Source organism: Bacillus sp. PK6-16, from assembly GCF_056530295.1.
In genome coordinates, this window is record NZ_CP096511.1 from 1,577,124 (window position 1) to 1,634,794 (window position 57,671).

51 protein-coding genes and 1 riboswitch (2 of these 52 cut by a window edge) are annotated in these 57,671 nt (G+C 36.9%); all 51 genes read left to right on the plus strand.

Annotated features, from left to right (window positions below; all coding sequences use genetic code 11):
- Window positions 1-1,112, plus strand: the 3' portion of a protein-coding gene (gene sucC, locus M1D66_RS08280; protein WP_001020791.1) for an ADP-forming succinate--CoA ligase subunit beta. Its footprint begins 49 nt before the window's first position; 1,112 of the gene's 1,161 nt are visible here — the last part of the coding sequence; its start codon lies beyond the left edge, outside the window; its stop codon occupies window positions 1,110-1,112.
- A 19-nt stretch (window positions 1,113-1,131) separates the two neighbouring features.
- Window positions 1,132-2,034, plus strand: coding sequence for a succinate--CoA ligase subunit alpha (gene sucD / locus M1D66_RS08285; RefSeq protein WP_000115178.1), 903 nt, complete (start codon window positions 1,132-1,134; stop codon window positions 2,032-2,034).
- An 88-nt stretch (window positions 2,035-2,122) separates the two neighbouring features.
- Entirely contained in the window at window positions 2,123-2,992 is an 870-nt protein-coding gene (gene dprA / locus M1D66_RS08290) for a DNA-processing protein DprA (RefSeq protein WP_000818043.1), read from the plus strand.
- A 144-nt stretch (window positions 2,993-3,136) separates the two neighbouring features.
- A complete protein-coding gene (gene topA, locus M1D66_RS08295; protein ID WP_001286963.1) occupies window positions 3,137-5,215 on the plus strand; it encodes a type I DNA topoisomerase in 2,079 nt (692 codons plus the stop codon).
- 48 nt (window positions 5,216-5,263) lie between these two features.
- Complete coding sequence (gene trmFO / locus M1D66_RS08300) at window positions 5,264-6,568, plus strand: FADH(2)-oxidizing methylenetetrahydrofolate--tRNA-(uracil(54)-C(5))-methyltransferase TrmFO (RefSeq protein WP_000213002.1); 1,305 nt, start codon at window positions 5,264-5,266, stop codon at window positions 6,566-6,568.
- 65 nt (window positions 6,569-6,633) lie between these two features.
- Window positions 6,634-7,533: a tyrosine recombinase XerC gene (gene xerC / locus M1D66_RS08305; protein WP_001101243.1), complete on the plus strand. Its 900-nt coding sequence runs from the start codon at window positions 6,634-6,636 to the stop codon at window positions 7,531-7,533.
- A gap of 42 nt (window positions 7,534-7,575) precedes the next feature.
- On the plus strand, window positions 7,576-8,118 hold the full coding sequence (gene hslV / locus M1D66_RS08310; RefSeq protein ID WP_000526272.1) for an ATP-dependent protease proteolytic subunit HslV: 543 nt from the start codon (window positions 7,576-7,578) through the stop codon (window positions 8,116-8,118).
- A 22-nt stretch (window positions 8,119-8,140) separates the two neighbouring features.
- Complete coding sequence (hslU, locus tag M1D66_RS08315; RefSeq protein WP_000550078.1) at window positions 8,141-9,532, plus strand: ATP-dependent protease ATPase subunit HslU; 1,392 nt, start codon at window positions 8,141-8,143, stop codon at window positions 9,530-9,532.
- Window positions 9,533-9,609: 77 nt separating this feature from the next.
- Window positions 9,610-10,389 carry a GTP-sensing pleiotropic transcriptional regulator CodY gene (gene codY, locus M1D66_RS08320; RefSeq protein WP_000421290.1) on the plus strand — a complete coding sequence of 260 codons (780 nt, stop codon included), beginning with the start codon at window positions 9,610-9,612 and terminating at the stop codon, window positions 10,387-10,389.
- A gap of 347 nt (window positions 10,390-10,736) precedes the next feature.
- Window positions 10,737-11,438, plus strand: coding sequence for a 30S ribosomal protein S2 (gene rpsB / locus M1D66_RS08325; protein ID WP_000111485.1), 702 nt, complete (start codon window positions 10,737-10,739; stop codon window positions 11,436-11,438).
- A gap of 103 nt (window positions 11,439-11,541) precedes the next feature.
- Window positions 11,542-12,429 (plus strand): translation elongation factor Ts, encoded by an 888-nt coding sequence (gene tsf / locus M1D66_RS08330; RefSeq protein WP_001018578.1) that lies wholly within the window; start codon window positions 11,542-11,544, stop codon window positions 12,427-12,429.
- A gap of 66 nt (window positions 12,430-12,495) precedes the next feature.
- Entirely contained in the window at window positions 12,496-13,218 is a 723-nt protein-coding gene (gene pyrH, locus M1D66_RS08335) for a UMP kinase (RefSeq protein WP_000042668.1), read from the plus strand.
- A gap of 2 nt (window positions 13,219-13,220) precedes the next feature.
- Complete coding sequence (gene frr, locus M1D66_RS08340; protein ID WP_000531501.1) at window positions 13,221-13,778, plus strand: ribosome recycling factor; 558 nt, start codon at window positions 13,221-13,223, stop codon at window positions 13,776-13,778.
- A gap of 85 nt (window positions 13,779-13,863) precedes the next feature.
- A complete protein-coding gene (uppS, locus tag M1D66_RS08345) occupies window positions 13,864-14,640 on the plus strand; it encodes an isoprenyl transferase (RefSeq protein WP_000971296.1) in 777 nt (258 codons plus the stop codon).
- 17 nt (window positions 14,641-14,657) lie between these two features.
- Window positions 14,658-15,449: a phosphatidate cytidylyltransferase gene (gene cdsA / locus M1D66_RS08350; protein ID WP_000813594.1), complete on the plus strand. Its 792-nt coding sequence runs from the start codon at window positions 14,658-14,660 to the stop codon at window positions 15,447-15,449.
- 23 nt (window positions 15,450-15,472) lie between these two features.
- Complete coding sequence (gene dxr, locus M1D66_RS08355; protein ID WP_000790373.1) at window positions 15,473-16,615, plus strand: 1-deoxy-D-xylulose-5-phosphate reductoisomerase; 1,143 nt, start codon at window positions 15,473-15,475, stop codon at window positions 16,613-16,615.
- Window positions 16,616-16,632: 17 nt separating this feature from the next.
- Window positions 16,633-17,889 carry an RIP metalloprotease RseP gene (rseP, locus tag M1D66_RS08360; RefSeq protein WP_001090243.1) on the plus strand — a complete coding sequence of 419 codons (1,257 nt, stop codon included), beginning with the start codon at window positions 16,633-16,635 and terminating at the stop codon, window positions 17,887-17,889.
- A gap of 109 nt (window positions 17,890-17,998) precedes the next feature.
- A complete protein-coding gene (locus tag M1D66_RS08365; protein ID WP_000814300.1) occupies window positions 17,999-19,699 on the plus strand; it encodes a proline--tRNA ligase in 1,701 nt (566 codons plus the stop codon).
- Between the two features lie 124 nt (window positions 19,700-19,823).
- Window positions 19,824-24,125, plus strand: coding sequence for a PolC-type DNA polymerase III (locus M1D66_RS08370; protein ID WP_000060005.1), 4,302 nt, complete (start codon window positions 19,824-19,826; stop codon window positions 24,123-24,125).
- A gap of 336 nt (window positions 24,126-24,461) precedes the next feature.
- Complete coding sequence (gene rimP, locus M1D66_RS08375; RefSeq protein ID WP_000359096.1) at window positions 24,462-24,932, plus strand: ribosome maturation factor RimP; 471 nt, start codon at window positions 24,462-24,464, stop codon at window positions 24,930-24,932.
- Between the two features lie 17 nt (window positions 24,933-24,949).
- Window positions 24,950-26,056, plus strand: coding sequence for a transcription termination factor NusA (gene nusA / locus M1D66_RS08380; protein WP_000102604.1), 1,107 nt, complete (start codon window positions 24,950-24,952; stop codon window positions 26,054-26,056).
- An 11-nt stretch (window positions 26,057-26,067) separates the two neighbouring features.
- Window positions 26,068-26,340, plus strand: a complete 273-nt coding sequence (gene rnpM / locus M1D66_RS08385) for an RNase P modulator RnpM (protein WP_000071127.1) — start codon at window positions 26,068-26,070, stop codon at window positions 26,338-26,340.
- On the plus strand, window positions 26,341-26,652 hold the full coding sequence (locus M1D66_RS08390) for a YlxQ family RNA-binding protein (protein WP_001286523.1): 312 nt from the start codon (window positions 26,341-26,343) through the stop codon (window positions 26,650-26,652).
- A 4-nt stretch (window positions 26,653-26,656) separates the two neighbouring features.
- A complete protein-coding gene (gene infB, locus M1D66_RS08395; RefSeq protein WP_000036343.1) occupies window positions 26,657-28,717 on the plus strand; it encodes a translation initiation factor IF-2 in 2,061 nt (686 codons plus the stop codon).
- Window positions 28,714-28,995, plus strand: coding sequence for a DUF503 domain-containing protein (locus M1D66_RS08400; RefSeq protein ID WP_000582363.1), 282 nt, complete (start codon window positions 28,714-28,716; stop codon window positions 28,993-28,995). Before infB ends, M1D66_RS08400 begins: the two co-directional genes overlap by 4 nt.
- A gap of 15 nt (window positions 28,996-29,010) precedes the next feature.
- Entirely contained in the window at window positions 29,011-29,367 is a 357-nt protein-coding gene (gene rbfA / locus M1D66_RS08405; protein ID WP_000776437.1) for a 30S ribosome-binding factor RbfA, read from the plus strand.
- Window positions 29,368-29,453: 86 nt separating this feature from the next.
- Window positions 29,454-30,377 carry a tRNA pseudouridine(55) synthase TruB gene (gene truB, locus M1D66_RS08410; protein WP_000399350.1) on the plus strand — a complete coding sequence of 308 codons (924 nt, stop codon included), beginning with the start codon at window positions 29,454-29,456 and terminating at the stop codon, window positions 30,375-30,377.
- A 43-nt stretch (window positions 30,378-30,420) separates the two neighbouring features.
- Window positions 30,421-31,392 (plus strand): bifunctional riboflavin kinase/FAD synthetase, encoded by a 972-nt coding sequence (gene ribF, locus M1D66_RS08415; protein ID WP_000766706.1) that lies wholly within the window; start codon window positions 30,421-30,423, stop codon window positions 31,390-31,392.
- A gap of 100 nt (window positions 31,393-31,492) precedes the next feature.
- Window positions 31,493-31,762: a 30S ribosomal protein S15 gene (gene rpsO / locus M1D66_RS08420; protein WP_001229392.1), complete on the plus strand. Its 270-nt coding sequence runs from the start codon at window positions 31,493-31,495 to the stop codon at window positions 31,760-31,762.
- Window positions 31,763-31,922: 160 nt separating this feature from the next.
- Window positions 31,923-34,061 (plus strand): polyribonucleotide nucleotidyltransferase, encoded by a 2,139-nt coding sequence (pnp, locus tag M1D66_RS08425; protein WP_242555100.1) that lies wholly within the window; start codon window positions 31,923-31,925, stop codon window positions 34,059-34,061.
- 153 nt (window positions 34,062-34,214) lie between these two features.
- Window positions 34,215-35,114, plus strand: a complete 900-nt coding sequence (locus tag M1D66_RS08430) for a polysaccharide deacetylase family protein (RefSeq protein WP_000868224.1) — start codon at window positions 34,215-34,217, stop codon at window positions 35,112-35,114.
- An 87-nt stretch (window positions 35,115-35,201) separates the two neighbouring features.
- Window positions 35,202-36,443: a M16 family metallopeptidase gene (locus M1D66_RS08435; protein ID WP_000592996.1), complete on the plus strand. Its 1,242-nt coding sequence runs from the start codon at window positions 35,202-35,204 to the stop codon at window positions 36,441-36,443.
- A gap of 133 nt (window positions 36,444-36,576) precedes the next feature.
- A complete protein-coding gene (locus M1D66_RS08440) occupies window positions 36,577-36,828 on the plus strand; it encodes a YlmC/YmxH family sporulation protein (RefSeq protein ID WP_001239759.1) in 252 nt (83 codons plus the stop codon).
- A gap of 170 nt (window positions 36,829-36,998) precedes the next feature.
- Window positions 36,999-37,901 carry a dipicolinic acid synthetase subunit A gene (gene dpaA, locus M1D66_RS08445; protein ID WP_000954735.1) on the plus strand — a complete coding sequence of 301 codons (903 nt, stop codon included), beginning with the start codon at window positions 36,999-37,001 and terminating at the stop codon, window positions 37,899-37,901.
- On the plus strand, window positions 37,898-38,497 hold the full coding sequence (dpaB, locus tag M1D66_RS08450; RefSeq protein WP_000053596.1) for a dipicolinate synthase subunit B: 600 nt from the start codon (window positions 37,898-37,900) through the stop codon (window positions 38,495-38,497). The genes dpaA and dpaB overlap by 4 nt, the downstream gene beginning before the upstream one ends.
- 150 nt (window positions 38,498-38,647) lie before the next feature.
- Window positions 38,648-39,694 carry an aspartate-semialdehyde dehydrogenase gene (gene asd, locus M1D66_RS08455; protein WP_000414846.1) on the plus strand — a complete coding sequence of 349 codons (1,047 nt, stop codon included), beginning with the start codon at window positions 38,648-38,650 and terminating at the stop codon, window positions 39,692-39,694.
- Window positions 39,695-39,717: 23 nt separating this feature from the next.
- A complete protein-coding gene (gene dapG, locus M1D66_RS08460) occupies window positions 39,718-40,950 on the plus strand; it encodes an aspartate kinase (protein WP_000692451.1) in 1,233 nt (410 codons plus the stop codon).
- An 11-nt stretch (window positions 40,951-40,961) separates the two neighbouring features.
- Window positions 40,962-41,840 carry a 4-hydroxy-tetrahydrodipicolinate synthase gene (dapA, locus tag M1D66_RS08465; protein WP_000564763.1) on the plus strand — a complete coding sequence of 293 codons (879 nt, stop codon included), beginning with the start codon at window positions 40,962-40,964 and terminating at the stop codon, window positions 41,838-41,840.
- A 736-nt stretch (window positions 41,841-42,576) separates the two neighbouring features.
- Window positions 42,577-44,247: a ribonuclease J gene (locus tag M1D66_RS08470; protein ID WP_000823097.1), complete on the plus strand. Its 1,671-nt coding sequence runs from the start codon at window positions 42,577-42,579 to the stop codon at window positions 44,245-44,247.
- Window positions 44,248-44,348: 101 nt separating this feature from the next.
- A complete protein-coding gene (gene tepA, locus M1D66_RS08475; protein WP_000139806.1) occupies window positions 44,349-45,098 on the plus strand; it encodes a translocation-enhancing protein TepA in 750 nt (249 codons plus the stop codon).
- Window positions 45,095-45,298, plus strand: coding sequence for a YlzJ-like family protein (locus M1D66_RS08480; RefSeq protein ID WP_000605036.1), 204 nt, complete (start codon window positions 45,095-45,097; stop codon window positions 45,296-45,298). Before tepA ends, M1D66_RS08480 begins: the two co-directional genes overlap by 4 nt.
- 212 nt (window positions 45,299-45,510) lie before the next feature.
- Window positions 45,511-47,892, plus strand: a complete 2,382-nt coding sequence (locus tag M1D66_RS08485; RefSeq protein ID WP_001118782.1) for a DNA translocase FtsK — start codon at window positions 45,511-45,513, stop codon at window positions 47,890-47,892.
- Window positions 47,893-48,095: 203 nt separating this feature from the next.
- Window positions 48,096-48,197: riboswitch (purine riboswitch) on the plus strand.
- Between the two features lie 232 nt (window positions 48,198-48,429).
- On the plus strand, window positions 48,430-49,155 hold the full coding sequence (locus M1D66_RS08490) for a GntR family transcriptional regulator (protein WP_000114182.1): 726 nt from the start codon (window positions 48,430-48,432) through the stop codon (window positions 49,153-49,155).
- A 92-nt stretch (window positions 49,156-49,247) separates the two neighbouring features.
- Entirely contained in the window at window positions 49,248-50,333 is a 1,086-nt protein-coding gene (locus M1D66_RS08495) for a BMP family lipoprotein (RefSeq protein WP_000725771.1), read from the plus strand.
- 117 nt (window positions 50,334-50,450) lie between these two features.
- Window positions 50,451-51,983 (plus strand): ABC transporter ATP-binding protein, encoded by a 1,533-nt coding sequence (locus M1D66_RS08500; protein WP_000456914.1) that lies wholly within the window; start codon window positions 50,451-50,453, stop codon window positions 51,981-51,983.
- The gene (locus M1D66_RS08505; protein WP_001085254.1) at window positions 51,976-53,034 is read left to right on the plus strand and encodes an ABC transporter permease; all 1,059 of its coding nucleotides are present in this window, start codon (window positions 51,976-51,978) and stop codon (window positions 53,032-53,034) included. The genes M1D66_RS08500 and M1D66_RS08505 overlap by 8 nt, the downstream gene beginning before the upstream one ends.
- On the plus strand, window positions 53,035-53,994 hold the full coding sequence (locus M1D66_RS08510; RefSeq protein ID WP_000008856.1) for an ABC transporter permease: 960 nt from the start codon (window positions 53,035-53,037) through the stop codon (window positions 53,992-53,994). It begins immediately after the preceding gene.
- A 209-nt stretch (window positions 53,995-54,203) separates the two neighbouring features.
- Window positions 54,204-55,478, plus strand: coding sequence for an EF-P 5-aminopentanol modification-associated protein YfmF (gene yfmF, locus M1D66_RS08515; RefSeq protein WP_242555101.1), 1,275 nt, complete (start codon window positions 54,204-54,206; stop codon window positions 55,476-55,478).
- Window positions 55,479-56,765 (plus strand): EF-P 5-aminopentanol modification-associated protein YfmH, encoded by a 1,287-nt coding sequence (yfmH, locus tag M1D66_RS08520; RefSeq protein WP_000411976.1) that lies wholly within the window; start codon window positions 55,479-55,481, stop codon window positions 56,763-56,765.
- Between the two features lie 100 nt (window positions 56,766-56,865).
- Window positions 56,866-57,579, plus strand: a complete 714-nt coding sequence (gene ymfI / locus M1D66_RS08525) for an elongation factor P 5-aminopentanone reductase (protein WP_000759608.1) — start codon at window positions 56,866-56,868, stop codon at window positions 57,577-57,579.
- Between the two features lie 75 nt (window positions 57,580-57,654).
- Window positions 57,655-57,671, plus strand: the 5' portion of a protein-coding gene (locus M1D66_RS08530) for a DUF3243 domain-containing protein (RefSeq protein ID WP_000114450.1). The gene runs 232 nt beyond the window's last position; 17 of the gene's 249 nt are visible here — the first part of the coding sequence; it begins with the start codon at window positions 57,655-57,657; its stop codon lies off the right edge, out of view.

Genomic DNA, 57,671 nt, shown 5'->3' on the forward strand with positions numbered 1-57,671 from the left:
TTAGCGTTCCGAACGGGAAGGTTGCATTTACAGTAGAAGAAGCTGTAGAAGCAGCGAAAGAATTAGGAACAGATGTATGTGTAGTGAAAGCACAAATTCACGCTGGTGGACGCGGCAAAGCTGGCGGAGTAAAAGTTGCAAAAAATTTAGATGAAGTTCGTACATATGCAGAAAGCATTTTAGGAACTACACTTGTGACACATCAAACAGGTCCTGAAGGTAAGGAAGTAAAACGCTTACTTATCGAAGAAGGTTGCGATATTAAAAAAGAATATTATGTAGGTCTAGTTTTAGATCGTGCAACTTCTCAAGTTGTTTTAATGGCGTCTGAAGAAGGCGGAACAGAAATTGAAGAAGTAGCAGAAAAAACACCTGAAAAAATCTTTAAAGAATATATTGATCCAGCAGTAGGCTTGCAAGGTTTCCAAGCGCGCCGAATTGCATTTAACATCAATATTCCAAAAGAGCTTGTAGGACAAGCTGTGAAGTTTATGATGGGCTTATATCGTGCGTTTATCGAAAAAGATTGCTCTATCGCTGAGATTAACCCACTTGTTACAACAGGCGAAGGTAAAGTTATGGCATTAGATGCAAAATTAAACTTTGATTCTAATGCGTTATATCGCCATAAAGACATTTTAGAGCTTCGTGATCTTGATGAAGAGGATTCAAAAGAAATTGAAGCTTCAAAATACGACTTAAACTACATTCCTTTAGATGGAAATATCGGTTGTATGGTTAATGGTGCAGGTTTAGCGATGGCTACAATGGATATCATTAAACATTACCACGGTGACCCAGCTAACTTCTTAGATGTTGGTGGCGGTGCAACTGCAGAAAAAGTTACAGAAGCATTCAAAATTATCCTTTCTGACAAAAATGTAAAAGGTATCTTCGTTAACATTTTTGGTGGCATTATGAAGTGTGATGTTATTGCAGAAGGTGTTATTGAAGCAACGAAACAAGTAGGTCTTGAGTTACCTTTAGTTGTACGTCTTGAAGGCACAAACGTAGAACTAGGTAAGAAAATTTTAAATGAGTCTGGCTTAAATATTGTTGCAGCAGAATCTATGGCAGACGGTGCACAAAAAATTGTTTCACTAGTGGGCTAATAGAAAGCGGGGGAGAAAAATGAGCGTATTAGTTAATAAAGATACAAAAGTTATTGTTCAAGGTATTACAGGTTCTCAAGGTTTATTCCATACAAAACAAATGATTGAATACGGTACGAAAATTGTCGGTGGTGTAACACCAGGTAAGGGCGGCACTGATATTGAAGGTGTACCAGTATTTGATACAGTAGAAGATGCAGTGAAAGCAACAGGCGCAAACGCTTCAGTTGTATACGTTCCACCCGCTTTTGCGGCAGATGCAATTATGGAAGCTGTTGATGCAGAAATTGATTTAGTAGTATGTATTACTGAAGGGATTCCTGTATTAGATATGGTAAACGTAAAGAGATATATGGCGGGTAAACATACACGTTTACTTGGACCAAACTGCCCAGGTGTAATCACACCAGATGAATGTAAGATTGGTATTATGCCAGGATATATTCATAAAAAAGGTCATGTTGGTATCGTATCTCGCTCTGGTACATTAACTTATGAAGCTGTACATCAGTTAACACAAGAAGGTATTGGCCAATCTACTGCTGTAGGTATCGGCGGAGACCCTGTTAACGGTACAGACTTTATTGATGCGTTAAAAGCATTTAATGAAGATGAAGAAACACATGCTGTAATTATGATTGGTGAAATCGGCGGTACAGCAGAAGAAGAGGCAGCTGAATGGGTAAAAGCTAATATGACAAAACCTGTTGTAGGCTTCATTGGTGGTCAAACAGCGCCTGCTGGCAAACGTATGGGCCATGCTGGTGCAATCATTTCTGGCGGTAAAGGAACTGCTGCTGAAAAGATTAAAACAATGGAAGCTTGTGGCATTAAAGTAGCTGAAACTCCAGCAGTTATGGGAGAAACGCTAATCTCTGTTTTAAAAGAAAAAGGTTTATTTGAGACTTGTAAAAACTATTAATCTGTTGAAAGACACCTTCTTACTTGAGGGTGTCTTTTTACACTTTTTTCTGTTTACATAATAAAAATTATGGGTAAGGAGAATCAAGATGAAAAGAGAGAGATTATTACATCTTCATTACTTGCTAGCAGATTATTGGAAGGCGATGGAGAGGCTACTATATGTCGATCCAGAATTAAAGAACATATATAAATTTAACGAAAAACAAATGGAACACTACACTGGAATATCCTCGAAAAAATCTTCAGAACTAGTAAAATTTCTTCAAAGTTCAAATCTTCCGCAATATATATCTTATTTAGAGAGAAATCGTATTTTTTATATAACGATATGGGATGAAGATTATCCGCAATTATTACGTGAAATACAAGACCCTCCCTTCGTTTTATATGGAAAAGGAGAGAAAGATTTCCTGAATAAAGTAAATAAATTAGCAGTTGTTGGAACGAGAGAACCATCATTATATGGTCATGAGAGTTTGAAGTTTATTTTACACCCTTTATTAGAAAGAGAGTGGCTTATTGTCAGTGGGTTTGCAAAAGGGATAGATACAATGTCTCATGAGATTACAGTAAGGCATCATCGCCCGACTATTGCGATATTAGGGCATGGATTGTCTTTTATGTATCCGAAAGAAAATAGACATTTATATGAAATGTGGAAGGAATATATATTGTTATTGACAGAGTATCCGCCGCACTATGCACCGAAAAAGTGGTATTTTCCAAAAAGGAACCGGATTATTAGTGGTATAAGTAAAGGTGTTTTAGTTGTAGAAGCGAAATCGAGAAGTGGAACACTTATTACTGCAGACCTTGCGTTAGAGCAAAATAGAGAGGTGTTTGCGCTTCCTGGACCTATATTTATAGAGGGGGCATCGGGAACGAATCATCTTATTCAGCAAGGAGCAAAACTAGTAAGAAATGCAGAAGATATCTTGGAAGAGATTTTAAATTAACCTTATATTTTTATGTTTTTATTAAACAATTATTGACAAATGGTAGATTGGCACTGTATGGTATATTCATTCTTGATTGACAAAAACAAGAGAAATCAATAAGATTAATGAAGACTTGAATCCACCTCTTAAGGAGGCACTAGCATGTCAGATTACCTCGTAATCGTGGAGTCGCCTTCTAAGGCGAAGACCATTGAGAAATATTTAGGGAAAAAATACAAAGTTGTCGCGTCTATGGGACATGTTCGCGATTTGCCAAAAAGTCAAATGGGGATAGAAGTAAAGAACAACTTCACCCCGAAGTATATTACCATTCGTGGTAAAGGTCCCGTCTTAAAAGATTTAAAATCAGCGGCGAAAAAAGCAAAGAAAGTCTATCTCGCGGCCGATCCAGACCGTGAAGGGGAAGCAATTGCTTGGCATTTAGCGAATACGTTAAATGTGGACGTTGAATCAGATTGTCGGGTTGTGTTTAATGAGATTACGAAAGATGCAATCAAAGAATCATTTAAACATCCTCGTGCAATTAATATGGATTTAGTGGATGCACAACAAGCAAGACGTATACTTGATCGTCTTGTTGGTTACAATATTAGTCCTTTATTATGGAAGAAAGTAAAAAAAGGATTAAGTGCAGGACGTGTACAATCTGTAGCAGTTCGTTTAATCATCGAGCGTGAAAGGGAAATTCAAAACTTTGAACCTGAAGAATTCTGGACAATTAAAACAGAATTTGTAAAAGGAAAAGACACATTTGAAGCAAGCTTTTACGGTGTAGATGGTGAAAAAGTTCAATTAACAAATGAAACGCAAGTGAATGAAATAATTGAACAGATGAAAGACAATGCGTTTTCAGTTGAAAATGTAACGCGCAAAGAGCGAAAACGTAATCCTGCATTACCGTTTACAACATCTTCCTTGCAACAAGAAGCAGCACGTAAGTTAAACATGCGAGCAAAGAAAACAATGATGCTTGCACAGCAATTGTATGAAGGGATAGATCTTGGAAAACAAGGAACTGTAGGTCTTATTACGTATATGAGAACTGATTCAACACGTATCTCAGAAACAGCTCAAACAGAGGCTCGTACTTACATCACTGAAGCGTATGGTACGGAATACATAGGAACAGAAAAGAAGAAAGAAACGAAAAAGTCAAATGCACAAGATGCGCATGAGGCAATTCGTCCTACTTCAGTAATGAGAAAGCCAGAGGAACTAAAAAGTTTCTTAGGTCGTGATCAACTTCGATTATATAAATTGATTTGGGAGCGATTTGTTGCAAGTCAAATGGCGTCTGCTATAATGGATACTGTGACAGCGAGACTCATTAATAACAATGTTCAGTTCCGTGCAAGTGGATCGGTTGTAAAGTTCCCAGGATTTATGAAAGTGTATGTAGAGTCAAAAGATGATGGTGCTGAAGAAAAGGATAAGATGTTGCCACCTTTAGAAGTAGGGGAAACTGTATTTTCAAAGGATTTAGAACCAAAGCAACATTTTACACAACCTCCTCCGCGCTATACAGAGGCTCGCCTAGTAAGAACACTTGAAGAACTTGGAATTGGAAGACCGTCAACATATGTACCTACACTTGAAACAATTCAAAAGCGTGGGTATGTAGGTTTGGATAATAAACGCTTCGTTCCGACTGAACTTGGTGAAATAGTAATTGAACTTATTTTAGAGTTTTTCCCAGAAATTATTAACATTGAATTTACTGCCAATATGGAGCAAAGCCTTGATGAAGTAGAAGAAGGAAATGCGAATTGGGTAAAAATTGTTGATGATTTCTACGTAGGTTTTGAACCGCGTTTAGAAAAAGCGGAAAAAGAAATGCGTGAAGTGGAAATTAAAGATGAACCAGCTGGGGAAGATTGTGAATTATGTAATCACCCAATGGTCTTTAAAATGGGTAAATACGGGAAATTTATGGCTTGCTCGAATTTCCCAGATTGTCGTAATACAAAGCCGATTGTGAAAGAAATCGGTGTTACTTGTCCAAAGTGTGATAAGGGTCAAATTATTGAACGCCGTAGTAATAAAAAGAAACGTCTTTTCTATGGGTGCGGTACGTATCCGGAATGCGACTTTGTATCTTGGGATAAGCCAATTGGTCGTAAGTGTCCGAAGTGCGAAGGCATGCTTGTAGAGAAAAAGTTGAAAAAAGGCGTGCAAGTACAATGTATTTCGTGCGATTATGAAGAAGAACAACAAATGTGAGCGTAACTGCTCACATTTTTTTCGGGAAGAAAAGGAAAGGTGATATAAATGACAACACAAGTAGTAAACGTCATTGGCGCAGGTCTTGCAGGAAGTGAAGCGGCTTACCAAATTGCAAAACGTGGTGTCCAAGTTAGATTATATGAAATGAGACCGGTAAGGCAAACGCCAGCTCATCACACAGATAAATTCGCTGAATTAGTATGTAGTAACTCACTTCGTGCAAACACTTTAACAAATGCAGTTGGAGTTATTAAAGAGGAAATGCGCTTAATGGATTCTGTAATTATTCGTGCGGCGGATGAGTGCTCTGTACCAGCTGGAGGTGCTTTAGCTGTAGATCGTCATGAGTTCGCAGCTAAAGTAACAGAATACGTAAAGAACCATCCAAATGTAACTGTAATGAATGAAGAAATTACAGATATTCCAGAGGGACCGACAATTATTGCTACAGGTCCATTAACATCTCCTGATCTTTCTGCAAAATTGAAAGAATTAACAGGAGAAGATTATTTCTACTTCTATGATGCTGCAGCCCCAATCGTAGAAAAAGACAGTATTGACATGAATAAAGTATATTTAAAATCGCGTTATGACAAAGGTGAAGCTGCATATTTAAATTGCCCAATGACAGAAGAAGAGTTTGATCGTTTTTATGAGGCTCTAATTGCTGCTGAGACAGTGCCTTTAAAAGAGTTTGAAAAAGAAATTTTCTTTGAAGGTTGTATGCCAGTAGAAGTTATGGCAAGTAGAGGGAGACAGACGTTAGTATTTGGACCTATGAAACCTGTTGGATTGGAAGATCCAAAAACAGGGAAAACGCCATATGCTGTTGTTCAGTTACGTCAAGATGATGCAGCGGGAACTTTATACAATATCGTAGGTTTCCAAACTCATTTAAAGTGGGGACCGCAAAAAGAAGTGCTACAGTTAATTCCGGGATTGGAAAATGCAGAGATTGTACGTTATGGTGTAATGCATCGTAATACGTTTATTAATTCACCTAATTTGCTTCGTCCAACATATCAATATAAACAACGTGATGATTTATTCTTCGCTGGTCAAATGACTGGAGTAGAGGGATATGTTGAATCAGCAGCATCAGGATTATTAGCAGGAATTAATGCTGCGCGTCTTGTGCAAGGTGAAGAGCCAGTTGTATTACCGCCAGTAACTGCGATGGGTAGCATGGCAAATTACATTACGGCAACGAACGCTAAAAACTTCCAGCCGATGAATGCGAACTTCGGTCTATTTGCACCGTTAGAGAAGAAGATTAAAAAGAAAGCAGAACGAAATGAAGCGTACGCAGCACGCGCTTTAGAAACGATTCGAAATTTTGTAAATATTTAGTTAAATTTCTTGCAAAGGCTACTAAGTTGTGATACGATTTAGTAGCCTTTATTGAGGTGAGTTGTGTGAATGTGAAGAAATTGTTACAATTATTCGTTGGATATTTACAAATTGAAAGAAATTATTCAAAATATACAATTGCAAGTTATCAAAATGATTTAGAACATTTTGTGCAATTTATGGAACGAGAAGGCATATCCTCTTTTTTAGACGTTACATACGCGGATGTTCGTTTGTACTTAACGACGTTGCACGATGAAAAGTTAGCCCGTAAATCTGTCGCAAGAAAAGTATCAAGCTTACGAAGTTTATATCGTTTTTTGATGCGTGAAGGTTATCGAAAGGATAATCCGTTTGCACTTGCGTCACTCCCCAAAAAAGAATTGTCAATCCCAAAGTTTTTATATGCTGAAGAGTTAGAGGAATTATTTGAAGTTTCTGACACGGAAACGCCATTAGGCCAAAGGAATCAAGCTTTATTAGAGTTGATGTATGCGACTGGGATCCGTGTGAGTGAATGTGTCAATTTACAACTTACCGATATTGACTTTGCGGTGGGAACAATTTTAGTAATGGGAAAAGGAAAAAAACAAAGGTATATCCCGTTCGGAAGCTATGCGCAAGATTCTTTAATTACTTATATAGAGAATGGGAGAAAACAGTTAGTTAATAAGACTGACGAAGATTCTCATATGGTATTTTTAAATGCGAAAGGTACACCGCTAACAAGTCGTGGGGTTCGTTATGTTTTAAATGAACTCATTAAAAAGGCTTCGCTGACAATGCGGATAAGTCCCCATATGTTAAGGCATACATTTGCTACACATATGCTAGATGAAGGGGCGGATTTACGTACTGTACAGGAGCTATTAGGCCATGAAAATTTGTCGACGACACAAATTTATACGCATGTCTCTAAAGAAAGATTGCGTTCTGTTTACATGAAGCATCACCCGCGGGCATAAATTGCTTTAAAAGCTATAAAAACAAATAAAGGAGTTTTTTCTATGGGAAATTTCCACGCTACAACGATATTTGCAGTTCATCATAATGGAGAATGTGCAATGGCTGGAGATGGCCAAGTGACAATGGGAAATGCTGTTGTAATGAAACATACAGCTCGTAAAGTTCGTAAACTTTTCCAAGGTAAAGTTTTAGCTGGTTTCGCAGGATCAGTTGCTGACGCATTTACTCTTTTTGAAATGTTTGAAGGGAAATTAGAAGAGTATAATGGCAACTTGCAGCGTGCTGCTGTTGAAATGGCAAAACAATGGCGTGGCGATAAAATGTTACGTCAGCTAGAAGCGATGCTCATTGTCATGGATAAAACAACTATGCTCCTTGTTTCAGGTACAGGAGAAGTGATTGAACCGGATGATGGTATTTTAGCAATTGGATCTGGTGGGAATTATGCACTTTCTGCAGGTCGTGCTTTAAAGCAATATGCAAGTGAACACTTAACAGCGAAGCAAATTGCGAAAGCGAGTTTAGAGATTGCTGGCGATATTTGTGTTTATACGAATCACAACATAATTGTTGAAGAATTGTAGAATCGTAAGGGAGGCATTTTATATGCATTTACATTTTACTCCGCGCCAAATTGTGGAAAAATTAGATCAATACATCATCGGTCAAAAAGACGCAAAGAAAGCGGTTGCTGTAGCGTTGAGAAATCGATATCGCCGCAGTAAATTAGCTGAAAATTTACGTGACGAAATTGCACCTAAAAATATTTTAATGATTGGACCGACAGGTGTTGGGAAAACAGAGGTAGCACGACGAATGGCGAAACTCGTTGGAGCACCTTTTATTAAGGTTGAGGCTACAAAATTCACAGAAGTTGGATATGTGGGTAGAGATGTAGAGTCGATGGTACGTGACTTGGTGGAAACATCGGTTCGTATCGTAAAAGAAGAAATGGTAGTGAAAGTTCAAGATAAAGCAGAAGAGCAAGCGAATCAACGTCTTGTTGAAATTTTAGTGCCGAGTCCGGAGAAGCAATCTGGATTCAAAAATCCATTAGAGATGCTTTTTGGAGGCGCTCAAAATTCGAATCAAACGTCTGATACACAAGAAGATGTTGAAATCGAAAAGAAACGTCAAGATGTAGAGAGAAAGCTTGCTGCAGGGCTTCTTGAAGAAGAAATTGTATCGATTGAAGTGACTGAACAACAGTCTTCCATGTTTGATATGTTACAAGGAACTGGCATGGAACAAATGGGAATGAATTTCCAAGATGCGCTAGGAAGTTTTATGCCGAAAAAAACGAAAAAACGTAAACTTTCTGTAAAAGAAGCAAGAAAACTCTTGACAAATGAAGAGGCACAGCGCTTAATTGATATGGATGAAGTTACACAAGAGGCTGTTTATCGTGCTGAACAGCTCGGGATTATTTTTATCGATGAAATTGACAAAATTGCTGGTAAGCAGTCGAATAGCGTAGATGTATCACGTGAAGGTGTGCAACGTGACATTCTGCCAATTGTAGAAGGGTCGAATGTTGCGACAAAATACGGATCAGTAAAAACGGATTATATTTTATTCGTTGCAGCTGGAGCGTTCCATATGTCTAAACCGTCGGATTTAATTCCGGAATTGCAAGGGAGATTTCCGATTCGAGTAGAATTAACAAAATTATCGACAGACGATTTTGTTAAAATATTAATCGAGCCTGACAATGCGTTAATTAAACAATATATGGCATTATTAGCGACTGAAGGTATAGAAATTGAATTTTCAGACGAAGCTATTCGTAAGATTGCTGAGATTGCTTATCAAGTTAATCAGGATACAGATAATATTGGAGCAAGAAGACTTCATACGATTATGGAGAAGCTCCTTGAAGATTTATCGTTTGAAGCATCTGAAATTACGTTAGAGAAAATAACGATAACACCTCAATACGTTGAGGAGAAATTAGCAACAATTGCTAAAAATAAAGATGTGAGCCAGTTTATTTTGTAATAGTGTCATCAGGTGACTCGCCCTAGTTTCCAAGTGATGAAAAAATATGTGAGTAACATGTAGGAGGAACTTTTGAAATGGAATTATTAGCAAAAACGAGAAAATTAAATGCGTTATTACAGAGCGCAGCAGGGAAGCCTGTAAACTTTAGAGAAATGTCTGACACAATGTGTGAAGTAATCGAAGCAAACGTATTCGTAGTTAGCCGTCGTGGTAAATTACTAGGTTATGCAATTCACCAACAAATCGAAAACGAACGCATGAAGCAAATGCTTGCAGAACGTCAATTCCCAGAAGAATATACACAAAGCTTATTCAACATTACAGAAACATCTTCAAACTTAGATGTGAACAGTGCTTACACAGCATTCCCAGTAGAAAACAGAGAATTATTCGGTCAAGGTTTAACTACAATCGTACCAATCGTTGGTGGCGGTGAGCGTCTAGGTACATTAGTATTAGCTCGTCTTGGTCAAGAGTTCTTAGATGATGATTTAATCCTTGCTGAGTACAGCTCAACTGTTGTAGGTATGGAAATCTTACGTGAAAAAGCAGAAGAAATCGAAGAGGAAGCGCGTAGTAAAGCTGTTGTTCAAATGGCAATCAGCTCATTATCTTACAGTGAGTTAGAAGCAATTGAGCATATCTTCGAAGAATTAAATGGAACAGAAGGTTTACTTGTTGCAAGTAAAATTGCTGATCGCGTAGGAATTACTCGCTCTGTAATCGTAAATGCACTACGTAAATTAGAAAGTGCTGGTGTTATTGAGTCTCGCTCTTTAGGTATGAAAGGAACATACATTAAAGTGCTAAACGACAAGTTTCTACAAGAACTTGCTAAATTAAAAACAAACTAATTTATAAAAAACTCTCCTCAATTGAGGAGAGTTTTTTTGTGCAATGGATAGAAGATACTTGTGAAAAGTGTCATAAGCGTTTTTTCTGGGAAAACTATTAATTGTATTTACTTTTTTGCTTAAAAGAAAAGAAGGTTGGTAATACTAGAATTCGAGTATGAACAAAGAAAGTTTTACATTGTTCGCATTTTCGACTTGATTGTAATATTTCAGTATGATATAGTAAGCAGTGGTGTCAGTACAAAGTACACACGTTTACTGATTTAAGTGTTGGTGCTACGTTTGTAGTTTCGCTTAGAGATGAAGTAAACGGAGGATATCAAAAACCATTTAGGAGGAACTATATTATGTCAGTAATTTCTATGAAGCAATTGCTTGAAGCTGGTGTTCATTTCGGACATCAAACTCGTCGTTGGAACCCAAAAATGAAGCGTTACATTTTCACAGAGCGTAACGGTATCTACATCATCGACTTACAAAAAACTGTGAAAAAAGTTGAGGAAGCTTACAGAACGATGCGCGACATCGCTGCTGAAGGCGGAGACATCTTATTCGTAGGTACTAAAAAACAAGCACAAGAAGCTATTAAAGAAGAAGCAACTCGTGCTGGTATGTACTTCGTTAACCAACGTTGGTTAGGTGGAACTTTAACAAACTTCCAAACAATCCAAAAGCGTATCAAGCGTCTTAAAGACATCGAAAGAATGCAAGAAGATGGTACTTTCGAAGTACTTCCTAAGAAAGAAGTTGTTCAACTTAAAAAAGAGTTAGAGCGTCTTGAGAAATTCTTAGGCGGTATTAAAGATATGAAAGGTCTTCCAAGTGCATTATTCGTAGTAGACCCTCGTAAAGAGCGTATTGCAGTTGCTGAAGCACGCAAATTACACATTCCAATCATCGGTATCGTTGATACAAACTGTGATCCAGACGAAATCGATCACGTTATCCCAGCAAACGATGATGCAATTCGTGCTGTAAAACTTCTTACATCTAAAATGGCAGACGCGATCCTTGAAGCAAAACAAGGTGAAGAAACTGTTACTGCGTAACAAAGTTGGAAAGGTGATAAGGGGTTCGGCCTTTTATCACCTTTTTTAAGGTATAAACACCTTTATAAAAGGTATAAATACATATTTTAGGAGGATGAAAAGTATGGCAATCACTGCTCAAATGGTAAAAGAATTACGTGAAAAAACTGGCGCAGGTATGATGGACTGCAAAAAAGCTTTAACAGAAACTAACGGCGACATGGAGAAGGCAATTGACTTCTTACGTGAAAAAGGTATTGCGAAAGCTGCTAAAAAAGCAGACCGCATTGCTGCTGAAGGTTTAACTTTCATCGAAACAAACGGTAACGACGCTTTAATCTTAGAATTAAACTCTGAAACTGATTTCGTTGCGAAAAACGAAGGTTTCCAAACACTAATTAAAGAATTAGCTGCTCACTTATTAACTAACAAACCAGCTAACGTTGAAGAAGCTATGGCTCAAACAATGGAAAACGGTAAAAAAGTTGAAGAGCACATCAACGAAGCAATCGCTAAAATTGGTGAAAAACTTACACTTCGTCGTTTCGAAATCGTATCAAAAACTGATGCAGATGCATTCGGCGCTTACCTACACATGGGTGGACGCATTGGTGTATTAACAGTTCTTGAAGGTTCTACTGATGAAGCTGCTGCTAAAGATGTTGCAATGCACATCGCTGCAGTTAACCCTAAATACATCGACCGCGATGCTGTAACAGCTGAAGAAGTTGAGCATGAGCGTCAAGTATTAACACAACAAGCATTAAACGAAGGCAAGCCTGAGAAAATCGTTGCGAAAATGGTTGAAGGCCGTCTAGGCAAATTCTTCGAAGAGATTTGCTTACTTGACCAAGCATTCGTTAAAAACCCTGATATGAAAGTTCGTCAATTCGTTGAGTCTAAAGGCGGAACATTAAAAGGATTCGTTCGCTACGCTGTTGGTGAAGGTATCGAAAAACGCGAAGACAACTTTGCTGAAGAAGTAATGAACCAAGTAAAAGGTAGTAACTAATACAGATTAGGGAACACATTGTGTTCCCTTTTTTAAAATAAAGATGTAAGCAATTGGAGGTTCATTATGAGTAAACCGAAATATAATCGTGTCGTTTTAAAGCTAAGTGGAGAAGCTTTAGCTGGAGAGCAAGGATTTGGAATTAACCCAACTGTTATTAAGTCAGTTGCGGAACAAGTAAAAGAAATTGCAGAACTTGATGTAGAGGTTGCTGTTGTTGTTGGTGGCGGTAACATTTGGCGTGGAAAAATTGGAAGTGAAATGGGCATGGATCGTGCAGGGGCAGATTACATGGGCATGTTAGCGACAGTTATGAATTCATTAGCTCTTCAAGATAGCTTGGAGAATATCGGAATTCAAACTCGTGTACAAACTTCAATTGAGATGCGTCAAGTTGCAGAACCTTACATTCGTCGTAAAGCAGTTCGTCACTTAGAGAAAAAACGTGTTGTTATCTTTGCAGCAGGTACAGGTAACCCATACTTCTCTACAGATACAACAGCAGCATTACGTGCGGCAGAAATTGAAGCAGATGTAATTTTAATGGCGAAAAACAATGTAGATGGTGTATATAATGCGGATCCATCTATTGATCCAACAGCTACAAAATACGAAACGCTTACTTACTTAGATGTATTAAAAGAAGGTTTAGGTGTAATGGATTCTACAGCTTCTTCTCTATGTATGGATAATGATATTCCATTAATTGTATTCTCAGTTATGGAAAAAGGTAATATTAAACGTGCCGTTTTAGGCGAAAATATCGGAACAGTGGTAAGGGGGAAATAAATATGGGACAACAAGTATTGAAGTCTTCAAATGAAAAAATGGAAAAAGCAGTTGCTGCTTATTCTCGTGAATTAGCAACAGTTCGTGCTGGCCGTGCAAACGCGTCTGTATTAGATAAGGTACAAGTTGATTACTACGGTGCACCAACACCAGTTGTGCAATTAGCGAACATTACAGTTCCAGAAGCACGTTTACTAGTAATTCAACCTTATGATAAAACTTCTATCGGTGATATTGAAAAAGCAATTTTAAAAGCAGATTTAGGCTTAAACCCTTCTAATGATGGAACTGTAATTCGTATTGCATTTCCTGCACTAACAGAAGAGCGTCGTCGTGATCTTGTAAAAGTTGTGAAAAAATATGCTGAAGAAGCAAAAGTTGCTGTTCGTAACGTACGTCGTGACGGAAATGATGATCTTAAGAAGCTTGAAAAAGCTGGCGAGATTACAGAAGATGATTTAAGAGGATATACTGAAGATATCCAAAAAGAAACAGATAAATATATTGCAAAAGTTGACGAAATCGCAAAAAACAAAGAAAAAGAAATCATGGAAGTGTAATAGCGATAACTTCGCAAATATGACCCTCTTCTTAAGGGGGTCTTTTTACACTTTTAGGCATACGTCTGCTTGCTGGAGGGTATGAATGATGTTTAAAAACTTTCCTTTTTTTAAAGGTAAAAAGGACACATCGTTTGATCATCTCGTTGAAGAAGTGAAAAAAGGATATATCCCAGAACATATTGCCATCATTATGGATGGGAATGGAAGATGGGCAAAGAGGAGAGCAATGCCTCGTATTGCGGGACATCATGAAGGTATGCAAGTTGTAAAGAAAATTACAAAATTTGCAAGTAAACTTAATGTGAAAGTGTTAACTCTCTATGCTTTTTCAACTGAGAACTGGAAAAGACCGAAAAAGGAAGTTGATTATTTAATGAAGCTTCCAGAAGAATTTCTAGGTACATTTTTACCAGAATTGATTGAAGAAAACGTACAAGTCCGAGTAATAGGGCAAAAAGATCGTCTTCCTACGCATACACGCAGAGCGATGGAGAAAGCCATGGAAGATACGAAAGAGAATACGGGATTAATTCTTAATTTCGCGTTAAACTATGGAAGTCGAGATGAAATCGTTTCTGCTGTGCAACATATGATGAAAGATAATGAGGAAGGAAAAATTCGTTCTGAAGAGGTAAGTGAAGAAATGCTTTCCTCCTACTTAATGACGAGTTCTTTACCTGATCCAGAGTTGTTAATCCGAACAAGCGGAGAGCTACGTATTAGTAATTTCATGTTATGGCAAATTGCATATTCGGAGTTTTGGTTTACAGACGTGTATTGGCCAGACTTCAAAGAAGAACATTTGCTAAATGCGATTACTGACTTTCAACATAGAGGGCGCAGATTCGGAGGCGTGTAGAAAGAGAGGGTTTGGTAGTGAAACAGAGAATTATTACTGGAGTGGTTGCTGCCGCGCTATTCATTCCCATCGTAATATACGGTGGCGTGCCTTTTACGGTTTTAGTGTATGCACTTGCTTCTATAGGTTTATATGAATTAATTCGTATGAATAAGCTTACGCTTATTTCAGTACCGACAGTTTTAGCTGCAGTATTATTGTGGATTCTTTTAATTCCAAGTAGTGCATCAAAACTGTTTACATGGATTGGATTAGGTAAATTGGAAATCACATTTGTGATTGTTTTATTACTTTTATCATATACAGTCCTTTCTAAGAATACATTTACTTTTGATAATGCTTCATTTTTACTGATGGCAACGACATATGTGGCAATGGGATTCTTATATTTAAATGAAACGAGAATATTAGGAATTAAATATGTATTTTGCGCATTATTTGTTATATGGGCTACTGATTCAGGCGCATATTTCGTAGGAAAAGCATTGGGCAAGAGAAAATTGTGGCCAGAAATTAGTCCAAATAAAACGATTGAAGGTTCATTAGGCGGCATCGTTTGTGGAATTATTGTGGCACTTGTTTACAACGTGTTCTTCCCAGTCGAATCGAATGTAGTAATTTTAATTGTGCTGACAATTATCATTTCTATTTTTGGACAAATTGGTGATTTAGTACAATCTGCTTTTAAACGTCATTATGGCGTAAAAGATTCAGGTACAATTTTACCTGGGCATGGTGGTATATTAGACCGAACAGATAGTTGGTTATTCGTTTTACCAATTCTCTACTTCTTATTACAATACAATTAATAAATGAACGAGGGGTTGGAGTCATGAAAAACATTAGTTTATTAGGTGCAAGCGGATCAATTGGTACGCAAACTTTAGATGTATTACGCTCGCACCCAGACCAATTCCGTCTCGTTGCTTTTTCTGTAGGGAAAAATATTGACTACGCAGTAAAGGTAATTCAAGAATTTTCTCCGCAAATCGTCTCTGTGCAAAGAGAGGAAGATGTTTTAAAATTACAATCTGTTTCTGGTAATACAAAAATTGTATATGGTAGTGAAGGACTTTTAGAAGTAGCATTACATCCAGATGCGGAGATTGTAGTAAATGCTGTTGTAGGTAGCGTAGGGTTGTTACCAACACTTCGTGCAATTGAGGCGAAAAAAACAATTGGAATTGCAAATAAAGAAACGTTAGTAACTGCAGGACATCTTGTAATGGAAGCAGCACGAAAACATAATGTTTCGTTACTTCCAGTAGATAGTGAACATTCGGCTATTTTTCAGTGCTTGAATGGTGAAAATGAAAAAAGAATTTCTCGTCTTATTATAACGGCTTCTGGTGGAAGTTTCCGTGATAAAACGAGGGATGAATTGCATCATGTGACCGTAGAAGATGCGCTTCGACATCCAAACTGGTCAATGGGTTCGAAAATTACAATTGATTCTGCTACAATGATGAATAAGGGACTAGAAGTAATTGAAGCACATTGGCTTTTTGGTATCCCTTATGAGCAAATCGATGTTGTTTTACATAAAGAAAGTATTATCCATTCTATGGTTGAATTTGAAGATCGTAGTGTAATGGCGCAGCTTGGTTCACCTGATATGCGAGTACCAATTCAATACGCACTTACATATCCTGATAGATTGCCTCTTTCAGACACAAAACAGTTAAACTTATGGGAAATAGGGACGTTGCATTTTGAGAAAATGGACCAAGAACGATTCCGTTGTTTACGTTTTGCGTATGAAGCTGGAAAAGCAGGTGGAAGTATGCCAGCTGTAATGAACGCAGCGAATGAAGTAGCTGTTGAAGCCTTTTTACAAAAGAGAATTGGTTTCTTAACAGTGGAAGACCTCATTGAAAAAGCAATGAACCATCACAATGTCATTGCACGACCGAGCTTAGAGGAAATTTTGGAAATTGATGCGGCCACAAGACGGTTTGTGATGGAACAAATTTAGCAAAGGTGGTTATGGAATTGAATACAGCGATTGCCTTTATATTAATTTTCGGTGCACTCGTATTTTTCCATGAGCTAGGGCATCTATATTTCGCAAAAAGAGCAGGTATTTTATGCCGCGAGTTTGCGATTGGTTTTGGTCCGAAAATATTCTCATTTGAAAAGAATGAAACGGTGTATACGATTCGATTACTGCCCCTTGGTGGCTATGTAAGAATGGCCGGCGAGGATGCGGACACAGTTGAGTTAAAGCCTGGGAAAAAGGTTGGCCTTGTATTAAATGAAAAAGACGAAGTTGTGAAATTAGTTTTTGATGGATATGAAAAGTATCCAAATGTTCGTGTTATTGAAGTCGAACAAGCTGATTTGGAGCATAATTTAACAATTTCGGGCTATGAAGAGTACGAGGAAGAGCTTCAAACATTCCGAGTGAATGAAAAGGCTCGTATTATTACTGCGGGGGAAGAAATTCAAATTGCTCCGTATAATAGACAATTTGGCTCGAAAAAACTAGGGCAACGCGCTTTAACAATCTTTGCGGGTCCTGCAATGAACTTCATTTTAGCATTTGTTATTTTTGTGATTCTTGGATTTGTACAAGGGGTTCCTATTGACAAACCAATGGTCGGAAAAGTGATGGATAACAGTGCAGCACAGCAAGCTGGATTGAAAGAGAATGATACAATTCAAGCTATTGATGGGAAAAACACAAGTACATGGAAAGATGTTGTTACTATTGTACGTGAAAACCCAAATAAAGAAATTACGTTACAAGTAAAGCGTGATAATGAACAGTTTAATGTGAAAGTAACGCCAACACTCGATAAAGAAGGAAAAGACGAAGTTGGTAGAATCGGTGTGTATTCTCCTGTAGAGAAAACAGTAATGGGTTCTATTAAATCAGGATTTGAACAAACGTACCAATGGACGAAACTAATTTTTGAATCTCTTGTTAAATTAGTAACTGGTCAATTTTCTATTAATGAGTTATCAGGTCCAGTAGGAATTTATAATCTAACAGATCAAGTTGTAGATTATGGGTTTACGCGTGTACTAAGTTTAGCTGCAGTTCTAAGCATTAATCTTGGTTTATTTAATTTATTACCAGTTCCTGCTTTAGATGGTGGCCGTTTATTCTTCTTCTTAATTGAAGCGTTACGAGGGAAACCAATTGATCGCCAAAAAGAAGGAATGGTTCACTTTATTGGTTTTGCATTATTAATGTTACTTATGTTAGTTGTAACTTGGAATGACATTCGTAAGTTTTTCTTGTAAAATAAAGTGAAACTTATAATGAAATAGAGCTCGTAGAATAAAATCCCTCACCTAACTCGAGGTGAGGGGTTTTACTGCGTGTAAGAGTAAAATGAAGAGGTGCAAATAAATGAAACAAAGTATGGTATTCAGTCCTACATTACGTGAAGTTCCAGCTGATGCTGAAATTAAGAGTCATCAGCTATTACTTCGTGCAGGTTTTATGCGTCAAAATGCTTCTGGTATTTATAGCTTTCTACCATTTGGATTAAAAGTATTACACAAAGTAGAACGTATCGTTCGAGAAGAAATGGAGCGCGCAGGAGCTGTAGAATTATTAATGCCAGCTATGCAAGCTGCGGAATTGTGGCAAGAATCAGGTCGTTGGTATTCTTACGGATCTGAATTAATGCGTATGAAAGATCGTAATGCTCGTGAATTCGCATTAGGAGCGACACATGAGGAAGTAATTACGGATCTTGTGCGTGATGAAGTGAAATCATATAAAAAATTACCGTTAACATTATACCAAATTCAAACAAAATTCCGTGATGAGCAAAGACCTCGTTTCGGCTTATTACGTGGAAGAGAGTTTCTAATGAAAGATGCATACTCTTTCCATGCTACACAAGAGAGCTTAGATGAAGTATACGATCGTTTATATAAAGCATACTCTAACATTTTTGCTCGCTGTGGCTTGAATTTCCGTGCAGTTATTGCTGATTCTGGAGCAATGGGCGGAAAAGATACACATGAATTTATGGTATTATCTGATGTTGGTGAAGATACAATTGCATACTCTGACACATCTGATTATGCAGCAAACATCGAAATGGCTCCTGTTGTAGCTACGTATACGAAGAGTGACGAAGCAGAAAAAGCACTTGAAAAAGTAGCAACACCAGACCAAAAAGCAATTGAAGAAGTATCTGCATTCTTAAACATTGCAGCTGACAAGTGCATTAAGTCTATGGTGTTTAAAGTAGATGAGAAATTAGTAGTGGTACTTGTTCGTGGTGATCACGAAGTAAACGATGTGAAAGTGAAAAATGTATACGGCGCTTCAGTTGTTGAGCTTGCTTCTCATGAAGAAGTAAAAGCATTATTAAATTGTGAAGTTGGTTCATTAGGACCGATTAATGTAACAGGTGATATCGAAATTATTGCTGATCATGCTGTAGCATCAATTGTTAACGGATGTTCAGGAGCGAATGAAGAAGGATTCCATTATGTAAATGTAAATCCAGAACGTGACTTTAAAGTAAGTCAATATACAGATTTACGCTTCATCCAAGAAGGAGACCAATCTCCAGATGGAAACGGAACAATTCTTTTTGCACGCGGAATTGAAGTTGGTCATGTATTCAAATTAGGAACTCGTTATAGTGAAGCAATGAACGCAACATTCCTAGATGAAAACGGAAAAACACAACCACTTATTATGGGTTGTTACGGTATCGGTGTATCTCGTACAGTGGCAGCAATTGCAGAGCAGTTTAACGATGAGAACGGCTTAGTTTGGCCAAAAGCTGTAGCACCGTTCCATGTGCATGTAATTCCAGTAAATATGAAATCGGATGCACAACGTGAAATGGGTGAAAATATCTACAACTCATTACAAGAACAAGGCTATGAAGTGTTATTAGACGATCGTGCAGAACGTGCAGGTGTTAAATTTGCAGATGCAGATTTATTCGGTCTTCCAGTTCGTGTTACAGTTGGTAAAAAAGCAGACGAAGGTATTGTAGAAGTGAAAGTACGTGCTACAGGTGAGTCTGAAGAAGTAAACGTAGAAGAACTTCAAACATATATTGCAAATATTTTAAAATAAGAAGAGGTACCTCGTAATGGGGTACCTTCTCTTTCTTTGTAAACGTATTTTGTAAAAGAAGAGGTGAGAAATCTTTCTTTGTGGTACGTTTCAATTTATAATAGCAAATGGAAGGAGAGTGCTTATGTCTTTAACAAATGAACAACAAGAGCGATTTCAAATTTTGCTCCAGCAGTTGCAAATACCAGACGACCTTATAAATCAATATTTACAAGGCGGTGGTATTGAAAGGCTCGTTATTGATAAAGCGAATAAAAGTTGGCATTTTGATTTACAAGTGCCACGTATTTTGCCTACAGAATTATATGAATTGCTAGAAACAAAGCTTAAGCAATCATTTTCTCATATTGCAAGAACAACATTTGCATTAGAAACAGAGAATAAACAATTTACAGAAGAAGAAGTGAGGGCGTATTGGCCGCTTTGTACGGAACGAATTACATTTTCACCTATGTTCGCATACTTAAAGAAGCAGCTTCCGCAGGTGAATGGAGTGAAGTTGCTAATAAATGTGAATAACGAGCTGGAGTCTACTGCTTTAAAGAAAAACGTTGCGAAACCAGTAGGGGATCAATACGAAGTTTTTGGATTCCCGCGTTTTCAGTTAGACACACATATACAGCAAAATACAGAAGAAATGCAAAAATTTCGTGAACAAACGCAGCAAGAAGACCGCGAGCGTGTTATACAAGCTATGGAAGAAATGGCGAAGAAGCAAGCTGAAGAAAGCAGCGTTGTGTATGAAGGACCGATTACACTCGGGTATCTTATTAAGCCAGATGAAGAGATTACACCGATGCGAGAAATTCAAGATGAAGAAAGAAGAAAAACGGTTCAAGGATATGTCTTCCATGTAGAAACAAAAGAGCTTCGTAGTGGACGTACGTTATTAACTTTAAAAATAACGGATTATACGGATTCTATTATGATCAAAATGTTCTCGCGTGACAAAGAAGATATTCCAATGCTGCAATCCTTGAAAAAAGGAATGTGGGTGAAAGCGCGTGGTTCTGTTCAAAACGATACATTCGTTCGAGATTTAGTAATGATTGCAAATGATATTAATGAAATAACAGGACCGTCTCGTAAAGATAAAGCACCAGAAGGCGAAAAACGAGTAGAGCTGCATCTCCATACTCCGATGAGTCAAATGGACGCTGTCACTCCAGTTTCTAAGCTTGTTGCTCAAGCTGGTAAATGGGGACATGAGGCTATTGCGGTTACAGACCATGCCGTGGCTCAGTCTTTCCCAGAGGCGTATTCTGCGGGGAAGAAGGCTGGAGTTAAAGTTATATATGGTGTAGAAGCAAATCTAGTTAATGATGGTGTACCGATAGCGTATAACGAAGCGCATCGTTTACTTGCAGAGGAAACGTATGTTGTTTTCGACGTTGAGACGACAGGTTTATCAGCTGTATACGATACAGTCATTGAGTTGGCTGCCGTAAAAGTAAAGGGTGGCGAAATTATTGATCGCTTTGAATCTTTCGCAAATCCACATCAACCATTATCAGCGACGATTATTGAATTGACAGGTATTACAGATGATATGTTAACTGATGCACCTGAAGTGGACGAAGTGTTTAAAAAGTTTGAGGAATGGATGGGCGACCATACACTTGTTGCCCATAACGCGAGCTTTGATATGGGCTTTATTAACGTAGGTTTTAAAAAGGCTGGACTAGAAAAAACGAATAACCCCGTTATTGATACGTTAGAACTTGCACGATTCTTATTCCCAGAAATGAAAAATCATCGATTAAATACGATGTGTAAAAAACTTGATATTGAATTAACACAACATCACCGTGCGATTTATGATACAGAAGCGACGGGATATTTACTTGTGAAAATGTTGAAAGACGTAATTGAAAAGGGATTTGAATATCACGATCAATTAAATGATAGCATGGGACAAGGGGATGCGTATAAGCGTGGCCGTCCAAGTCATATGACGTTACTTGCCACATCAGATGTTGGATTGAAAAATTTATATAAACTTGTTTCATATTCTCACCTTAATTACTTTTACCGTGTACCACGTGTGCCGAGGTCACTATTAAAAAAATACCGTGAAGGAATTTTAGTAGGAACGGCTTGTGATAAAGGTGAAGTGTTCGAGGCAATGATGCAAAAGGCACCTGAAGAGGTAGAAGAAATTGCCCAGTTCTATGATTACATTGAAGTAATGCCTCCAGAGGTGTTGCGTCATTTAGTAGAACGTGAACTTGTTCGAGACGAAGGTCAATTAAAAACAATTATTTCTAACTTAGTAAAACTAGGTGAGACGTTAGATAAACCAGTTGTTGCTACAGGAAACGTGCATTATTTAGATCCTGAGGATGCAATGTATCGTAAAATTTTAGTCAGTTCGCAGGGCGGAGCCAATCCGTTAAATCGACATTCATTACCGCCAGTACATTTCCGTACAACTGATGAAATGTTAGAATGTTTTTCATTCTTAGGTGAAGACAAAGCGAAAGAAGTTGTTGTAACAAATACACAAAAGATTGCGTCATTAATTGGTGATGTGCATCCAGTAAAAGACGATCTATACACACCGAAAATTGAAGGTGCTGATGATGAAACGCGTGATATGAGTTATAAAATGGCGCGTAGCATTTATGGTGAAGAGCTACCGGAAATTGTAGAAGCACGTTTAGAAAAAGAATTAAAAAGTATTATTGGGCATGGATTCGCCGTAATTTATTTAATTTCACATAAGCTTGTGAAAAAATCGTTAGTAGACGGATATCTAGTAGGTTCGCGTGGATCGGTAGGGTCATCATTTGTTGCAACGATGATGGAAATTACAGAAGTAAACCCATTACCACCACACTATGTATGTCCGAAGTGTAAGCAATCAGAATTCTTTAATGATGGTTCTGTAGGTTCTGGTTTTGACTTACCAGATAAAGAATGCCCTGCTTGTAATATTCCATATGTAAAAGATGGACATGACATTCCGTTCGAAACGTTCCTTGGATTTAAAGGAGATAAGGTACCCGATATCGATTTGAACTTCTCCGGGGAATACCAACCACGTGCCCATAACTATACGAAAGTACTGTTCGGTGAAGACTATGTATATCGTGCAGGAACGATTGGTACAGTTGCGGAAAAAACTGCTTACGGATATGTAAAAGGTTATGCAAATGATCATAACTTAACGATTCGAAATGCAGAGATTGATCGCTTAGTAGCAGGGTGTACCGGTGTAAAACGTACAACAGGACAGCATCCAGGCGGTATTATCGTTGTGCCAGATTACATGGATATCTTTGATTTCTCACCAATACAGTATCCAGCTGATTCAATTGGTGCTGAATGGAGAACAACGCATTTTGATTTCCACTCGATTCATGATAATTTATTGAAACTTGATATACTAGGACACGATGATCCGACCGTTATTCGTATGTTACAAGATTTAAGTGGTATTGATCCGAAAACAATCCCAACGGATGATCCAGAAGTAATGAAAATTTTCTCTGGTCCAGAATCGTTAGGGGTAACGGAAGAACAAATTAACTGTAAAACAGGTACACTTGGTATACCAGAGTTTGGTACAAAATTCGTAAGACAGATGTTAGAAGAGACAAAACCGACGACATTCTCAGAGTTAGTCCAAATTTCTGGACTATCACATGGTACTGACGTATGGCTTGGTAATGCAAACGAGTTAATTTATAACGGTACATGTACGCTGAGCGAAGTTATCGGTTGTCGTGATGACATCATGGTATATTTAATCTATCAAGGTCTAGATCCATCATTAGCCTTCAAAATCATGGAGTCGGTTCGTAAAGGTAAAGGTGTACCGGAAGAATGGGAAGAAGACATGAAAAATAATAATGTACCAGGTTGGTATATTGATTCATGTAAGAAGATTAAATACATGTTCCCTAAAGCCCATGCGGCTGCTTACGTACTTATGGCTGTACGTATCGCATACTTTAAAGTACATTTTGCACTGTTATTCTATGCCGCATATTTTACAGTTCGTGCAGATGATTTTGATGTAGAGGCAATGGCGAAAGGTTCAGCATCTATACGTGCAAGAATTGATGAAATTGCTCAAAAGGGACTCGATGCTGCGCCGAAAGAGAAGAGTTTATTAACGGTACTAGAAATGACACTTGAAATGTGTGAGCGTGGATACTCATTCCAAAAGGTGGATTTATACCGCTCACATGCAACAGAATTTATTATTGATGGAGATACATTAATCCCTCCATTTAATGCAGTACCTGGTCTTGGCACAAATGCAGCTTTAAGTATTGTAGAAGCACGTAAAAATGGAGACTTCTTATCAAAAGAAGACTTGCAACAGCGAAGTAAGGTTTCGAAAACCATTATTGAGTATTTAGATAGCCAAGGTTGTTTAGGAGACTTACCGGATCAAAACCAGTTATCACTGTTCTAGTAGGTAGGAAAAGTCTTTGCAAATCAACATTTCCTATGATATACTATTAACCGAGATAACCATGTCATGTATATTGTGTAAAGAAAAGAGTGGGGAAACCCACTCTTTCGTGTTACTATCTATGTTTTATCTACGTAGATAGGTAAAAGATTTCTGTCGTATATACATATTTTGTTACAAGTTTTACTTCTTAAATTTGGTAATACTAAGACAGATAATCCCTGCTGAACAGCAGGGGCTTTTGTTAGCTAACGAGAAAGAATAAGATAGACCGTTTTTAAATTGGCGGGGTCTTCTTCTTTTAAATGGTACATGACGGCAGGAAGGAGGCTGTTTATGGATAAGAAAGTCACAGAAGTTGTAGAAGCATTTGCGCAGCCGATCGTTGAAGAGTTAAATCTTGAACTTGTAGATGTAGAGTATGTGAAAGAAGGACAAGACTGGTTCTTACGCGTATTCATCGATTCTGAAAAGGGAGTCGACATTGAAGAATGCGGTGCGGTAAGTGAACGTTTAAGCGAAGCTTTAGATAAAGAGGACCCAATTCCTCATCTTTACTTTTTGGATGTATCATCTCCTGGAGCGGAACGCCCATTAAAGAAAGAAAAAGACTTCCAGCAAGCGGTAGGAAAACAAGTGGCAATTAAAACATATGAGCCGATTGATGGTGAAAAGATGTTTGAAGGAAAGCTGCTTTCTTACGATGGTACAACAATAACATTATTATTAACAATTAAAACACGTAAAAAAGAAATCCAAATTTCGATGGATAAAGTCGCAAATGCGCGACTTGCTGTTACGTTTTAGTTAGAAGGGGGATCTTCATGAGCACTGAGTTATTAGATGCTTTGCTCGTATTAGAATCTGAAAAAGGCATTAGCAAAGACATTATTATTGATGCGATTGAAGCAGCTTTAATCTCTGCTTATAAGCGCAATTTTAATCAAGCACAAAACGTTCGTGTGAGCTTTAACCCAGAAGTGGGAACAATTCAAGTTTTAGCACGTAAAGACGTAGTAGACAATGTGTTTGATCCACGTCTTGAAATTTCTGTAGAGGAAGCAAGACAAATTAATCCAAACTATCAAGATGGTGACGTACTAGAAATTGAAGTAACACCAAAAGACTTTGGTCGTATTGCAGCACAAACTGCAAAACAAGTTGTAACACAACGAGTGCGTGAAGCAGAGCGCGGTGTTATTTACTCTGAGTTTAGTGACCGTGAAGAAGATATTATGGTAGGTATTGTACAACGTCAAGATGCTCGTTTCATCTATGTAAGCTTAGGAAAAGTAGAAGCTTTATTACCTGTAAGTGAGCAAATGCCTAATGAGCAATACAAACCACATGATCGTATTCGCGTATTCATTACGAAAGTAGAAAAAACGACAAAAGGACCACAAATTTACGTATCACGTACACATCCTGGTCTTTTAAAACGTTTATTCGAAATGGAAGTTCCTGAAATCTATGATGGAACTGTAGAAATTCGTTCTGTAGCACGTGAAGCTGGCGATCGCTCTAAGATCTCTGTATATGCAGAGAACACTGATGTTGATCCAGTTGGTTCTTGTGTAGGACCAAAAGGGCAACGTGTACAACGCATTGTAGACGAATTAAAAGGTGAAAAAATTGACATCGTTCGCTGGTCAAATGATCCAGTTGAATATGTTGCAAATGCATTAAGCCCATCACAAGTTGTTAAAGTACTTGTAGATGAAGAAGAAAAAGCGACAACAGTAGTTGTTCCAGACCACCAGCTATCATTAGCTATCGGTAAGCGTGGACAAAATGCACGTCTTGCAGCTAAATTAACAGGCTGGAAAATTGACATTAAGAGTGAGTCTGATGCGAAACAACTTGGTATTGTAACAGAAGAAGATAGCGTAATCGCATTTGGATTCGATTCAGTGGAAGACGAAATCGAATAGAGGTGATGAGTATGAGCAATCGAAAAGTTCCGTTACGAAAATGTGTTGCAACGCAAGAAATGAAATCAAAACGAGAGCTCGTTCGCATTGTTCGTTCCAAAGAGGGAGAAGTGTCCATTGATTTAACTGGGAAAAAATCAGGACGAGGTGCTTACTTGTCGAAGGACAAGGAGAGCATTCTTCAAGCTCAAAAGAAAAATGTTTTGGAACATCATCTAAAAGCGAAAATCGACGGTTCTTTATATGAAGAGCTTCTTGAGCTTGTTGAGAAGGAGTCGAAATAAGTGTCCGATTGGAAATCGTTTTTAGGACTAGCAAACCGGGCTCGGAAAATTATTTCGGGTGAAGAACTCGTTTTAAAAGAAGTACGAAGTGGCAAAGCAAAACTTGTATTGCTATCTGAAGATGCGTCAGTAAATACTACAAAACGCATCACAGATAAAACTACGTACTACAACGTACCAATGAGAAAGGTCGAAAATCGACAACAATTAGGGCATGCGATTGGGAGAGATGAGCGAGTCGTTGTAGCTGTGTTAGATGAAGGCTTTGCGAAAAAGCTGCGTAGCATGCTCGATACAAATTACCGGGGGTGAAGGTATGAGTAAAATTCGAGTGCATGAATATGCAAAAAAACATAATATCTCAAGTAAAGATCTTATGACAAAACTAAAAGAAATGAATATCGAGGTTTCGAATCATATGACAATGTTAGACGATGAAGTAGTAAATAAATTAGATAATGAATATCAAACTGAAAAACCTTCTGTTGCAGATGAGTTTGAAGTAGAAGAAAAAGTTGTTCGCAGTAAAAAGAACAGCAATAAGAAAAAGAAAAAAGGCAAAGGGAACGAAGACAAACGTCAAGAGAACTTTGCTGGTAGACAACAAACTCAAATTGTAGAAACACCAGATAAAATTACTTTCTCTGGAAGCCTTACAGTAGGAGATCTTGCTAAAAAATTAAGCAAAGAGCCATCTGAAATTATTAAGAAGCTCTTCATGCTTGGAATTATGGCAACAATTAACCAAGACTTGGATAAAGATACAATTGAGTTAATTGCTAACGACTACGGTATTGAAGTAGAAGAAGAAGTAATTGTGAGCGAGACTGAGTTTGAAACATTCATTGATGAGCAAGATGATGAAGAGAACTTAAAAGAACGTCCAGCTGTAGTTACAATCATGGGACACGTTGACCACGGTAAAACAACATTACTGGATTCTATTCGTAACTCAAAAGTAACTGCAGGCGAAGCGGGTGGAATTACTCAGCATATCGGTGCATATCAAGTTGAAGTAAACGATAAGAAGATTACATTCTTAGATACACCTGGTCACGCAGCATTTACAACGATGCGTGCTCGTGGTGCACAAGTAACGGATATTACAATCCTTGTTGTTGCAGCGGATGACGGTGTTATGCCACAAACGGTTGAAGCAATTAACCATGCGAAGGCAGCAGGAGTACCAATTATTGTTGCTGTGAATAAAATGGATAAACCAGCTGCAAACCCTGATCGCGTAATGCAAGAACTAACAGAATATGAATTAGTTCCAGAAGCTTGGGGCGGAGATACTATTTTCGTACCAATTTCTGCAATTCAAGGCGAAGGCATTGACAACTTACTAGAAATGATCCTTCTTGTAAGTGAAGTAGAAGAATATAAAGCAAATCCAAACCGCTATGCAACTGGTACAGTAATCGAAGCACAGCTTGATAAAGGTAAAGGAACTATCGCGACATTACTTGTTCAAAACGGTACGCTTCGAGTTGGAGATCCAATCGTTGTTGGAACTTCATTCGGACGTGTTCGTGCAATGGTAAGTGATATTGGTCGTCGTGTAAAAGTTGCTGGTCCATCAACTCCTGTTGAAATTACTGGTTTAAACGAAGTACCACAGGCTGGAGATCGTTTCATGGCATTCGCTGATGAGAAGAAAGCTCGTCAAATTGGTGAATCACGTGCACAAGAAGCTTTAGTTGCACAACGTGGTGAGAAATCTAAATTAAGCCTTGAAGATTTATTCCAACAAATCCAAGAGGGCGATGTAAAAGAAATTAACTTAATCGTAAAAGCAGACGTACAAGGTTCTGTTGAAGCGATGGCAGCATCACTTCGTAAAATTGATGTTGAAGGTGTAAAAGTTAAAATCATTCACACTGGTGTAGGTGCGATTACAGAATCTGATATCATTTTAGCTTCTGCATCTAATGCAATTGTAATTGGATTTAACGTACGTCCAGATGTGAACGCGAAGCGTACAGCTGAATTAGAGAACGTTGATATTCGTTTACACCGTATTATTTATAAAGTAATCGAAGAGATTGAAGCAGCGATGCAAGGTATGCTTGATCCAGAATTCGAAGAAAAAGTAATCGGTCAAGCAGAAGTTCGTCAAACGTTTAAAGTAACAAAAGTTGGAACAATCGCAGGTTGTTACGTAACAGACGGTAAAATTACGCGTGATAGTGGCGTACGTATTATCCGTGACGGCGTAGTAATTTTCGAAGGACAACTTGATACGTTAAAACGTTTCAAAGACGACGTAAAAGAAGTTGCACAAAACTATGAGTGTGGTATTACAATTGAGAGATATAATGATCTTAAAGAAGGGGACATCATTGAAGCGTACATTATGGAAGAAGTGAAGCGATGATTATCGCTTCACTCTCATTCGAGTGTATGATTTACGATGTGCATTCTTTAAAAGAGAAACGTGCAATTTTACAACGTGTGTTAACTCGTGTGAAACAGCGCTATAATGTAGCTGTTTCTGAAGTTGGGCATCAAGATGTATGGCAACGTACAGAAATTGCAATTGTTTCCGTATCCTCAAATCGTGTTATCTGTGAAAAAGAAATGAATCGTGTACTTGAGTACATCGATTCATTTCCTGAAATTGAACGTACAATAACACATTTGGAATGGTATTGAATGAGGTGAAGAGTTATGAAATTACGTGCGAACCGTGTGGGCGAGCAAATGAAAAAAGAATTAGGCGATATTATCAGTCGTAAAATTAAAGACCCACGTATTGGATTTGTTACAGTAACAGATGTACAAGTGAGTGGTGATTTACAAATTGCTAAAGTATATATTTCCGTTTTAGGTGACGAAGAACAGAAAGAAAATACTTTAAAAGGTTTAGCGAAGGCAAAAGGCTTTATTCGTTCAGAAATTGGCCAACGTATTCGTCTTCGTAAAACACCGGAAATTACCTTTGAGTTTGATGAGTCTATCGGATATGGTCATCGAATTGATACACTTTTACATGAAATTAATAAAGACGGTAAACGTGAAGAATAATGGATAGACATTTGTCTATCCATTTTTTCAATGCAAAATAAGTTTTGGATATTTAATACGAAAGAATTATGATGAGGTGAACATATATGGAAGGTGTAGTATTATTACATAAGCCAAAAGGCATGACATCACATGATTGTGTATTTAAATTAAGAAAGATATTGCGAGAAAAGAGAATTGGTCATACGGGAACATTAGATCCAGATGTAACAGGAGTATTACCTATTTGTGTGGGACGAGCAACGAAAATTGCACAATTTTTAACAAGTGAAACGAAAACATATGAAGGTGAAGTAACATTAGGGTTTTCAACGACAACTGAAGACGCTTCTGGTGAGGTTGTTGAAACGAAAAATGTAGATCGTACTATTACTCGTATGGAAGTAGAGAAAGCCCTTGCGGAATTAACAGGCACGATTGAACAAATGCCACCAATGTTCTCGGCTGTAAAAGTAAACGGGAAAAAATTATATGAATATGCAAGAGCAGGACAAGAGGTGGAACGTCCAGTTCGTACAATTACAATTCATGAATTCGTATTACTTGATGATCGTGAAGTTTTTGAAGGTGAAAATATTTCATTCCGTTTCCGTGTAACGTGTAGTAAAGGAACATATGTAAGAACATTAGCTGTAATGATCGGGGAGAAACTTGGTTTCCCATCACATATGTCTCACCTTGTAAGAACGGCATCTGGTGAATTTTTATTAGAAGATTGCATATCATTTGAAGAAATTGAAGAAAACGTGCAAAATGGAACAGTAGAGTCTATCTTCATTTCAATTGATGAAGCATTAAGTAAGTTTCCAAAAATGGTTGTAGATGAAAAGCAAGCAGAGAAAATAAAGAATGGTATGTTCTTAAAGAATGAATTAGAAATAACAGCACCATTTATTACAGTGTTTGATAAAAATGATCGTTGCTTAGCAATTTATGAACATCATCCGAAACATCCTGGCATGTTAAAGCCGATGAAAGTACTTGTGAATAATCAAGAACTAAAGCTATAATGAATTATTGGAAGGATTATTACAGAAAAAGGTGAATTCAAGCGTGAAACTTATTCATTTAACTCATCCACATGAACAAAATAAATTAGAATTACCACCTACTGTAATGGCATTAGGATTTTTTGATGGCATTCATTTAGGACATCAATGTGTAATTCGAACTGCGAAAAAAATAGCGGACGAACGAGGATATAAAAGTGCAGTTATGACATTTCATCCTCATCCATCTGTTGTTTTAGGGAAAAAGGATGCGCATGTGGAGTATATTACACCAATGCGCGATAAAGAAAAAATAGTCGAAAGCTTAGGAATCGATATATTATATGTGATTAAATTTGATGAATCATTTGCAGGGTTATTACCGCAACAATTTGTAGATGATTATATTATTGGTTTAAATGTAAAGCATGTAGTAGCAGGGTTTGATTATTCATATGGACGTTTAGGAAAAGGAAAGATGGAGACTTTACCATTTCATGCAAGAGGGGAGTTTACACAGACTGTGATTGAAAAAGTTGAATTTCAAGAAGAGAAAGTAAGTTCTACAGCATTACGAAAGTTAATTCGAAATGGCGAAATGGAGCAAATTCCATCTATTTTAGGTAGAGCCTATACTGTAGCGGGAACAGTTATACACGGCGACAAACGTGGGCGTCAAATTGGTTTTCCAACAGCTAATGTAGGTTTAAGTGATGAGTATTTATTGCCACCTGTAGGTGTTTATGCAGTGAGATTAAAAGTTCACGATGAATGGTACGATGGTGTATGTAATATTGGATATAAACCGACTTTTAAAGAAGATGAGCGTCAATTATCAATTGAAGTGCACTTATTTGAATTTAACAAAGATATATACGATCAAAATGTTACAGTAGAGTGGCATATGCGTATAAGAGCAGAAAAGAAATTCAACGGTATTGATGAGTTAGTTGAACAAATCGCAAAAGATAAGAAAACAGCACAAGAATATTTTATGAGCGAAAAGAATATACTTGCTTTTTCAAATGAAAAGTAGTATTCTATGTTATGTACTTTATGACAACCATTGCTTGGCATTGCGACTCACCGACGCTTGCTAGGTAATTGGGGGTTTAATTAATAGGAGGTGAAATAGGATGGCTTTAACACAAGAACGTAAAAATGAAATCATTGCACAATTTAGAACTCATGAGACTGATACTGGTTCTCCAGAGGTTCAAATTGCTGTCCTAACGGAGCAAATTAACACTCTAAACGAGCACTTACGTACTCACAAGAAAGATCATCATTCACGTCGTGGTCTATTAAAGATGGTTGGTAAACGTCGTAACTTACTAACTTACCTTCGTAATAGCGATATCACACGTTACCGTGAATTAATCACAAAGCTTGGCTTACGTCGATAGTCAAAAAAGCGGGAATATTCCCGCTTTTTTGTTAGGTAAAAATATATCTTCTACGCTTTATAGCTTACTTAATTTTAGGCAATACTAGAGGTAGAATATTGTGATATACTATCCATTTACATAGAAGAATTGAATACTTTAAATTGAGAGGGGTACTTAAATGAGTCAAGAAAAGCAAGTCTTCTCGATAGATTTAGCTGGTCGCCAGCTAACAGTTGAAACTGGTCAGCTTGCAAAACAAGCGAACGGAGCAGTATTAGTAAGATATGGCGATACAGCGGTTCTATCTACAGCAACTGCATCAAAAGAAGCAAAAAATGTAGATTTCTTCCCACTTACAGTAAACTATGAAGAGCGTTTATATGCAGTCGGAAAAATTCCTGGCGGTTTTATTAAGCGTGAAGGTCGTCCAAGTGAAAAAGCAATTTTGGCAAGTCGTTTAATCGACCGTCCAATTCGTCCGCTATTCGCAGATGGCTTCCGTAACGAAGTACAAGTTGTCAGCATTGTAATGAGTGTTGATCAAGATTGTTCTTCTGAAATGGCAGCTATGCTTGGTTCTTCATTAGCGTTATCGATTTCAGATATTCCATTTGAAGGTCCAATCGCTGGTGCGACAGTTGGCCGTATTAATGGCGAATTCGTTATTAACCCAACAGTAGAACAGCAAGAACAAAGTGATATCCACTTAGTTGTAGCTGGTACGAAAGATGCGATTAACATGGTTGAAGCAGGAGCAGATCAAGTACCTGAAGAAACAATGTTAGAAGCAATTATGTTTGGTCATGACGAAATTAAACGTCTAATTGCATTCCAAGAAGAGATTGTACAAGCTGTAGGTAAAGAGAAATCACAAGTGAAACTTTATGAAGTTGACGCTGATCTTAACCAAGCTGTACGTGAAATGGCTGAAGAAGATATGCATTCAGCAATTCAAGTACATGAGAAACATGCACGTGAAGATGCAATTAACGAAGTGAAAAAGCGTGTTATTGAGCATTACGAAGCGCAGGAAGCTGACGCTGATACATTAGGACAAGTAAATGAGATTTTATATAAAATTGTAAAAGAAGAAGTACGTCGTCTTATTACAGTTGAAAAAATCCGTCCAGATGGCCGTAAAGGTGACGAAATCCGTCCGTTAGCATCAGAGGTTGGTATTTTATCTCGTACACACGGTTCTGGTTTGTTCACTCGTGGACAAACACAAGCATTAAGTATTTGTACATTAGGTGCATTAGGCGATGTGCAAATTTTAGATGGTCTTGGTGTAGAAGAATCAAAACGCTTTATGCACCATTACAATTTCCCATCATTTAGTGTTGGTGAAACAAGACCAATGCGTGGACCAGGTCGTCGTGAAATCGGTCACGGTGCACTAGGAGAACGCGCACTTGAGCCTGTAATTCCATCTGAAAAAGATTTCCCATACACAGTACGTCTTGTATCTGAAGTTTTAGAATCAAATGGTTCTACTTCACAAGCAAGTATTTGTGGTAGTACTTTAGCAATGATGGATGCTGGTGTTCCACTTAAAGCTCCAGTTGCAGGTATTGCAATGGGTCTAGTTAAAACTGGTGAGCATTACACAATTTTATCTGATATTCAAGGTATGGAAGATCATTTAGGTGATATGGACTTTAAAGTAGCAGGTACAGCACAAGGTGTAACTGCACTACAAATGGACATTAAAATCGATGGTCTATCTCGTGAAATTTTAGAAGAGGCATTACAACAAGCGAAAGTTGGTCGTGTGCACATTCTAAATCATATGTTATCTGTTATTCCAGAGCCACGCACTGAATTATCAGCGTACGCTCCAAAGATTATTACAATGACAATTAATCCAGATAAAATCCGTGACGTTATCGGACCGAGCGGTAAACAAATCAATAAAATTATTGAAGAAACTGGCGTTAAAATTGACATCGAGCAAGATGGCACAGTATTCATTTCTTCAATAAACCAAGAAATGAACGACAAAGCTAAGAAAATTATCGAAGATATCGTTCGCGAAGTACAAGTAGGTGAAATCTACGAAGGAAAAGTGAAACGTGTTGAGAAATTCGGTGCTTTCGTTGAATTATTCAGCGGTAAAGATGGATTAGTTCACATTTCTGAACTTGCACTTGAGCGTGTAGGTAAAGTAGAAGACGTTGTAAAAATCGGTGACGTAATTACGGTTAAAGTTATCGAGATTGACAAGCAAGGTCGCGTAAATCTATCTAGAAAAGTATTGCTAAAAGAAGAGCAAGAAAAAGAAGCTGCTAAAGAAGAAAACAAACAAGAGCAGCAATAAGTAAAAGCCAGTTTAACTGGCTTTTTTTGTTATGTAAAAAACATGATGTTCAATATATTTTTATGTCGGTATAGGTATAGTTTTCATTATAACGCTCAAATTAACAAAGATAAGAAGAAAATGTTTTTATATAGTTAATTTGGGAGGGTTTATATGAAAGTTCGTATATTGGCATACATATGTATATTTTCTTTATATGTCAGTTTAGGCTCTTATTCTGTTTTTGCGCAAGATAACTTGCATGAAGAAATTCAAAAGCATGCAAAACAGTATGAGATTGCACCTCAAAATGCGATGATTGATAAAATATGGAAGGCAACACCTGGATATAATGGAAGACAAGTGGATATTGAAGCATCGTATAATAATATGAAGAAGCTAAAGGAATTTGATCAAAAATATCTTGAATTCAAAGAAGTCTCACCGAGTGTTCATTTAGAAGATTTATCACCAGCTCCAATTTATAGAGGGCATCCAAATAAAAAGATGGTAGGATTAACAATAAATGTGGCATGGGGAAATGAGTATTTGCCTCGCATATTAGAGATATTGAAAAAGCATGATGTGAAGGCCACTTTCTTTTTAGAAGGACGTTGGGTGAAAGAAAATTTGCGATTTGCAAAAATGATTGTCGATGCAAAACAAGAAGTTGGAAATCACTCATACACACATCCAAATATGAAAACGTTATCGTCTGATGAAATACGAGAGCAGTTACAAAAAACAAATCGAATGATAGAAGTAGTAACGAATCAAAAAGTAAGATGGTTTGCCCCGCCGAGTGGAAGTTTTCGAGATGAAGTCGTAAAGATTGCAGATGATTTTCAAATGGGAACGATTATGTGGACTGTAGATACGATTGATTGGAAGCGACCTGAGCCGGATGTACTATTGCAGAGAGTAATGAGAAAAATACATCCAGGTGCTATCATATTAATGCATCCTACTTCGTCTACAGCAGAGGCTTTAGATATAATGATTACAAAATTGAAGGAACAAGGATATAAAGTGGGGAATATAACTGAATTACTGGATGAAAAACGTGTGGATTAAATACATTTGCATGACATTCATCCTTAAACTTGTTATCATTAAATAATAGCGTTTTATTTAGAGAAACTGGCAGTAGGAGGAAAGTTTTTGATTAAAAAATATACTTGTAAAAATGGTGTAAGAATAGTTATGGAGAATATACCAACTGTAAGATCGGTTGCAATTGGTATTTGGATCCATGCGGGATCAAGAAATGAAAATGAAAAAAATAATGGGATTTCTCACTTTTTAGAGCATATGTTCTTTAAAGGGACAGAAACACGTAGTGCACGAGAGATTGCAGAATCATTTGATAGCATTGGTGGTCAAGTGAATGCATTTACTTCAAAAGAATATACATGTTACTATGCAAAAGTATTAGATGAGCATGCTAAATATGCTTTAGATGTTTTAGCAGATATGTTCTTTAATTCAACATTTGATGAGGAAGAACTGAAAAAAGAGAAGAATGTCGTATGTGAAGAAATTAAAATGTACGAAGATGCTCCAGATGATATTGTGCATGATATGTTAACGAAAGCAACATATGAAACGCATCCACTTGGATATCCTATTTTAGGAACAGAAGAAACGCTTAATACGTTTACAGGTGATACGTTACGTCAATATATAAAAGATCATTATACACCTGAAAATGTAGTTGTATCAATCGCAGGAAATATTGATGAAGCATTTTTACAAACAGTGGAGCAATATTTCGGTAGTTATGAAGGAACAACAAACCGTGAACAAGTACATAGCCCAATTTTCCATTTCAATAAGGTAGCCCGTAAAAAAGAAACGGAACAAGCTCATTTATGTCTAGGATATAAAGGCTTACAAATGGGACACGAAGATATTTATAACTTAATTGTATTAAATAATGTTTTAGGCGGTAGCATGAGTAGCCGTTTATTCCAAGAAGTACGTGAGCAACGTGGATTAGCTTACTCAGTATTTTCTTACCACTCTTCTTATGAAGATACAGGCATGTTAACACTTTACGGTGGAACAGGTAGCCAACAATTAGATACATTGTATGAAACAATGCAAGAAACATTAGAGACATTGAAAAATACAGGTATTACAGAAAAAGAGCTTATGAATAGTAAAGAGCAATTAAAAGGAAACTTAATGTTAAGTTTAGAAAGTACAAATAGCCGTATGAGCCGTAACGGTAAAAATGAATTGCTTCTTCGTAAACATCGTTCACTTGATGAGATTATTGAAAGTGTAAACACTGTAACAAAAGAAAATGTGGACGGATTAATTCGCAATATGTTTACTGACGAGTTCTCTGCGGCACTTATTAGTCCAGACGGAAAACTTCCAAAAGGAATAAAACTATAATCAATTTTTACGATGTATAAAAAATAACCTTCTCTCTTTTTAAATGAGAGAAGGTTATTTTTTTTATACATATAGAATAGGTACTAATTATAGACAATGCAAATGAAAAATTCATTAGGGGAGTGGAGTGTGTATGCGATTAAGTGAATTAAGTGGTAAAGAGGTTGTAGATATAGAAAAAGCGGAAAAAATGGGAGTCTTAGGTTATATGGATTTAGAGATTAATGAGAAAGACGGGCAAATACAAACACTTATAATACCTGTAGGGAAGTGGGGAGGTTTTAAAAAGGAACCACAAGAAGTAAGGGTGGCATGGAGTCAAATAAAGAAAGTCGGACACGATATGCTTCTTTGTGATAGTATAGATCGTTCAAATTCGGAGTGAAGGATGGCCATTTTGGTCATCTTTTTTTGTATCTACATAGAAACCTGATAAATCATATGTGCATTTGGATTTTCAATCACCATAAACTCGTACATTACATATGATGTGGAGGAAAAAGAAAAAGTAGGCACTTTTCTTATAAATGACAGAAAAAGAAGGTGAATTAGGGAATGTTGACTGAGATGCATATTGCTGTCATAGGAGGAGATGCAAGGCAGCTAGAAGTAATTCGTAAGCTAGTTGAATTGGATGCGAAACTTTCTTTGATAGGTTTTGATCAGTTAGATCATGGTTTCACAGGGGCAGCAAAAGAAAGTATACAAAATTTAGATTTCACTTCTGTAGACGCAATTATTTTGCCGGTTGCCGGTACAAATGCCAAAGGAGAAGTAGATACTATTTTTTCAAATGAAAAAGTTTCAATAACGAAAGAACAAATTGAAAATACACCAGAACACTTTACTATATATTCAGGTATTGGTACACCTTACTTGGAAAATCTCGTATCTACTACGAACCGAAAACTTGTTAAATTATTTGATCGTGATGATGTAGCAATATACAATTCTATTCCAACGGTAGAAGGTACATTAATGATGGTAATTCAACATACCGACTATACAATTCATGGGTCCAATGTAATGGTTCTAGGATTTGGTAGAACAGGAATGAGTGTTGCGAGAGCATTTCAATCATTAGGAGCCCATGTCAAAGTTGGAGCAAGACGATCTGAACATATTGCACGTATTACAGAAATGATGTTTTCTCCTTTTCATATGCAAGACATAGAGAAAGAAGTAGGAAATATCGATATTGTAATTAATACGATTCCGCACCTCGTTGTAACAGCGAATGTTATTGCAAAAATGCCAGCTCATACGTTAGTGATTGATTTAGCTTCTAAACCAGGCGGTACTGACTTTAGATATGCGGAAAAAAGAGGAGTCAAAGCATTGCTAGCACCTGGATTACCAGGTATTGTTGCCCCAAAAACGGCTGGGCAAATCTTAGCAAATGTTCTTTCTCAGTTATTAGCAGCAGATGCAATCGCAAAGGAGGAGGAAAAGAAATGAGTTTGAAGGGGAAACGAATTGGTTTCGGATTTACAGGTTCACATTGTACGTATGAGGAAGTTATGCCGCACTTAGAAAAATTAATTGCTGAAGGAGCAGAAGTACGTCCTGTTGTTTCATACACTGTTCAATCAACAAATACTAGATTTGGAGAAGGAGCAGAGTGGATTAAGAAGATTGAAGAAATAACAGGTTTTAAAGCAATTAATTCAATTGTTGGAGCAGAGCCACTTGGACCTAAAATTCCATTAGACTGCATGGTAATCGCTCCTTTAACAGGAAATTCTATGAGTAAATTTGCAAATGCAATGACAGACTCTCCAGTACTAATGGCAGCAAAAGCGACGCTAAGAAATGGCAAGCCTGTCGTATTGGCAGTTTCGACGAATGATGCTTTAGGGTTAAATGGGGTAAATCTCATGCGCCTAATGGCAACAAAAAACATCTACTTCGTCCCATTCGGTCAAGATGCGCCAGAGAAAAAACCGAACTCAATGGTAGCTCGTATGGAGTTACTGGAAGATACAGTATTAGAAGCGCTGCAAGGAAAGCAATTGCAACCGGTGGTCGTAGAAAAATTCAGATATATGAATTAAAAAACGAAAAAAAACGGACAATTTTTGATGAAACCATCATTCTTACTGTAGAATATGATAAAATTAACGTTATTAAGATTAGAAGGGGTATTGTATACTCCTTCTGATTCTAAGTTATAGAAGGATTGGTATCTAGAAAGGGGCATAGTGATGGAAAAGCAAAAAACTTTTCATGTCGCTGTAGTTGGAGCAACCGGCGCAGTTGGTGAACAAATGTTAAATACTTTAGAGAAACGAGAATTTCCAATCGGGAAATTAACGTTACTTTCATCTAAACGATCTGCAGGTAAGAAACTTGTATTTAAAGGCGAAGAATTTACAGTTCAAGAGGCAACTCCTGAAAGCTTTGAAGGAGTAGATATTGCACTATTTAGTGCTGGTGGATCTGTATCGAAACAATTAGCGCCAGAAGCAGCAAAACGCGGTGCGATTGTTGTTGATAATACAAGTGCATTCCGTATGACAGAAAACGTGCCACTTGTTGTACCTGAAGTAAATGAAAACGACTTAAAAGAACATAATGGTATTATTGCAAATCCAAACTGTTCTACAATTCAAATGGTAGTAGCTCTTGAGCCAGTTCGTCAGCAATATGGTTTAAAACGAGTAATCGTTTCCACATATCAAGCTGTATCAGGTGCTGGTGCGGCAGCTATTGAAGAACTGCATGAACAATCACAAGCAATCTTAAATGGCGAAGAAGTTAAGGCAAATGTTCTTCCTGTATCAGGTGATAAGAAGCATTTCCCAATTGCTTTTAATGCGATTCCACAGATTGATAAATTCCAAGATAATGGATTTACGTTTGAAGAAATGAAAATGATTAACGAAACGAAAAAAATTATGCATATGCCTGAATTAGAAGTAGCGGCAACATGTGTACGTTTACCAGTTGTATCAGGACACTCTGAGTCTGTTTACATCGAAGTAGAAAAAGAAGGCGTAACAGTAGCAGAATTAAAGAGCTTACTTGCAAATGCGGAAGGTATTGTTCTGCAAGATAATCCAGAAGAGCAGTTATATCCAATGCCAGCTACTGCAGTAGGTAAAAACGAAGTATTCGTTGGAAGAATCCGTAAAGATTTAAATAACGATAAAGGATTCCATCTTTGGGTCGTATCTGATAACTTATTAAAAGGCGCTGCATGGAATTCTGTTCAAATTGCAGAGCGCTTAGTAAAATTACAATTAGTGTAAACGGCTAAGAGAAGGTGCAAAATATGAAAATAATTGTTCAAAAATTTGGTGGCACATCAGTACGTGATGACAATGGACGTAAGCATGCGCTTCATCATATAAAAAAATCATTAGCTGCTGGTTATAAAGTAGTTACTGTCGTATCTGCTATGGGCCGTAAAGGTGAACCATATGCAACGGATACGTTATTAAGTCTTGTAAATCAAGAGGAATCTACTATTTCTAAGCGTGAGCAAGATTTATTATTATCGTGTGGAGAGTTAATCTCTGCAATTGTTTTCTCTAATATGTTGAATGAGAATGGTATAAAAGCAGCAGCATTAAATGGTGCACAAGCTGGTTTTGTAACGAATGATGACTTTACGAATGCAAAGATTATTGAAATGAATTGCGATCGTATACATGAAGAGTTAGAAAATGTAGATGTAATCGTCGTTACAGGATTCCAGGGACAAACGAAAAAAGGTGATACGACAACACTTGGACGCGGAGGTAGTGATACTTCAGCTTCAGCATTAGGTGTTGCACTTCATGCTGAATACATCGATATATTCACTGATGTAGAAGGTGTTATGACTGCGGATCCTCGTATTGTAAAAGATGCACGTCATCTTCAAACTGTAACGTATAACGAAATTTGTAACATGGCTTATCAAGGTGCGAAAGTCGTTCATCCACGTGCAGTTGAAATTGCGATGCATGCAAAAGTGCCACTTCGTGTACGTTCTACGTATTCTGATAGTGAAGGTACGCTTATTTCAGCATATGACGGTGCTACAAGAGGTCGTGATGTAGAAGAACGTCCTGTTACAGGCATTGCCCACGTATCAAACGTAACGCAAATTAAAGTGCTTGCAAAAGAAACGGCATATGATTTGCAACAACATGTGTTTAAAGAGATGGCGAACGAAGGAATAAGTGTTGATTTAATTAATATTTCACCTACTGGCGTAGCATATACGGTGAGTGATAATGTATCAAGTCATGCAGTTAAATTATTACAGAACCTTGGATATGAGCCAATTGTGACAGAACATTGTGCGAAAGTATCTATTGTTGGGGCTGGAATGGCAGGATACCCAGGGGTTACTGCGAAAATCGTTACAGCTTTAGCGGAAAAAGGTATTCAAATCCTGCAATCGGCAGATAGTCATACAACAATTTGGGTTCTTGTAAAAGAAACTGATTTAGTGGAGGCTGTAAATGCATTACATAGTGCGTTTGAGCTTTCAAAAGAAAAGCAACTGGAACAATAAGGAGTGAGACCATGATAGATTTTGGGACAATTGCAACCGCGATGGTAACACCGTTTGATATAAACGGGAATATCGATTTTGCAAAGACAACGAAATTGGTAAATTATTTAATTGATAACGGTACAACAGCAATCGTGGTAGGAGGAACGACAGGAGAATCTCCTACATTAACTTCAGAAGAGAAAGTAGCGTTATATCGCCATGTCGTATCTGTTGTCGATAAAAGAGTGCCCGTAATCGCTGGAACAGGTAGCAATAATACGCATGCTTCTATTGACTTAACTAAAAAGGCAACAGAAGTTGGTGTGGATGCAGTAATGCTAGTAGCACCGTATTATAACAAACCGAGTCAAGAAGGAATGTATCAGCATTTTAAAGCAATTGCTGAAAGCACGCCGCTTCCGGTTATGCTATATAACGTTCCAGGACGATCTATTGTACAAATCTCCGTTGATACAGTTGTTCGTTTATCAGAAATAGAAAACATTGTTGCTATTAAAGATGCCGGCGGCGATGTGTTAACAATGACAGAAATCATTGAAAAAACAGCGGACGACTTTGCGGTATACAGCGGTGATGACGGTTTAACGTTACCAGCTATGGCAGTTGGAGCGAAAGGTATCGTTTCGGTAGCCTCTCATGTTATCGGAAACGAAATGCAAGAAATGATTACAGCATTTCAAGCAGGAGAATTTAAGAAGGCACAAAAATTACATCAATTACTTGTAAGAGTAACTGATTCATTATTTATGGCGCCAAGTCCAACTCCAGTAAAAACAGCGTTACAAATGGTTGGATTAGATGTAGGTTCTGTACGTTTACCACTTCTTCCATTAACAGAAGAAGAAAGAGTAACGTTACAATCTGTAATGCAATCTATCCCTCGTTAATAAAAAATGACCTAGTGTAGAACTAGGTCATTTTTTATTATATGCAAATCTTTTCCTCTTTTTCTTACTTATATGTGTTCTTATAAGAATATTAATCGCTTCTTCATTATGTGTATAAGAAAATAATCGTACCCCTTTAACTGAGTCAAAAAATGATAGATATTATGGCATAAACGTAATAAACTACGGTGTCTGTTTTTAGAGAAATCCCCTCAAATATGACGTAATTCATAAAAAAACTCCATTTTGTAAGTGTTTTTGTTGGATTCTAGAAAAATAAATCTTGAAACTTCCTATTATGAAATGAATTTAGCGTATGTATGGCTAGTTCTTAAAAATAATATGGAGTATAAAATCGGAATAAATATAAAGGAAATACGTTCGATACTTTTGTTGTCATTCCGTTCTTTTACTCTTTCTTTCGCACGATTTAACTTGTGTTCTATTTCTTGTATCAGGTATAATATGGCTAAGTAGCTTAGTACGGGTATGCTTAGCAAAATTGGGAAAAATTATAATTTAATTAAATTTTCATATCATATCGAATAAGATATTTGATTTATATAATGAAAGAGAGGTGAAACCTGGTTTAAAAAATAAACAAGGACATGATATCGCATAACGGTAAGGACATTCGTCTTGGACGGTGAAAATATGGTGGTTGTAGAGTTTCCCCTGGTGTCTCTGCAATTTTAGTGAAATCAGTGTTTGCAAGATTTTTAAACCAGGCAACAACATGAAGAGAAAAGAGAATGAGTCTGTTAAAGTATTTGCTCTTGGTGGAGTAGGTGAAATCGGGAAAAACATGTACTGTGTTGAAATTGATTCTGAAATCTTTATCGTAGATGCAGGGTTAATGTTCCCGGGAGATGAAATGTTTGGAATTGATATCGTTATTCCTGATATTACATATTTAGTGGAAAATCAAGAGCGAGTAAAAGGTTTATTTATTACTCACGGTCATGAAGATCATATTGGTGGAATTGTGTATGTGCTTCGTAAATTATCTATTCCAGTCTATGCAACGAAATTAACAGTAGGACTTATACAAGAAAAACTTGGTGAAGCGGGCATGTTAGGCCGTGTAGACCTAAAAACAATCGATTCAAATTCAACAGTAGAATTTAACACTACAACGGTGTCATTCTTCGGAACGACACATAGTATTCCGGATTCTGTTGGCGTTTGTTTCCATACATCAAAAGGTGCAGTCGTATATACGGGAGACTTTAAATTCGATCAAACTCCAATTGGAAATAGTGGAGCAGACCTTGGGAAAATGGCGCAAATCGGAAATGAAGGCGTACTTTGCTTATTATCTGATAGTACAAACGCAGAGCGCCCAGGCTATACAGGTTCAGAAAAAGAAGTTGGTGTAGAAATCTCTAAAGTGTTCTACGGTGCAGAAGGTCGTATTATCGTTGCTTCATTTGCATCGAATGTACATCGTATTCAACAAGTATTTGATGCAGCTGCTGAAACAGGGCGAAAAGTAGCGGTAGTAGGACGTAGTATGGTGAAAGTAGTAGACATTGCAAGACGTCTTGGTTATTTAAATGTTCCAGAAGGTATGGTTATTTCATTACAAGAAGTAGACAACTTCCCAGAGAAAAAGGTAGCTATTTTAACGACAGGTAGTCAAGGTGAACCGATGGCTGCTCTATCTAGAATGGCAAAACAAGCACATAAACAAATTTCAATTCGTAAAGGTGATACTGTTATCATTGCTGCTTCGCCAATTCCGGGTAATGAAATATCTGTATCAAAAATTATTGATTTGTTATTTAGAGCTGGAGCTGAAGTTGTTTATTACGGCGAACGAAAAGTTCACGTGTCAGGTCACGGTAGCCAAGAAGAATTAAAATTAATGTTAAATTTAATGAAACCAAAGTACTTTGTACCCGTACATGGTGAGTTCCGTATGCAAAAAGCACATGCATATTTAGCTGAAGATGTAGGTATTACAAGAGAAAATATCTTTATCGTAGAAAAAGGCGATGTAATTGCTTTTGGTGACGATGAAGCAAACTTAGTCGGTAAAGTACAAGCTGGTAATGTTTTAATTGATGGATTAGGTGTAGGTGACGTTGGTAATATCGTTCTTCGAGATAGAAAGATGTTATCTCAAGATGGAATACTAGTAGTTGTTGTAACGCTTGGTAAAGATGAAAAGAAAATTATCTCTGGCCCAGAAATCATTTCACGTGGTTTCGTATATGTTCGTGAATCAGAAGCGTTAATTGAACGATCTACAGAGATTGTACGTATGATTGTTGAGCAGTCAATTAAAGAATATTCAATTGAATGGTCAATGTTAAAACAAAATATTCGTGAATTATTAGGACAGTTCTTGTACGAAGAGACAAAGAGAAAACCTATGATTTTACCGATTATTATGGAAGTATAAAAAGATCACCCTTATGGGTGATCTTTTTTCTTTTTAACCCTATCGAATGAAATTTATAACTTAAGAAATAATAGTTATATACGAGTGAAAGGGGATGCGAAATGACAGAACGTGATCGATATACAAATGAAGAAAAAGAAGCTGAGCCAAAAGAAGCTGGAAAAGAGGCTTCAATAGTTGAAAAAATTCAACAGCTTGGACAGACAAATGTACCACAGATGAATGAATCACGTATTCATTGTTTAACGATTATCGGACAAGTGGAAGGTCATGTTCAATTACCACCGCAAAATAAAACAACAAAATATGAGCATATCATTCCGCAAATTGTTGCGATTGAACAAAATCCGAAAATTGAAGGTTTGCTTTTAATATTAAATACAGTTGGAGGTGACGTTGAAGCTGGGCTAGCAATTTCTGAAATGGTAGCTTCACTTTCAAAACCAACAGTATCTCTAGTTTTAGGTGGGGGACATTCCATCGGTGTACCGATTGCTGTTTCTACTGACTATTCGTTTATTGCGGAAACTGCGACGATGACAATTCATCCAATTCGTTTAACAGGTCTTGTCATAGGTGTGCCACAAACATTTGAGTATTTGGATAAGATGCAAGAAAGAGTCATTCGTTTTGTGACGAAGCACTCGAAAGTAACAGAAGATCGTTTTAAAGAGCTTATGTTTGCGAAAGGAAATTTAACGCGAGATATTGGGACGAATGTAATTGGTGGGGATGCAGTAAAGTACGGTCTTATAGATGATGTCGGCGGTATTGGAAATGCGATTCGAAAATTAAACGAATTAATAGATGTTCGTGCGGAAGATAGTACAGAAGGGACAATGCTACAATGATTTTATATACAATTATGCCAGAGCAACTTGTGTATCCGGTCGATTATTCACAATGTGAAAGTCAAAAAGTTGTAAATATAAATGGTGTGGAATTAATGGTTTCTGAAGAGGAACATGGATGTTATTCTATTGTACGTGTGCTAAGTACGGACCCACTTCACTATTTAGAGTTTGAGCCCGGTCAGAAAATAACCTTTTAGCAAAAAGAAGGATTTTGTTTAGAAGCTATGGTATAATATAAAAAACAAGACGGTTGAGCAGCCATGAGTAGGCTGCTTTCTTCTGTTTATTTAGCATTTTACAAGAAGTGTAAAAATAGAAGATATAAAGACCTGAAAAATAGAGAAAACAGACATATAAATAGAGCATTTTGAAGGGAGCTTTACTTATATGTAGAACACGAGGTGAAGAAATGGCAAAACAAAAGCAAAGAGGGACGAAGGCAAAGGCAAGACGTACGATAAAGCCAACTTTGTATTATGAAATCGTCGGTTTAACTCTTTTTGCACTTTCAATCATTACGATTTTACAGCTAGGCGTTGTAGGGAAATCGTTTGTGTTATTTTTTCGCTTCTTCTTTGGTGAGTGGTACATAATTGGTGTGTTAGGTGTAATAGCTTTATCGGTTTCCTTTGTTATAAAACGCGGATGGCCGAACCTTTTAAATAAACGATTAATTGGATTTTATTTAATTGTATTGGCGATATTAATGTTTAGTCATATTACATTATTTAACCTTCTTACAAAAGATGGAGCAGTGCAAAATACTTCTGTTATTGTGAGTACGAAAGATAACTTCTTTCTTGAAATGAAAAAGGGGCCAGATAGCGTTCATTTAGGTGGTGGTATGTTTGGTGCGCTTATGTTCGCAACATGTTACTTCTTATTTGACGAAGTAGGAGCTTATATCATTGGTATTATTCTAGTTATTCTCGGTATACTTTGTATAACAAATAAGCATATTGGAGAAGTGTTAGCTCCAGTTGGTAGAATTCTTAGAAGTCAGTTTCAAGTGATGCAAGGGGATTATAAAGATTGGAGAGCCAAAAGAACGGCTGAACAAACAGAAAAGAAAAAAACAACAAGAAGCACAAGAAGCAAACGTGCTGCAGAACAAGAAGAAATTATTGAGCCGATGGAAGAAATCTCAATTGATCCTCCGATTATTTCGAATTTCACTGAGAATTATCCTGTAAATGAAGAAGAGGATAAACGAATTGAAGTAGAGCAAGAAGAGTTGATCACTTCACCGTTTATTGAAGAGACTCCGCCAATTGAAGAACCAAAGAAAAAGCGTGGAGAAAAAATTGTTGAATCGTTAGAGAGCGAAGCGCAAGCACCTCCTATGCAATTTTCAAATGTAGAAAATAAAGATTACAAGCTTCCTTCACTTGATATATTAAAATTTCCAAAGAATAAGCAAGTTACAAATGAAAATGCGGAAATTTATGAGAATGCTCGTAAATTAGAACGTACATTCCAAAGTTTTGGAGTGAAAGCGAAAGTAACAAAAGTGCATAGAGGTCCTGCAGTTACAAAATATGAAGTGTATCCTGATATGGGGGTAAAGGTAAGCAAAATTGTCAGTTTAAGTGATGATTTAGCCCTTGCTTTAGCTGCAAAGGACATTCGTATTGAAGCGCCAATTCCCGGGAAATCAGCTGTAGGGATCGAAGTTCCAAACTCAGAGGTTTCGATGGTAACGCTGAGGGAAGTTCTTGACTCCAAGGCTAATAATCATCCGGAAGAGAAGTTGTTAATTGGTCTTGGCCGAGATATTACAGGTGAAGCTGTATTAGCCCGTCTAAATAAAATGCCTCATTTACTCGTAGCTGGTGCGACAGGTAGCGGGAAAAGTGTATGTATTAACGGTATTATTGTTAGTATTTTAATGCGTGCAAAACCACATGAAGTAAAATTAATGATGATTGACCCGAAAATGGTAGAGCTAAATGTATATAACGGTGTGCCTCATTTGTTAACGCCAGTTGTAACTGATCCGAAAAAAGCATCGCAAGCATTGAAAAAAGTTGTGAGTGAAATGGAACGTCGTTATGAATTGTTTGCTCATAGTGGTACACGTAACATTGAAGGATACAACGATTATATAAAAGAGCATAATAGTCAATCAGAAGCGAAACAACCCGAATTACCTTATATTGTAGTAATTGTGGACGAGTTAGCAGATTTAATGATGGTTGCTTCGTCTGATGTAGAGGATGCGATTATGCGTCTAGCGCAAATGGCTCGTGCTGCTGGTATTCATTTAATTATTGCAACGCAACGTCCGTCAGTTGACGTTATTACGGGTGTTATTAAAGCAAATATTCCATCACGTATTGCATTCGCTGTATCTTCTCAAACAGATTCTCGTACAATTCTTGACGGTGGTGGTGCAGAGAAGCTACTAGGTCGTGGAGACATGCTGTTTATACCAATTGGTGCATCGAAACCTGTACGTGTACAAGGCGCATTTCTATCAGATGATGAAGTTGAGAGAGTTGTAGAATATGTTATTGGACAGCAAAAAGCACAATATCAAGAAGATATGATTCCGCAAGATGTTCCTGATACGAAGCAGGAAGTAGAAGATGAATTATATGATGAAGCGGTTCAACTTGTAGTGGAAATGCAAACAGCATCTGTTTCTATGTTACAACGTAGGTTTAGAGTAGGTTATACGCGAGCTGCTCGCCTAATTGATGCAATGGAAATGAATGGTGTAGTAGGTCCGTATGAAGGGAGTAAACCGAGGGAAGTACTCATTAATGATGTACAAGAAAAAAGTTCTTAAAAAAAGCCTAATTGTTTTTACAATTAGGCTTTTTTATATAGTGTTTTTGTTATATACTATACTCAGCGATAAAGAAAGGGCTTACATTTAGGGGTGCCCTTTAGAATACGAATACTTTGAGTATGTTTTATGTAAATGTTCGATATTTAATGCAGAAAAATGTTAGATTTTGTTGACACGTATGAGAGCAAGTGGTAAGATTACTTCGAAAAGAATCACTGCCTCATATAATCTTGGAGATAAGGTCCATAAGTTTCTACCTGGCAACCATGAATTGCTAGACTATGAGGGGAAAAGTGTGTAACAAAGGATGTAAAGGATCTTTGTGCCGAACTTTTTCTCGAAATGAGGAATGTTTATGGTGCAAAGTTTTTTTTATGCAATAAAGAGTGAAAATTTTATTTTAAAAAATTATTATTATTTATTCGACAATTACACTTATTTTGGTGTTTAGTCATTTGTACTATGTTGTAAGTTGAAAAAAGAGAAAAGAAGTCTTACATCAGAGGTCGAATAATTGAAATGCGGGGGAGTCTTATGTCAGTAAAATCTGATAGTCGTCACCTATATCTACGGGTGATTGATCACATCAAAGAAAAAATTAAAGATGGCGCTTATAAAGAACGACAAAAGTTACCATCAGAGTTTGATTTAGCGAAAGAACTTGGCGTAAGTAGAGCGACTTTAAGGGAAGCGTTGCGTATTTTAGAAGAAGAAAATGTTGTCATTCGTAGACATGGTGTAGGGACATTTGTAAATGCAAAGCCATTATTTTCTTCTGGAATAGAACAACTTTCTAGTATTACAGATATGATTTCTAGTGTGGGGAAAACACCAGGAACAATCTTTTTATCATCATCTACTACAACTTTAACAGAAGAGGAAAAAGAGAAGTTTAATAGTGAAGATGGTTTTAATGCAGTGATGATTGAACGCGTGCGTACAGCAGATGGGGAACCTGTTGTGTATTGTATCGATAAACTTGCAAAAGAAATATTGCCAGACTTATCGGGTTACAATGAGGAATCATTATTAACGGTGATACATAATAACACGCATAAGCGCATAACATATGCGGTTGCTCACATTGAGCCAATTGGCTATCACCCTAAAATCTCACCAATTTTAGAATGTGAGCCTGAAACAGCACTGCTTGTATTAAAACAAATGCACTATGATCAAAATGATGAGCCAATCTTATATTCTATCAATTACTTTAGAGCTGATAAATTTAGCTTCCACGTATTAAGAAAGCGTATGTAGGTAAATTCCTTTTTAGGGAGGTGACAGCAAGAAGTAAGGAACAGCAGCGTAAGAATAAATAAATATATATCATTTTTGGAGGGGTTTCTAGTATGAAGAAAAAAGCAGGCCTTTTATTATCATTAACTTTAGCAGCAAGTACAGTTTTAGGTGCATGTGGTAACTCGGATAAGGCGAGCAGTGACAAGAAAGACACGAAAGACAATAAAGATTTCAAGGTTGGTCTTGTAACGGATGTTGGGGGCGTTGATGATAAGTCATTTAACCAATCTTCTTGGGAAGGGTTACAAAAGTTTGGTAAAGATAATGGTTTAAAAGAAAAGACAAATTATCGTTACCTTCAGTCTGAAAAAGAAGCTGATTATATTCCGAATTTAAAAAAATTCTCAAAAGATAAATATGATTTAACATTCGGAATTGGTTATAAATTAGAAGGTGCAATTAAAGAAGTAGCAAAAGAATCTTCAAAACAACAATTTGCAATCGTAGATACTGTTGTAGATGCACCGAACGTAACGAGCATTACGTTTAAAGATCATGAAGGATCATTCCTTGTAGGTGCGGTAGCAGCTATGTCAACAAAATCGAATAAAGTAGGATTTGTTGGTGGAATGAAAAGTGATTTAATTAGTAAATTTGAAAATGGATTTAAAGCTGGTGCAAAGGCAGTAAATCCAAACATTGAAATCGTATCTGAATATGCAGAAGCATTCGATAAGCCTGAAAAAGGTACAGTTCTTGCTTCAGCAATGTATGGTCAAGGCGTAGACGTAATTTATCATGCTGCTGGTGGTACAGGTAACGGTGTGTTCACAGAAGCGAAAAACCGTAAGAAAAAAGGTGAAAACGTTTGGGTAATAGGTGTTGACCGTGACCAACATCAAGAAGGTATGCCTGAAAATGTAACATTAACTTCAATGATTAAACGTGTTGATGTAGCTGTAGAAAAAGTAGCTAAAGAAGCAAAAGATGGGAATTTAAAAGGTGGGAAAATTGAAGAGTTTGGCTTAAAAGATGACGGTATTGGTATTTCAAAAACAACTGATAACGTGAAAAAAGTTAACCCTGAAATTTTAACAAAAGTAGAAGAGCTTGAAAAGAAAATTACAGCCGGTGAAATTAAAGTGCCAGCTACAGATAAAGAGTATAAAGAATACGAAGCTTCTCTAAAAAAATAAATAGAGAAATAGCAAAGGTTAGTTCATAGAACTAACCTTTGTATGTATAAAACTTCCGAATTGCTTAATAAGTTAATAGTGTAATAGGGAATGTTCCCTGTTAAAAGGAGGAACACAATGGAATACGTAATTGAGATGAATAACATTACGAAAGTATTCCCAGGCATTGTAGCGAATGATGATATTACGCTGCAAGTAAAGCAGGGTGAGATACATGCTTTACTTGGAGAAAATGGTGCAGGGAAATCCACATTGATGAATGTACTATTTGGTTTGTACCAACCAGAGCAGGGCGAAATTAAAATTAAAGGTAAACCTGTAAAAATCACAAATCCGAATATAGCAAATGACCTTGGTATTGGAATGGTCCATCAACACTTTATGCTTGTTCATAATTTTACAGTTACAGAGAATATTATTCTCGGAAATGAACCGAAGAAAAAAGGGAAAATTGCTGTTGAGGAAGCTGCTAAAGAAATTCAAAAACTGTCTGAACAATACGGTTTATCTGTAGATCCATATGCGAAAATACAGGATATTTCAGTTGGTATGCAGCAGCGTGTTGAGATTTTGAAAACTCTTTACCGCGGTGCAGAAATTTTAATATTTGATGAACCAACAGCTGTGTTAACACCGCAAGAAATTCATGAGCTAATTCAAATTATGAAAAAGCTTGTGCAAGAAGGAAAATCTATTGTTCTTATTACACATAAGTTGAAAGAAATTATGGAAGTTTGCGATCGTTGTACGATTATTCGTAAAGGAAAAGGGATTGGAACGGTTGACGTTGCAAATACGGATGAAAATAAACTTGCAGAATTAATGGTCGGACGTCAAGTGAATTTTAAAACAGAAAAAATAGACGCGAAGCCAAAAGAAGAGGTACTTTCAATTGCAAACCTTGTTGTTCACGATGCACGTCAACTACCTGCTGTAAAAGGCCTTGACTTAACTGTTCGTGCGGGGGAAATTGTTGGGATTGCAGGGATTGATGGAAACGGACAAAGTGAATTAATAGAAGCAATTACTGGTTTACGAAAAGTTGAGTCAGGTTCTATTGCAATTAAAGGAAAAGAAATAACAAATTGGCCTGTTAGAAGAATAACAGAAGAAGGAATTGGTCATATTCCAGAAGATCGTCATAAACACGGACTCGTTCTTGATTTTTCTGTTAGAGATAATATAGTTCTGCAAACGTATTATAAAAATCCATTTTCAAAGAAAGGGATTTTAAATTTCAGCAAAATTACAGAAAAAGCAAAGGCTCTTATTGAACAGTTTGATGTGCGTACACCTAGTGAGCAAACGTTGGCACGTGCTCTATCTGGGGGGAATCAACAAAAAGCAATTATTGCACGTGAAGTAGACCGAAATCCAGATTTATTAATTGCGGCACAGCCAACACGTGGTTTAGATGTAGGAGCAATTGAATTTATTCATAAGAGATTAATAGAGCAAAGGGATAAAGGAAAAGGTGTATTACTTTTATCATTAGAGTTAGATGAAATCTTAAATGTTAGCGATCGAATTGCTGTTATTTATGAAGGGGAAATTGTAGCAATAGTTGATGCGAAAGAAACGAATGAACAACAGCTTGGATTGTTAATGGCTGGAGGAACAAAGAAGGAGCAGGTGGGTACAAATGGCTAAAAAGCTTTTAACAGAACGAACGATAAATATTTTAGTCCCAGTACTATCCGTTATTTTCGGCTTACTTGTAGGAGCGATTGTAATGCTAGTTAGTGGCTATGATCCAATTGTTGGTTATAGTGCACTTTGGACAGGAATGTTCGGCAGCGCAAGTGCGATTGGTGAAACGCTTCGTACAATGATACCGCTTATTCTTGCTGGCTTATCGGTGGCGTTTGCATTTCGTACAGGTTTATTTAATATCGGGGTAGAGGGTCAATTGTTAGTTGGTTGGCTTGCAGCGGTTTGGTTCGGTTATGCAGTCTCACTACCAGCTTTCCTTCATATTCCATTATCTATTTTATTTGCAGCATTGGTGGGCGGAATTTGGGGCTTCATTCCGGGATATTTAAAAGGGAAGTTTCAAGTGAATGAAGTTATTGTAACTATTATGATGAACTATATCGCGTTGTATGTAACGTATGACATCATTAAGCGTTTCTTACATGCGGGTAATGACAAAACGTATGATATTAAAGAGAGTGCGTCACTATCTTCAGACTGGCTTGCTTCTATTACTGATGGTTCACGTCTACATTGGGGAATTATTGTAGCAATTTTAATCGCTATTTTAATGTGGTTCTTATTAGATCGAACAACTTTAGGTTACGAATTAAAGTCAGTAGGATTTAATCAGCATGCTTCTCAATATGCAGGTATGAAAGTTTCTCGTAATGTAGTATTCTCCATGACAATTGCTGGTGCATTTGCGGGGATTGGTGGAGCGATGGAAGGATTAGGGACATTCCAGAGTATGACAGCGATGTCTTCGTTTACAGGAGTAGGATTTGATGGGATTGCCGTAGCATTACTTGGAGGGAATAATCCGTTTGGTATAATCCTTTCAGCTTTATTATTTGGTGGTTTGAAAAGTGCTTCCCCTCAAATGAACTTTGAGGCAGATGTACCGTCAGAGCTTATTAATGTAATTATTGCATGTATCATCTTCTTTGTTGCATGTAGTTATGTGTTAAGATGGGCGCTTACACGCATGAGCAAGGAGGGGAAATAAATGAGCTTTTTAGATATATTAGCCATTCTTGTGACGGGTACGTTATATACATCGGCACCTATCATTTTCACAGCACTAGGTGGTGTATTTAGTGAACGATCGGGTGTTGTAAATATCGGATTAGAAGGACTAATGCTATTTGGTGCATTTATTGGAGTCGTTACAAACTTATTAATGGGTGATACTTGGGGAACGATGACTCCGTGGATTGCGTTACTATTTGCGGCAATTGGTAGTGGATTATTTGCATTACTTCATGCGGTAGCTTCTATTACATTCCGAGCAGATCAAGTTGTAAGTGGTGTAGCCATTAACTTCTTATCTCTTGGTTTAACAGTATTTGCAATTAAGAAGATTTTTGATAAAGGGCAGACTGACTTTATTCAGTATCGTATTGAAAAGATTGATATTCCAGGCCTTTCGGATATTCCGGTTTTAGGGAAAATATTTTTCTCGAACGTACCAATAACGTCATATATTGCCATTATTTTAGCATTCGTTGTTTGGTATGTTATTTATAAAACACCGTTCGGTCTTCGTCTACGTGCTGTTGGTGAACACCCAATGGCAGCGGATACGATGGGGATTAACGTATATAAAATGCGCTATATTGGAGTCTGTATTTCAGGAGTGTTTGCTGGAATTGGTGGAGCGATTTTTGCAATGTCAATTTCTAATAACTTCTCAGGGGCAACTATTACAGGACAAGGTTTCTTAGCTTTAGCTGCTATGATTTTTGGAAAGTGGAATCCACTAGGCGCACTAGGTGCAGCTCTATTCTTTGGTTTTGCGCAATCTTTAAGTGTAACGGGCGGAACAATCCCTGTATTAGATCAAATTCCAAGTGTTTTATTAACGATATTACCATATATATTCACAATATTAGCGCTTGTCGGTTTTGTAGGTCGTTCTGAAGCTCCTAAAGCATTAGGAACTCCTTATGAAAAAGGAAAACGATAAGTATTTTATAAGTATAAAAAAGCTCGCACATTAGTGTGGGCTTTTTTACATAGAATATATTTAATACGGAATTTTACTATGTTCCTTACATATTAAAGTTTTTAGAAAGAATCATATGTAAGCATAATAAGGGAGAAAAGTTGATTTTTTATTTCTAAAAACTGTATATTGAAGAGGAATATTCCTATATACGTAAAGGAGGGCTATAAATGAAACTAATGGAACAACAACTACATGAGTTAGGTGGTTTGCGCGTACATATTATTCCGACTGATAAATATAAAACGAATACCTTTGTATTTCGTTTTAAAGCGCCTTTAAATGAGGAGACGGTGACAGAGCGTGCCCTATTGCCATACGTATTGCAAAGTGCGACAGAAAAATTACCTTCTGTAATTCGTCTTCGTCAATATTTAGAAGAATTATACGGATCTTCTTTAGCGGTAGATGTAAGTAAAAAAGGGGAAGACCATATTATCTCCATTTATGTAGACATTGCAAATGAAGTTTATTTACATGATGCACCACCGTTATTTGAAAAAGCGCTTTCTATGTTGTCAGATATTGTGTTACATCCAGCAACGGAGGGGAACGGTTTCCTATCTTCTATCGTAGAAAGTGAAAAAAGAGCACTGTTACAGAGAATTGAAGCTACTTATGATGATAAAATGCGTTATGCAAACGAGCGTTTAATTGAAGAAATGTGCAAAGTAGAACCGTATCGCTTAAGTGCAAATGGAAAAAAAAAGAGTGTTATGTCTATTACAAATGAAAGTTTGTATCAATATTATCAAAAGGTGTTAGCGGAAGATGAAATGGATCTATATATTATTGGTGATATTTCAGAAAACGCCGTTGATCTTGTAAGTAAGTATTTTTCTATTTCAACTCGTCCAGTGAGAGAAAGAAATGTACTCCTTCATAGACGAAATAATGAAGAAAAAGAAGTTGTTGAAAAACAAGAATTAAAACAAAGTAAATTACACATCGGTTATCGTACATTTGTCACATATAAAGATGAAGATTATTTTGCATTGCAATTGTTCAATGGATTGTTTGGTGGCTTTTCTCATTCGAAGTTATTCGTAAATGTGCGTGAAAAAAATAGTTTAGCGTACTATGCAGCATCGCGCTTTGAAAGTCATAAAGGTTTATTATTTGTTATGTCAGGAATCGAAGCGAAAAATTATGAAAAAGCAGTTGAGATTATTAAAGAACAAATGCTTGCGATGCAAAACGGAGAGTTTTCTGAAGAAGAAATACATCAAACAAAAAGTGTCATCCAAAATCAAATATTAGAGGCAATTGATACACCACGTGGCTTTGTAGAAATGCTATATCATGGTATTATTTCAGATCGTACACGTCCAGTTGAAGAATGGCTTACAGGTATAGAAAGTGTGACGAAAGAAGAAATTGTAAAAGTTGCTAAAAATATTGAACTAGATACAATTTACTTTTTACAAGGAACGGAGGGAGAGTAAATGGAGAAAATTGTTTATGAGCAATTAAAAGAAACACTCTATTATGAAAAACTTCCTAATGGATTAGATGTATATGTTTTACCGAAACAAGGATTTAATAAAACATTTGCGACGTTTACGACGAAATATGGTTCTGTAGATAATACATTTGTACCATTAGGGAAAGAAGAAATGATTCGTGTGCCTGATGGAATTGCACATTTTCTTGAGCATAAATTATTTGAAAAAGAAGATCACGATGCTTTCCAATTGTTTAGTAAACAAGGAGCATCGGCAAATGCTTTTACATCCTTTACACGAACAGCTTACCTTTTTTCATGTACTTCAAACGTAGAACAAAATTTAAATACATTGCTAAACTTCGTGCAAGAGCCTTATTTCTCTGAAAAAACGGTTGAAAAAGAGAAGGGGATAATTGGGCAAGAAATTCAAATGTATCAAGATAACCCAGATTGGCGTTTGTACTTCGGGTTAATTGATAGCTTGTTTGTAAAACACCCAATTAAAATTGATATTGCAGGGACAATCGAATCTATTAGTAAAATTACGAAAGATTTATTGTATGAATGTTATGAAACATTTTATCATCCGAGCAATATGTTATTATTTGTTGTGGGTGCAATTGATCCAGAGAAAACAATGGATTTAGTACGTGAAAATCAAGCGAAAAAAGATTATAAAAACCAGCCAGAAATTGTGCGTTCATTTGAAGAAGAACCAAATGAGGTAAATGAAAAGAAAAAAATTATTTCAATGCCTGTGCAAACACCGAAATGTTTAGTTGGTATTAAAGCGACTAATTTAAAGGAAAAGGGGCAAGCGCTTTTAAAACAAGAAATTGCGCTTACGTTACTCTTAGATTATTTATTTGGAAAAAGTTCTGTTCATTACGAAACTTTATATAATGAAGGGCTTATTGATGATTCATTCTCGTATGACTATACAGAAGAAAATAACTTCGGTTTTGCAATGGTTGGCGGTGATACGAAACAACCTGATGAATTGGCAAATCGTTTAAAAGATATTTTATTAAAAACAGATTATGATCAATTAGATGCGGCGGCATTAGAACGAGTGAAGAAAAAGAAAATTGGTGGTTTTTTACGCTCGTTGAATTCACCAGAATATATTGCAAATCAATTTACACGATACGCGTTTAATGAATCTAGCCTATTTGACGCATTGACTGTATTAGAAGGACTAACCGTTCAAGACTTACAAGAAGTAGCGAAATTATTGTTATCAGAAGACAAAATGAGTATTTGTCAGGTGTTACCGAAAAAATAAAATTAAAAAGATACCCTCATCTTATCATTGAAAAATTGTAAGATGAGGGTATTATTTAGTTATGTGAAAATTGAACTTGTAGAGATAAGAGAGGGACTTTATGAAAAAGTATGCGTTAGTAACTGGAGGGAGCGGAGGAATTGGCTCTGCTATTTCGAAACAATTAATTCAAGATGGATATACAGTTTATGTTCATTACAATAACAGTGAAGAAAAGGTATTGGAATTGCAGAAGGCATGGGGAGAAGTTATCCCTGTTCAAGCGAATTTAGCTTCTAGTGATGGAGCAGGGCAATTGTGGGGACAAATTGAACATCCTATTGATGTTATTGTATACGCAGCTGGGAAGAGTATTTTTGGACTAGTAACAGATGTAACAAACGATGAATTGGATTATATGGTAGAACTTCAAGTGAAGAACGTATATAAATTACTTTCTATGGCACTTCCGCCTATGATCGGGAGAAGAAGTGGTAATATTGTAATTGTTTCATCTATATGGGGACAAATAGGGGCTTCTTGTGAAGTGCTTTATTCAATGGTAAAAGGGGCACAAAATTCATATGTGAAAGCTTTAGCGAAAGAAGTTTCTTTAAGTGGATTACGTGTGAATGCAGTAGCACCAGGAGCAATTGAAACGGAAATGTTAAGTGTTTTTTCTGAAGAAGATAAAATGGGAATTGCTGAAGATATACCATTAGGTAGAATAGGATTACCAGAAGAAGTAGCGAAAACAGTTTCATTCCTCGTATCACCAGGAGCGTCTTACATAACTGGACAAATTATCGGAGTGAATGGCGGTTGGCACTGCTAAAAAATTCTTACATAAAAAATGAATAGTTGCACAAATTAAGGATGATTTTATTACTCAATAGTGAGGTGCTTAATTATGTCAGTATTAGATAA

What these genes read in the sequence shown, in the direction of transcription:
- M1D66_RS08495 (WP_000725771.1), top strand. Translation starts at nt 49,248, where the DNA reads ATGAAGAAAAAAGCAGGCCTTTTATTATCATTAACTTTAGCAGCAAGT.
- M1D66_RS08490 (WP_000114182.1), top strand. Translation starts at nt 48,430, where the DNA reads ATGTCAGTAAAATCTGATAGTCGTCACCTATATCTACGGGTGATTGAT.
- rimP (WP_000359096.1), top strand. Translation starts at nt 24,462, where the DNA reads ATGGATAAGAAAGTCACAGAAGTTGTAGAAGCATTTGCGCAGCCGATC.
- trmFO (WP_000213002.1), top strand. Translation starts at nt 5,264, where the DNA reads ATGACAACACAAGTAGTAAACGTCATTGGCGCAGGTCTTGCAGGAAGT.
- yfmH (WP_000411976.1), top strand. Translation starts at nt 55,479, where the DNA reads ATGGAGAAAATTGTTTATGAGCAATTAAAAGAAACACTCTATTATGAA.
- tsf (WP_001018578.1), top strand. Translation starts at nt 11,542, where the DNA reads ATGGCAATCACTGCTCAAATGGTAAAAGAATTACGTGAAAAAACTGGC.
- infB (WP_000036343.1), top strand. Translation starts at nt 26,657, where the DNA reads ATGAGTAAAATTCGAGTGCATGAATATGCAAAAAAACATAATATCTCA.
- codY (WP_000421290.1), top strand. Translation starts at nt 9,610, where the DNA reads ATGGAATTATTAGCAAAAACGAGAAAATTAAATGCGTTATTACAGAGC.
- M1D66_RS08430 (WP_000868224.1), top strand. Translation starts at nt 34,215, where the DNA reads ATGAAAGTTCGTATATTGGCATACATATGTATATTTTCTTTATATGTC.
- M1D66_RS08505 (WP_001085254.1), top strand. Translation starts at nt 51,976, where the DNA reads ATGGCTAAAAAGCTTTTAACAGAACGAACGATAAATATTTTAGTCCCA.
- hslU (WP_000550078.1), top strand. Translation starts at nt 8,141, where the DNA reads ATGCATTTACATTTTACTCCGCGCCAAATTGTGGAAAAATTAGATCAA.
- rpsB (WP_000111485.1), top strand. Translation starts at nt 10,737, where the DNA reads ATGTCAGTAATTTCTATGAAGCAATTGCTTGAAGCTGGTGTTCATTTC.
- rnpM (WP_000071127.1), top strand. Translation starts at nt 26,068, where the DNA reads ATGAGCAATCGAAAAGTTCCGTTACGAAAATGTGTTGCAACGCAAGAA.
- asd (WP_000414846.1), top strand. Translation starts at nt 38,648, where the DNA reads ATGGAAAAGCAAAAAACTTTTCATGTCGCTGTAGTTGGAGCAACCGGC.
- nusA (WP_000102604.1), top strand. Translation starts at nt 24,950, where the DNA reads ATGAGCACTGAGTTATTAGATGCTTTGCTCGTATTAGAATCTGAAAAA.
- M1D66_RS08440 (WP_001239759.1), top strand. Translation starts at nt 36,577, where the DNA reads ATGCGATTAAGTGAATTAAGTGGTAAAGAGGTTGTAGATATAGAAAAA.
- M1D66_RS08510 (WP_000008856.1), top strand. Translation starts at nt 53,035, where the DNA reads ATGAGCTTTTTAGATATATTAGCCATTCTTGTGACGGGTACGTTATAT.
- rpsO (WP_001229392.1), top strand. Translation starts at nt 31,493, where the DNA reads ATGGCTTTAACACAAGAACGTAAAAATGAAATCATTGCACAATTTAGA.
- uppS (WP_000971296.1), top strand. Translation starts at nt 13,864, where the DNA reads ATGATGTTTAAAAACTTTCCTTTTTTTAAAGGTAAAAAGGACACATCG.
- dpaA (WP_000954735.1), top strand. Translation starts at nt 36,999, where the DNA reads ATGTTGACTGAGATGCATATTGCTGTCATAGGAGGAGATGCAAGGCAG.
- pnp (WP_242555100.1), top strand. Translation starts at nt 31,923, where the DNA reads ATGAGTCAAGAAAAGCAAGTCTTCTCGATAGATTTAGCTGGTCGCCAG.
- M1D66_RS08485 (WP_001118782.1), top strand. Translation starts at nt 45,511, where the DNA reads ATGGCAAAACAAAAGCAAAGAGGGACGAAGGCAAAGGCAAGACGTACG.
- dprA (WP_000818043.1), top strand. Translation starts at nt 2,123, where the DNA reads ATGAAAAGAGAGAGATTATTACATCTTCATTACTTGCTAGCAGATTAT.
- M1D66_RS08370 (WP_000060005.1), top strand. Translation starts at nt 19,824, where the DNA reads ATGTCTTTAACAAATGAACAACAAGAGCGATTTCAAATTTTGCTCCAG.
- ymfI (WP_000759608.1), top strand. Translation starts at nt 56,866, where the DNA reads ATGAAAAAGTATGCGTTAGTAACTGGAGGGAGCGGAGGAATTGGCTCT.
- topA (WP_001286963.1), top strand. Translation starts at nt 3,137, where the DNA reads ATGTCAGATTACCTCGTAATCGTGGAGTCGCCTTCTAAGGCGAAGACC.
- truB (WP_000399350.1), top strand. Translation starts at nt 29,454, where the DNA reads ATGGAAGGTGTAGTATTATTACATAAGCCAAAAGGCATGACATCACAT.
- dapA (WP_000564763.1), top strand. Translation starts at nt 40,962, where the DNA reads ATGATAGATTTTGGGACAATTGCAACCGCGATGGTAACACCGTTTGAT.
- sucD (WP_000115178.1), top strand. Translation starts at nt 1,132, where the DNA reads ATGAGCGTATTAGTTAATAAAGATACAAAAGTTATTGTTCAAGGTATT.
- dpaB (WP_000053596.1), top strand. Translation starts at nt 37,898, where the DNA reads ATGAGTTTGAAGGGGAAACGAATTGGTTTCGGATTTACAGGTTCACAT.
- dapG (WP_000692451.1), top strand. Translation starts at nt 39,718, where the DNA reads ATGAAAATAATTGTTCAAAAATTTGGTGGCACATCAGTACGTGATGAC.
- hslV (WP_000526272.1), top strand. Translation starts at nt 7,576, where the DNA reads ATGGGAAATTTCCACGCTACAACGATATTTGCAGTTCATCATAATGGA.
- rbfA (WP_000776437.1), top strand. Translation starts at nt 29,011, where the DNA reads ATGAAATTACGTGCGAACCGTGTGGGCGAGCAAATGAAAAAAGAATTA.
- frr (WP_000531501.1), top strand. Translation starts at nt 13,221, where the DNA reads ATGGGACAACAAGTATTGAAGTCTTCAAATGAAAAAATGGAAAAAGCA.
- M1D66_RS08470 (WP_000823097.1), top strand. Translation starts at nt 42,577, where the DNA reads ATGAAGAGAAAAGAGAATGAGTCTGTTAAAGTATTTGCTCTTGGTGGA.
- M1D66_RS08480 (WP_000605036.1), top strand. Translation starts at nt 45,095, where the DNA reads ATGATTTTATATACAATTATGCCAGAGCAACTTGTGTATCCGGTCGAT.
- dxr (WP_000790373.1), top strand. Translation starts at nt 15,473, where the DNA reads ATGAAAAACATTAGTTTATTAGGTGCAAGCGGATCAATTGGTACGCAA.
- M1D66_RS08400 (WP_000582363.1), top strand. Translation starts at nt 28,714, where the DNA reads ATGATTATCGCTTCACTCTCATTCGAGTGTATGATTTACGATGTGCAT.
- yfmF (WP_242555101.1), top strand. Translation starts at nt 54,204, where the DNA reads ATGAAACTAATGGAACAACAACTACATGAGTTAGGTGGTTTGCGCGTA.
- tepA (WP_000139806.1), top strand. Translation starts at nt 44,349, where the DNA reads ATGACAGAACGTGATCGATATACAAATGAAGAAAAAGAAGCTGAGCCA.
- M1D66_RS08365 (WP_000814300.1), top strand. Translation starts at nt 17,999, where the DNA reads ATGAAACAAAGTATGGTATTCAGTCCTACATTACGTGAAGTTCCAGCT.
- M1D66_RS08500 (WP_000456914.1), top strand. Translation starts at nt 50,451, where the DNA reads ATGGAATACGTAATTGAGATGAATAACATTACGAAAGTATTCCCAGGC.
- pyrH (WP_000042668.1), top strand. Translation starts at nt 12,496, where the DNA reads ATGAGTAAACCGAAATATAATCGTGTCGTTTTAAAGCTAAGTGGAGAA.